47 protein-coding genes and 1 tRNA gene (2 of these 48 cut by a window edge) are annotated in these 57,671 nt (G+C 69.8%); 21 read left to right on the top strand and 27 right to left on the bottom strand.

The annotated features are described in order from the left end of the window. Nucleotides 1-696, bottom strand: the 5' portion of a protein-coding gene (locus IEY73_RS01485; RefSeq protein ID WP_189077181.1) for an FAD-dependent oxidoreductase. 477 nt of this gene lie to the left of the window's left edge; only the first 696 of its 1,173 coding nucleotides appear in the window; the start codon lies at nt 694-696; its stop codon lies beyond the left edge, outside the window. 361 nt (nt 697-1,057) lie between these two features. Between IEY73_RS01485 and IEY73_RS01480 the strand changes: the two genes are divergently transcribed. Further along, nucleotides 1,058-2,872, top strand: a complete 1,815-nt coding sequence (locus IEY73_RS01480; RefSeq protein WP_189077180.1) for a condensation domain-containing protein — start codon at nt 1,058-1,060, stop codon at nt 2,870-2,872. After that, nucleotides 2,869-5,958 (top strand): non-ribosomal peptide synthetase, encoded by a 3,090-nt coding sequence (locus tag IEY73_RS01475; RefSeq protein WP_189077179.1) that lies wholly within the window; start codon nt 2,869-2,871, stop codon nt 5,956-5,958. Before IEY73_RS01480 ends, IEY73_RS01475 begins: the two co-directional genes overlap by 4 nt. Before the next feature lie 12 nt (nt 5,959-5,970). On the opposite strand, the gene IEY73_RS01470 is transcribed toward IEY73_RS01475, so the two are convergent. Next, complete coding sequence (locus IEY73_RS01470; RefSeq protein WP_189077178.1) at nt 5,971-6,855, bottom strand: alpha/beta fold hydrolase; 885 nt, start codon at nt 6,853-6,855, stop codon at nt 5,971-5,973. A 151-nt stretch (nt 6,856-7,006) separates the two neighbouring features. Here IEY73_RS01470 and IEY73_RS01465 point away from each other — a divergent pair, with 151 nt between their 5' ends. After that, a complete protein-coding gene (locus IEY73_RS01465) occupies nt 7,007-7,630 on the top strand; it encodes an LmbU family transcriptional regulator (RefSeq protein ID WP_229715339.1) in 624 nt (207 codons plus the stop codon). A gap of 96 nt (nt 7,631-7,726) precedes the next feature. Continuing rightward, the gene (locus tag IEY73_RS01460) at nt 7,727-8,371 is read left to right on the top strand and encodes an MBL fold metallo-hydrolase (RefSeq protein WP_189077176.1); all 645 of its coding nucleotides are present in this window, start codon (nt 7,727-7,729) and stop codon (nt 8,369-8,371) included. A gap of 13 nt (nt 8,372-8,384) precedes the next feature. On the opposite strand, the gene IEY73_RS01455 is transcribed toward IEY73_RS01460, so the two are convergent. The 5 genes from IEY73_RS01455 to IEY73_RS34035 form a co-directional block, all read right to left on the bottom strand. Then, on the bottom strand, nt 8,385-9,281 hold the full coding sequence (locus IEY73_RS01455; RefSeq protein WP_189077175.1) for a DNA-3-methyladenine glycosylase: 897 nt from the start codon (nt 9,279-9,281) through the stop codon (nt 8,385-8,387). Beyond that, complete coding sequence (locus IEY73_RS01450; protein ID WP_189077174.1) at nt 9,282-10,481, bottom strand: MFS transporter; 1,200 nt, start codon at nt 10,479-10,481, stop codon at nt 9,282-9,284. A gap of 31 nt (nt 10,482-10,512) precedes the next feature. Continuing rightward, the gene (locus tag IEY73_RS01445; RefSeq protein WP_189077173.1) at nt 10,513-11,223 is read right to left on the bottom strand and encodes a hypothetical protein; all 711 of its coding nucleotides are present in this window, start codon (nt 11,221-11,223) and stop codon (nt 10,513-10,515) included. Between the two features lie 14 nt (nt 11,224-11,237). Continuing rightward, the gene (locus tag IEY73_RS01440) at nt 11,238-11,999 is read right to left on the bottom strand and encodes a hypothetical protein (protein WP_189077172.1); all 762 of its coding nucleotides are present in this window, start codon (nt 11,997-11,999) and stop codon (nt 11,238-11,240) included. 68 nt (nt 12,000-12,067) lie between these two features. Next, nucleotides 12,068-12,199, bottom strand: coding sequence for a hypothetical protein (locus tag IEY73_RS34035; protein ID WP_268240396.1), 132 nt, complete (start codon nt 12,197-12,199; stop codon nt 12,068-12,070). 303 nt (nt 12,200-12,502) lie between these two features. On the opposite strand from IEY73_RS34035, the gene IEY73_RS01435 reads away from it, so the two are divergent. Beyond that, entirely contained in the window at nt 12,503-15,265 is a 2,763-nt protein-coding gene (locus tag IEY73_RS01435) for an AfsR/SARP family transcriptional regulator (RefSeq protein WP_189077171.1), read from the top strand. Here the strand turns inward: IEY73_RS01435 and IEY73_RS01430 are convergent. After that, nucleotides 15,219-15,839 (bottom strand): hypothetical protein, encoded by a 621-nt coding sequence (locus IEY73_RS01430; protein ID WP_189077170.1) that lies wholly within the window; start codon nt 15,837-15,839, stop codon nt 15,219-15,221. The genes IEY73_RS01435 and IEY73_RS01430 overlap by 47 nt on opposite strands. A gap of 117 nt (nt 15,840-15,956) precedes the next feature. Between IEY73_RS01430 and IEY73_RS01425 the strand changes: the two genes are divergently transcribed. After that, on the top strand, nt 15,957-16,664 hold the full coding sequence (locus IEY73_RS01425) for an HAD family hydrolase (RefSeq protein WP_189077169.1): 708 nt from the start codon (nt 15,957-15,959) through the stop codon (nt 16,662-16,664). 164 nt (nt 16,665-16,828) lie between these two features. Here IEY73_RS01425 and IEY73_RS01420 read toward each other — a convergent pair whose 3' ends face one another. Beyond that, nucleotides 16,829-17,557, bottom strand: a complete 729-nt coding sequence (locus IEY73_RS01420) for an XRE family transcriptional regulator (protein ID WP_189077168.1) — start codon at nt 17,555-17,557, stop codon at nt 16,829-16,831. Nucleotides 17,558-17,689: 132 nt separating this feature from the next. Between IEY73_RS01420 and IEY73_RS01415 the strand changes: the two genes are divergently transcribed. Together IEY73_RS01415 and IEY73_RS01410 are read left to right on the top strand one after the other, a co-directional pair. Further along, nucleotides 17,690-17,938, top strand: coding sequence for a hypothetical protein (locus tag IEY73_RS01415; protein WP_189077167.1), 249 nt, complete (start codon nt 17,690-17,692; stop codon nt 17,936-17,938). 46 nt (nt 17,939-17,984) lie between these two features. Beyond that, complete coding sequence (locus IEY73_RS01410; RefSeq protein WP_229715337.1) at nt 17,985-18,551, top strand: HD domain-containing protein; 567 nt, start codon at nt 17,985-17,987, stop codon at nt 18,549-18,551. A 67-nt stretch (nt 18,552-18,618) separates the two neighbouring features. Here IEY73_RS01410 and IEY73_RS01405 read toward each other — a convergent pair whose 3' ends face one another. From IEY73_RS01405 to IEY73_RS01390, 4 genes are read right to left on the bottom strand one after another with little or no spacing between them, the layout of a single operon-like run. Beyond that, a complete protein-coding gene (locus IEY73_RS01405) occupies nt 18,619-19,338 on the bottom strand; it encodes a phytanoyl-CoA dioxygenase family protein (RefSeq protein ID WP_189077166.1) in 720 nt (239 codons plus the stop codon). Further along, nucleotides 19,335-19,550, bottom strand: a complete 216-nt coding sequence (locus IEY73_RS01400; RefSeq protein WP_189077165.1) for a hypothetical protein — start codon at nt 19,548-19,550, stop codon at nt 19,335-19,337. The genes IEY73_RS01405 and IEY73_RS01400 overlap by 4 nt, the downstream gene beginning before the upstream one ends. A gap of 1 nt (nt 19,551) precedes the next feature. Next, the gene (locus IEY73_RS01395) at nt 19,552-21,207 is read right to left on the bottom strand and encodes a hypothetical protein (RefSeq protein WP_189077164.1); all 1,656 of its coding nucleotides are present in this window, start codon (nt 21,205-21,207) and stop codon (nt 19,552-19,554) included. Next, nucleotides 21,204-22,073: a glycosyltransferase family 4 protein gene (locus IEY73_RS01390; RefSeq protein WP_229715335.1), complete on the bottom strand. Its 870-nt coding sequence runs from the start codon at nt 22,071-22,073 to the stop codon at nt 21,204-21,206. Before IEY73_RS01390 ends, IEY73_RS01395 begins: the two co-directional genes overlap by 4 nt. Before the next feature lie 393 nt (nt 22,074-22,466). Here IEY73_RS01390 and argS point away from each other — a divergent pair, with 393 nt between their 5' ends. After that, nucleotides 22,467-24,191: an arginine--tRNA ligase gene (gene argS, locus IEY73_RS01385; RefSeq protein ID WP_189077162.1), complete on the top strand. Its 1,725-nt coding sequence runs from the start codon at nt 22,467-22,469 to the stop codon at nt 24,189-24,191. On the opposite strand, the gene IEY73_RS01380 is transcribed toward argS, so the two are convergent. The 5 genes from IEY73_RS01380 to IEY73_RS01360 all read right to left on the bottom strand — a co-directional run bounded on the left by IEY73_RS01380 (nt 24,192) and on the right by IEY73_RS01360 (nt 29,746). Next, entirely contained in the window at nt 24,192-24,926 is a 735-nt protein-coding gene (locus tag IEY73_RS01380) for a sulfotransferase family protein (protein ID WP_189077161.1), read from the bottom strand. Beyond that, on the bottom strand, nt 24,923-25,429 hold the full coding sequence (locus tag IEY73_RS01375) for a nucleotidyltransferase domain-containing protein (protein WP_189077160.1): 507 nt from the start codon (nt 25,427-25,429) through the stop codon (nt 24,923-24,925). Before IEY73_RS01375 ends, IEY73_RS01380 begins: the two co-directional genes overlap by 4 nt. Continuing rightward, nucleotides 25,426-28,491: a pyridoxal phosphate-dependent decarboxylase family protein gene (locus IEY73_RS01370; protein ID WP_189077159.1), complete on the bottom strand. Its 3,066-nt coding sequence runs from the start codon at nt 28,489-28,491 to the stop codon at nt 25,426-25,428. The genes IEY73_RS01375 and IEY73_RS01370 overlap by 4 nt, the downstream gene beginning before the upstream one ends. Further along, a complete protein-coding gene (locus IEY73_RS01365; RefSeq protein WP_189077158.1) occupies nt 28,488-29,318 on the bottom strand; it encodes a glycosyltransferase family A protein in 831 nt (276 codons plus the stop codon). The genes IEY73_RS01370 and IEY73_RS01365 overlap by 4 nt, the downstream gene beginning before the upstream one ends. 343 nt (nt 29,319-29,661) lie before the next feature. Beyond that, a tRNA-Leu gene (locus tag IEY73_RS01360) sits at nt 29,662-29,746 on the bottom strand. A 211-nt stretch (nt 29,747-29,957) separates the two neighbouring features. Here IEY73_RS01360 and IEY73_RS01355 point away from each other — a divergent pair. The 5 genes from IEY73_RS01355 to IEY73_RS01335 all read left to right on the top strand — a co-directional run bounded on the left by IEY73_RS01355 (nt 29,958) and on the right by IEY73_RS01335 (nt 38,465). Then, nucleotides 29,958-31,355, top strand: a complete 1,398-nt coding sequence (locus IEY73_RS01355; protein ID WP_189077157.1) for a tetratricopeptide repeat protein — start codon at nt 29,958-29,960, stop codon at nt 31,353-31,355. A gap of 101 nt (nt 31,356-31,456) precedes the next feature. Beyond that, nucleotides 31,457-34,069 (top strand): fibronectin type III domain-containing protein, encoded by a 2,613-nt coding sequence (locus IEY73_RS01350; protein ID WP_189077774.1) that lies wholly within the window; start codon nt 31,457-31,459, stop codon nt 34,067-34,069. Nucleotides 34,070-34,078: 9 nt separating this feature from the next. Then, nucleotides 34,079-35,062, top strand: coding sequence for an AAA family ATPase (locus tag IEY73_RS01345; RefSeq protein ID WP_189077156.1), 984 nt, complete (start codon nt 34,079-34,081; stop codon nt 35,060-35,062). Continuing rightward, complete coding sequence (locus IEY73_RS01340; RefSeq protein ID WP_189077155.1) at nt 35,059-36,189, top strand: DUF58 domain-containing protein; 1,131 nt, start codon at nt 35,059-35,061, stop codon at nt 36,187-36,189. The genes IEY73_RS01345 and IEY73_RS01340 overlap by 4 nt, the downstream gene beginning before the upstream one ends. A gap of 32 nt (nt 36,190-36,221) precedes the next feature. Continuing rightward, nucleotides 36,222-38,465, top strand: coding sequence for a transglutaminase TgpA family protein (locus tag IEY73_RS01335; RefSeq protein ID WP_373292735.1), 2,244 nt, complete (start codon nt 36,222-36,224; stop codon nt 38,463-38,465). A 16-nt stretch (nt 38,466-38,481) separates the two neighbouring features. Here the strand turns inward: IEY73_RS01335 and IEY73_RS01330 are convergent, their stop codons facing one another. The 3 genes from IEY73_RS01330 to IEY73_RS01320 form a co-directional block, all read right to left on the bottom strand. Then, the gene (locus IEY73_RS01330; protein WP_189077154.1) at nt 38,482-39,450 is read right to left on the bottom strand and encodes a PrsW family intramembrane metalloprotease; all 969 of its coding nucleotides are present in this window, start codon (nt 39,448-39,450) and stop codon (nt 38,482-38,484) included. Between the two features lie 133 nt (nt 39,451-39,583). After that, a complete protein-coding gene (locus tag IEY73_RS01325) occupies nt 39,584-40,357 on the bottom strand; it encodes a DUF4232 domain-containing protein (protein ID WP_189077153.1) in 774 nt (257 codons plus the stop codon). Nucleotides 40,358-40,472: 115 nt separating this feature from the next. Beyond that, nucleotides 40,473-41,897, bottom strand: a complete 1,425-nt coding sequence (locus IEY73_RS01320; protein WP_229715333.1) for a sensor histidine kinase — start codon at nt 41,895-41,897, stop codon at nt 40,473-40,475. Nucleotides 41,898-41,966: 69 nt separating this feature from the next. On the opposite strand from IEY73_RS01320, the gene IEY73_RS01315 reads away from it, so the two are divergent. Then, nucleotides 41,967-42,611: a response regulator gene (locus tag IEY73_RS01315; RefSeq protein ID WP_229715511.1), complete on the top strand. Its 645-nt coding sequence runs from the start codon at nt 41,967-41,969 to the stop codon at nt 42,609-42,611. Between the two features lie 70 nt (nt 42,612-42,681). Here the strand turns inward: IEY73_RS01315 and IEY73_RS01310 are convergent, their stop codons facing one another. The 4 genes from IEY73_RS01310 to IEY73_RS01295 all read right to left on the bottom strand — a co-directional run bounded on the left by IEY73_RS01310 (nt 42,682) and on the right by IEY73_RS01295 (nt 46,761). Continuing rightward, the gene (locus IEY73_RS01310) at nt 42,682-43,047 is read right to left on the bottom strand and encodes a response regulator (protein ID WP_189077150.1); all 366 of its coding nucleotides are present in this window, start codon (nt 43,045-43,047) and stop codon (nt 42,682-42,684) included. Between the two features lie 105 nt (nt 43,048-43,152). After that, a complete protein-coding gene (locus tag IEY73_RS01305; RefSeq protein WP_189077149.1) occupies nt 43,153-44,154 on the bottom strand; it encodes a zinc-binding alcohol dehydrogenase family protein in 1,002 nt (333 codons plus the stop codon). Nucleotides 44,155-44,218: 64 nt separating this feature from the next. After that, a complete protein-coding gene (locus IEY73_RS01300; protein ID WP_229715331.1) occupies nt 44,219-45,682 on the bottom strand; it encodes a glycosyltransferase family 2 protein in 1,464 nt (487 codons plus the stop codon). Beyond that, nucleotides 45,679-46,761 carry a HEAT repeat domain-containing protein gene (locus tag IEY73_RS01295; protein ID WP_189077148.1) on the bottom strand — a complete coding sequence of 361 codons (1,083 nt, stop codon included), beginning with the start codon at nt 46,759-46,761 and terminating at the stop codon, nt 45,679-45,681. Before IEY73_RS01295 ends, IEY73_RS01300 begins: the two co-directional genes overlap by 4 nt. Before the next feature lie 181 nt (nt 46,762-46,942). On the opposite strand from IEY73_RS01295, the gene IEY73_RS01290 reads away from it, so the two are divergent. Continuing rightward, nucleotides 46,943-48,151 carry a pyridoxal phosphate-dependent aminotransferase gene (locus IEY73_RS01290; protein WP_189077147.1) on the top strand — a complete coding sequence of 403 codons (1,209 nt, stop codon included), beginning with the start codon at nt 46,943-46,945 and terminating at the stop codon, nt 48,149-48,151. Nucleotides 48,152-48,182: 31 nt separating this feature from the next. Here IEY73_RS01290 and IEY73_RS01285 read toward each other — a convergent pair whose 3' ends face one another. After that, nucleotides 48,183-48,557: a response regulator transcription factor gene (locus tag IEY73_RS01285; protein ID WP_189077146.1), complete on the bottom strand. Its 375-nt coding sequence runs from the start codon at nt 48,555-48,557 to the stop codon at nt 48,183-48,185. Nucleotides 48,558-48,731: 174 nt separating this feature from the next. On the opposite strand from IEY73_RS01285, the gene IEY73_RS01280 reads away from it, so the two are divergent. From IEY73_RS01280 to fxsT, 5 genes are all read left to right on the top strand, one after another. Further along, nucleotides 48,732-48,971: a hypothetical protein gene (locus tag IEY73_RS01280; RefSeq protein WP_189077145.1), complete on the top strand. Its 240-nt coding sequence runs from the start codon at nt 48,732-48,734 to the stop codon at nt 48,969-48,971. Between the two features lie 228 nt (nt 48,972-49,199). Continuing rightward, a complete protein-coding gene (locus tag IEY73_RS01275) occupies nt 49,200-51,020 on the top strand; it encodes an anthranilate synthase family protein (protein WP_189077144.1) in 1,821 nt (606 codons plus the stop codon). A 477-nt stretch (nt 51,021-51,497) separates the two neighbouring features. Continuing rightward, a complete protein-coding gene (gene fsxC, locus IEY73_RS01270) occupies nt 51,498-52,643 on the top strand; it encodes an FxsC protein (protein ID WP_189077143.1) in 1,146 nt (381 codons plus the stop codon). A 71-nt stretch (nt 52,644-52,714) separates the two neighbouring features. Beyond that, nucleotides 52,715-53,482, top strand: coding sequence for a TIR-like protein FxsC (locus IEY73_RS01265; protein ID WP_189077142.1), 768 nt, complete (start codon nt 52,715-52,717; stop codon nt 53,480-53,482). Beyond that, nucleotides 53,479-57,390, top strand: a complete 3,912-nt coding sequence (gene fxsT / locus IEY73_RS01260; RefSeq protein ID WP_189077141.1) for an FxSxx-COOH system tetratricopeptide repeat protein — start codon at nt 53,479-53,481, stop codon at nt 57,388-57,390. The genes IEY73_RS01265 and fxsT overlap by 4 nt, the downstream gene beginning before the upstream one ends. Here fxsT and IEY73_RS01255 read toward each other — a convergent pair. Next, nucleotides 57,363-57,671: the final stretch of an HEXXH motif domain-containing protein gene (locus IEY73_RS01255; RefSeq protein WP_189077140.1), read on the bottom strand. It continues 1,086 nt past the right edge of the window; only the last 309 of its 1,395 coding nucleotides appear in the window; its start codon lies beyond the right edge, outside the window — the gene reads right to left on this strand; its stop codon occupies nt 57,363-57,365. The two genes, fxsT and IEY73_RS01255, sit on opposite strands and share 28 nt — an antisense overlap.

Below are 57,671 nucleotides of genomic sequence, written 5' to 3'. Positions count from 1 at the left end.
GGCCTGGAAGGGGGCGAGCCGGACGGCCGCGAACGCCGACTGCGGGACGTAGGTGGCGACGATCGTCAGGGCGTCGTTGGTCGGGATGACGGCGATCCAGTTACCCGTTCGCTCATAGGTTTCGAAGCACGCCGGCAGGTCCGCCCACACGCTGTAATACACGCAGGTACGCCGCGGATCACTCACCTCCACCGGGGCCGACAGGAGGTTCGCGACGGTCGACCGCATGCCGTCGGCGCCCACGACCAGCGGGGCGCGCACGGTCTCGGCCAGGCCGCTGGAGGTCCCCAGCCGGACGCCGGCTACCCGGTCGGCGTGCCAGACCAGGTCGGTGACGGCGCATCCGGCCCGGAATTCGGCGCCGGCGCCGACAGCGGCTTCCACGAGGATCGGATCGAGGACGCCCCGGCGCGGCGCGTACGACACCTCGCCACCGGCCGCGCCGCCGACCAGACGGACGCCGTTCACCTCGTAGTGGGTCCGCTCCAGTCCCGGGCAGCCGGAGGCGATCACCTGCGGCAGAAGGCCCCATTCGCGCAGCATCATGACGCCCGGCCGCTGAATGTACAGAGTGGACGTGGACTCGGTGAGCTCACGCGCCTTGTCCACGAGCAGGACACGCCAGCCCCGGCGTGCCAGCAACATCGCTGTGGCAGCCCCGGCGCAGCGCGCACCGACCACGATCACATCGAACATGCGCAGCCTTCCCGCCGCCGACCATGCGACAGCGCCGTCACGGTATCCCGGGCACGCAGCCCATGACCCCGTGGCGGCAACGGCATTTGAACGGGCTGCCGGCCATGTCCTGCCGTCAGGACAACGGACCTTCCGCGTTCGCTTGTCGTTGCCGAAAGCCGTTGTTAGCGTCTCCCGCGGACGCCACGATCGTGGCCGGTGCGGACGGACTCCTCGCGTGTCCGCACATTGAGCCCTTTCAACCTGGCATCGAGCCCGTCGGTTGCGCGCCGTCGACCAGTGGCGGCACCTGCCGGCCTCGCCACGTTGAAAAGGTTCATTCCCTCCGCGCCGTCACCGCCCATCCCCAGGAGGAGCGCGTGTGAACACATCTGTCAGCGATGGTGGTAGCACCCCGACGGAACAGCTCGGTGCCCGGCTGGCACGACTCTCCCCCGACCAACGCACGGAGCTGAGCCGCAAGCTGATCAGCGAGGCCCGCGCGCAACCCGAGGATCGCGACGCCCCCCGCACCGAGAAGGAGCTGATCTTGGCGCGGATCTGGTGCGAGGTCCTGGGTCTGCCCGACGTCGGCGTCAACAGCAGCTTCTTCGCTCTCGGCGGTGACTCGATCTCCAGCCTGCAGATATCCGCGCGGGCCGCGGCCTCGGGTCTTCGGCTCACCTCGCGCCAGGTCTTGGAAGCAGAGACCATCACGCGATTGGCCGAGGTCGCCGTGGCGGGCCAGGCCGCCGCGGCGGTCACCGACGTCGCCGTGGGCGAGTCCGTCTTGACACCGATCCAGCGCTGGTTCTTCGAACAGGACCTGCCCGACTCACATCACTGGGACCAGACGGTGCTTGTCGATGTCACCGAGCCGTTGGACGAGGCGACGCTCCTGAGGGCGTTGCAGTCGGTGGCCGAGCACCACGATGTCCTGCGCAGCCGCTTCTTCATGGCCGACGGCGAATGGCGGCAAGAGGTCCGCGTCGACGCGCCGGAACCGGCCTGCGTCGTCGTGGCGGAAGCCCGCGACAGCGACAGTGCTCGGAGCGACCCCACCGGCGCCGCCGTCACCGCCGCCCAGTCGCCCCTGAACCTGGCGACCGGGCCGCTGATGTCGGTGGCACTCCTGCGTTCCAGCGGTGGGTCCCAGCGCCTGTTGCTGGTCGTGCACCACCTGGTCGTCGATGGGGTCTCGATGCGGATCCTGCTCGAAGACATCGAGACCGCCTACCGGGCCTTTCGCGACGGGCGGCCGGCCGACCTGCCCGGACGCACCCTGTCGTTCCGGACCTGGGCGAAGCGCCTGGCGCGATATGGGAGCGATCCCGAGATTCACGAGGAGCTGGACTACTGGCGCGCAGTACCGCGGCGGGACGCAGCCGAGCTGCCGGTCGTCACGCGGACGGATGTCCCCAACACGGTGGGCAGGTCACGCCGCGCTTCGGCGATGCTGCCGACGGACGTGGTCGCGAGCATCCGGCGTGACGTTCTCACCATCCCCGGGACGACGCTGCGTGACGTCCTGCTCGCCGCGTTCCTGATGGCCTGGCGGGAGCTCACCGGCCGCAGCGAGCTGCAGCTCGACCTGGAATCGCACGGCCGTGAGCCGCTCGACGAGCCGCTCGACGTGAACCGGACAGTTGGCTGGTTCACCGCCATCTACCCCGCCCGGTTGAGCCTGCTGAGTCATGAGCGAGGCATTCCCGCGGTTCGCGCGGTCGCCCGCCAGATGGCGTCGATACCGCGCAACGGCCTGGGGTACGGGCTGTTGCGGTATCTGGGGGGCCGCGCGGGAGCGGAGCTCGCCGACCTCCCGCCCTCTCATCTGACATTCAACTACCTCGGTTCCTTCGAACGCACCGGTAGTGATGCGCTCTTCGGGCCACCCGTACAGATCCCGGGTCTGCTGCAAAGCGATGCGGCCGTCCGCCGCCACCTGATCGACGTTGTCGTGTCCGGCGTCGACGGTGCGCTCCTGATGGATCTCATCTATCCAGGAGACATGGTCGCCGACCGCGACGCGACGACGTTGGTCTCGCGGTTCGCCGCCATCGTCACGGAGCTGGCGGAGGAGAGCCGGACCGCGGCCGGTGAGGGATTCCGCGACTTCCCCCTGATGCGCGTCGACGCCCGCCATCTGGCAGCGATCGGCCGCCAGATCGGGCAGGGCACCGGACCGGCGACGGCATGACCGCCGGCGCACCGGCCTCCCTGGGTCAGGAACAGCTCTGGCTCGCGGAGCAGGCTGCCGGACACCACCCGGCCAATAACGTGCCCCACGCGTGGCACCTCTGCGGCCCGCTGGACCGGGCGGCGCTCCAACGTGCCGTGGACCGGCTGGTGGAGCGGCACAGCGTCCTGCGAACCGTGCTCCGCGCCGGCGAGTTCGACCTGCGGCAAGTCGTGACGCCGGCACGTGCGGTCCCGATCGTGCCGCTCGCGCCGGACGACGATTCGGCCCCGGTCCAGCCGGGTGTGCCATCGGCCGTGGACGCTTTCGCGCACGAGCCGTTCGACCTCGGCGGCGAATGGCCGATCCGTGTCGGCCTGGTCAGCTTCGATGCCGAGCACCACCTCCTGGTGATGGTGCTGCACCACATCGTCTGCGATGGTGTGACTTCGGGGCTTCTCCAAGGGTGTCTGACCGACGCGTACGAGGCCGCATGCGCCGGGAGCGAGAACGGCCCGGGAGCCCCGGACGACGGGCACCTCGCCTTCGCGGTGGCCGAACGGAACCGGTGGACGGCCGATGAGCAGGCGTCCCGGCGGTGGCTGGCGGACCTGAGCGCTGCCGGACGAGAACACCGCCCCCTGCCGGGCGTGTCTCGTCAGCAGCTCGTCGGGCCCGCCGGAACCCGCGAATACGAGCTGGACGCCGGTCCCACTACGGCGTTGCTGGCGGTGGGTGCCGAGTACGGCTGCACGCCGGCGATGACCTTGAGCGCCGTGTTCGCCTGGGTGCTCGGGCGCTGGACCGGCGAGCAGACCGTGATCTTCAGCTCGCCGGTCAGCACCCGCTCAACTCCACGAGTCGAACGCGCGTTGGGCTTCTTCGTCAACAGCCTGCCGATGCCGATCAAGGTCGGCGACGGGCCGGCGTTGCCCGCATTGCTGGCCCGGGCTCGGACGGCCGTCCTCGCCGCCTTGGAGCACGCGCACGTGCCACACGGCGAGATCCGTGCCGCGCTGGCCGGCTACGGTGATCCGCTGCACGACGTCACGTTCGTGGTGGAACGGGCCCGGCCGCAACGCTTCACCATGGGCGGGTTGACCGCCGAAGGGCAGCCGGTGCCTGCCCGGCACACCATGTTCGGGCTCTCGTTCCACGTGTGGCTGGACGGCTCCGGGCACCGGGTAGCCGTCACGCACGACCGGTCGGCTGTCCCTGCCGAGCTCGTCGAGCGGTTGGTCGATCACTTCCGGGAGGCGATCGCCGACGCGGCCGCCGGCGCCGGCCTGCCCGACCTACCCGGACGCGACCGGGCGGCTGTCCTGCGGTGGTCGGCCGGACCGTCCGCCGTCGGCGGGCAGGACGGACTGCTCGCCCGTGTGACCGGCCATGTCCGGAACCAGCCGGATGCGCTCGCCGTGCGTTGCGCGGACGGCGGACTCAGCTACGCCGAACTCTGGTCGCGGTCCGGGCGGGTCGCAGCCCAGCTACAGGAACACGGGGTCGGCCCGGACGACCTGGTCGCGATCAGCCAGCCGCGGGCCGCCGGGCTGCTGGTGTCGGTGCTCGGCGTGCTGCGCAGCGGGGCTGCCTTCATGCCCCTCGACCCCCGCGACCCGGCCACCCGTCGTGAGGCGCTCATCAGCCAGTCCGGCGCGCGAGCGTTGCTCGTGGCGCCGCCGGGCAGCGCGGAGCCGAAGCTCGTGGTGAACGGGACAGCGGTACTGCCGACGAGCCCGGCCGTGGCCTCCCCCTCGGCCGACGACCCGGATTGCCTGGCCTATGTGATCAACACGTCCGGTTCGACGGGCACGCCGAAGGGCGTTCAGATCAGCCGTGGCAGCCTGGCCAACTATCTCGCCTGGGCGGCGGACGCGTACGGCCTCGACGCCCGATCGAGCGTGCCGTTGCACACCAGCGTCGCCTACGACCTTGCCATGACCAGCCTCCTCGGGCCGCTCTACGCCGGCGGGTGTGTCGAGATCCTCGGCGAACAGCGCGGGCCGCTCGCGGTGGCAGAAGATCTCGGCCAGGGTTATCAACTCGTCAAAGGGACACCCAGCCACCTGCTCGCCATGCTGGAGGAGACGACCGACGAGGGCTCCGGGCGGTGGCCGCCCGTCGTGGCGATCGGCGGCGAGAATCTGCCGGGCGACTATGTGCGGCGCTGGGTCCGGCGGGCGCCGCACACGGTTCTGGTCAACGAGTACGGGCCGACCGAGACCACTGTCGCTTCCACGGCTCACGTCGTGCGGGAGCTGCCGAGTGGTGACGCCGTACCGATCGGTGTGCCGATCCGCGGCACCACGGCGTACGTCGTCGATGACCAACTCCGGCTCGTACCCGTGGGGGTACCGGGCGAACTGCTGCTCGGCGGCGCCGGGTTGTCTCGTGGCTACCGCCACCTCGCCGCGGCGACCGCGGAGCGTTTCGTGCCCGATCCCTTCGGAGACCCCGGCGGTCGCCTGTACCGCACCGGCGACCTTGCCCGGTGGACCGGCGCGGGCGCGCTGGAGCTTCTCGGTCGGCTCGACGACCAGGTGAAGGTGCTCGGATACCGCGTGGAACCGGGTGAGGTCGAGGGAGCGCTCGCCGGCCTGCCGGGAGTCCGGCAGGCCGCAGTGCTCCCGCAGCGGGTCAGCACCCAGGACGTGCGTTTGGTGGCGTTCGTGTGTCTCGACGACGGCGCGCCCACCGCCGAAGGTGAGTTCGGCTGGATCCGGGACGAACTCGCGCAACGCCTGCCCGCCCATCTCGTTCCCGGGGTGTACGTCCAGTTGGACGACCTACCAACTACCGACGCCGGCAAGAGGGATCGCAAGGCCCTGCGTGAGCGGTTGCCGGCACCGGAGATCACGACTGCGCAGCCGACGCCCGACCGGGCCGGCTGGGCCGGGAAGGTGCGCGCCGCATGGCGTGACGTGCTGGGCCACGACGATCTGCCGGGGGATGTCAGCTTCTTCGCCGCCGGCGGTACGTCGTTGATGTTGCTGCGGCTCAACAGTGCCCTGCGCAACCAGGGCGCCGACGGTTTCTCGGTCACCGACCTCTTCCGGCACCGGACCATCGACACGTTCGCGGCGCACCTCGCCGGCCTCAACGGGTGACCGGCACGGAGCTCACGCGGAGAGCAAGAACCTTCTGATCGCGAGCGAGAACTCCGCAGGCTCCTCCAGATGCGGGCTGTGCGCGCTCTCCAGGAACAGGCGCAGCGTCCCCCGGGGGAGGCGGACGGACAGGTCACGCGGCCCGTCGACGCCGACAGCAACGTCCCAGAGCCCCACGGTGACCAGCGTCGGCGGGTCGACGTCGGCGAGGTCGTCGACCAGTCCGGGGCGGATGGCGGCGATGAGCCGCCATGCCATTTCCTGGTTGACCGGCGCGGACGGTCGCGGCCGGACGGTGTCCGGCTCGGGAATGGCACGGTGGTAAAGGGTGCGATTCATCGTCGCCTCGTCCGCCCGCAGTGCGGTGCCGGTGCGCCGGAGGCCATCGATGCGGTCGCTCGCCGCGATTGCCGCCTCGCGCAGCGCCTTGCGGGTGGCCGGTGTCGCGTAGGCGTCGACTGCGGCGGCGCGCAGTGCGAGCGGTCCGGGGTGCAGCGGTCCGACCACCGGCGGGCCGGACATCACCAGGGACCGCACACGGCCAGGATGCGTCACGGTGTATTCGGCTGCGAGGACGGCGCCGAACGAGTGGCCGAGCAGGCTGATCCGGCCGTAGCCGAGCGCGGCACGCAAATCTTCGAGGTCGTCGACGAGCTGAGCGAAGGTATACGTCGCGGGATCGCCGGGTATCTCCGAGCGCCCACAGCCGCGCTGGTCGTAGAGAACCACGGTCACCGACTCGGCCAACCGGTCGCCGATCTCCTCCAGCGAGTGAGCGCTGGTGCCCGGTCCACCATGGACGATGACCAGGGGGAATTCGGATTTGCCGGCACCTGCGATGCGCACCCAATGGGAGATTCCACCGACGCACAGCCGGTGTTCGCCGCTTTCCCGCACGCTGTCGATCGTAGCCGAGGACGAACGAGTGAAAGAGCGATACCGGTGATCGTCATAGTGGTCGTTGATGCAGGCAACGCGCCGAACACGAGCGTCGCGAGGGGAGCCACGCATGAGTTTCGCCGCAGGGAGCAGGGGTGGCTCAACACAGTTGCCGGCCGTCGCCGGCCGGCAGGCCGCCGTCCCCCGGGTGATGACCACCAAGGTCGCGCTCGATTTCCCCAGAGACTTCTCGTACGACCAGTGGGAACGCACCGGTCGTCAACTGGCCGGACTGCTGAGCTCCTCTGCCTGGTGGCTCGGTGACTGGCTGATCTACGGCAAGCGCCACTACAGCGACCGGTACGAGCGGGCGATTCAGGCATGCAATCTGCAATATCAGACGCTGCGCAACTACGCATGGGTCGCCGGCCGCTACCCGGCATGTCAGCGTCGGCAGGGACTGAGCTTCCAGCACCATGCCGAGATCGCCGCGCTCGATGTCGACGACCGGGAGCGGTGGCTGCAGCGCGCACTGGCGGAACGCTGGTCGATCCGTCGGCTGCGAGAGGCCGTACGGACGGCCCGCGGACTGGGCACGACGACGCCTGCCGAGCCCGAGGAGGAGGTGGCTGGCGTTCGCCGCCTGGCTCTGCCTGGCGAACGGTTTGATCGTTGGCACGAGGCGGCCGACTATGCGGGCGTGGACGTCGAGCAATGGGTGACGGCGACATTGGACAGTGCCGCCGAACGGGTTCTCGCGATGCGGCCGGAACTGCCGGGGGGCGGTTCCTGAGCGAACACGTGGCCGGGATGCCGATTCCCGGTGCAGGTCGACGGCCCCGGATCCGGCAGCCCGAAGCCAGGTTGAAACGCTCACTATGCTGGCTGAATGAGCGAACCTGTTGGCGCGGTGCCCGACGTGAGGGAACTGCACGGATTGACGATCACCAAGGTGTCCGTCGGGCGCGGCGACAACAACTGCTATGTGCTGCGGTGCAGGGCAACGGGTGCCCAACTGATGGTTGACGCGGCCAACGAGCCAGCCCGCCTGCTCGATGTGTGCGGCGGTCGGCTGGACGCCGTCGTCACCTCTCACCAGCACTGGGATCACTGGAGATACGGCTTGGCCGAGGTCGTCTCGGCGACCGGCGCGACGACGTATGCCGGGGCACCCGACGCCGACGCGATCGAGGTCCCTACGCAGAAGCGTCTTGAGGACGGTGACATCATCGCCTGGGGCGACTCGTCGGTGGAGGTGATCCGGCTCACCGGCCACACGCCAGGCTCGGTCGCTCTGCTCTACCAGGATTCGCGGGAAGGGTCGCACCTTTTCACCGGCGACTCCCTGTTCCCCGGTGGTATCGGCAACACCTTCGGTGACCCTGACCTGTTCGCCTCGCTGTTCACCGACGTCAGCACCAAGGTTTTCGACCGTCTGCCGGATCAGACCCGTGTCTATCCCGGGCATGGGCGCGGCACCACGCTGGGAGCCGAACGGCCGTCGCTCGCGGAGTGGCACGCCCGCGGCTGGTGAGCGCGAACGTCCGTCAGAGGAAGTCCACGCCCTCCGCGAGTCGCATCACGACGCACTCAAGGTCGCGCACACGCCGCTCAAGTCGGCTGACGTCCTCGGCGCCGACACCGAGAACATCGCCGGGCTCGATCGTCCCCGGCCCGATCGAGCCGATCACGTCGCGCAGGCCGCTCAACCGCACCGTGCCGGCGGCGTGGGCGACGAGAAGACCGGAGGGGGACGCGTCCAGGACGGTACCCGGCGGACAAGGGCCGCCCGGATCTTCGCCGACCGAGGCGGACGAGATGTGAAGGCGGACGCCGCGCCACGTCGTCCATGCGCCCGGCACGGGCCACGCACACGCCTGGACCAGGCCGATGATCCGACCGATCGGCGCGTTCCAGTCGATGCGCGTGTGCAGAGGGAGCCGTCCCCGCGCAGCTATCCGGCTGGTTGCCGACGCTGTCTTGCAGGGCTTGTCCAGACAGGGAAGCAACACACCGGCGGCGGCATCGGCCACCTCGGGCAGGCCCGCCCCGGGCGCAACGGCCACGTCGTGACCGCATTCGCCGATCACGCCGAGGCGCAGGCGCAGGTCGAACGAGGGGAGGCCGGCCGCGAGCGCCCATGGCAGGGGATCCGCCGCGCGTTCCGTACCGCCGCCGGCGGCCTGCACCTCGACCACGGGAAGTCCGGTGAAGTCGGTGTCCGGGCCGGGCCAGAACAGCGCGACGGCTCGGGAGAAGTTGCGGTGCCGACCGGTCGTGCCGTCGAGAATCTCCGTCCCGTCCAACCACGATTGGGTTCGTGCCACACGGACGGTGGCCGGGTCGAAGACGGCTGCCGTGAACTCGTTTGCGGCATGGTGCCGGCGAAGGGCGGCGAGCAGGGCCAGTCCGGAAAGACCGCCGCAGAAGACCAGTGTGGACATCTATCCTCCCCGGACTCCGGCTCCTGCGGCGACGGCGAGGGCCGCAGGAGCCGGAGACTTGATCCGTCGGCCGACAAGCCCGACGCCGCACGCCGCGGTCAGCAGGCCCGCGGCCACGGCGGTCCATCTCAGGCCCCAGGCGGCCGCGGCCGAGCTGAGCGCCACGTTGGAGATCACCAGGGCAAGGTTCATCCAGGCTCGCCGGACCGCGACGACCCGGCCCATCCGGTCGACGGGTACCCGCTTGGCGTAGACGGTCGACACAGTCGTCACCACCATGACGTTCGTCAGGCCGCAGACAGCGCCGCCAAGGAAACAGCCGACGGGGTCGGCGCCGACGACGAACGCGATCGCGAGCCCGCCCACGGCGCAGCCACCGAAACCGACGGTCAGTAGCGGGCGCGTGTGGCTGCCGAAACGGCGGACGACAACGAGCGAACCGAGCAGCCAGCCGACCCCGATACCGCTGGTGTAGAGACCGGTCAGGTCGCTACCGACCCCTTGGTGGGCGACGGCCAGGGCGACGCTCGTGATTCCGGCGAAGAACAGAAAGTACGCGATCTCGCCGAACGCCGGCGCCCGGAGTTCGCGGTCGCCCACGACCGTGCGGAGCGCTTCCGGAACGGCCAGCATGGCACGGCTCGCCGTTGGCGAACCCGGACAGCGTGGGAGCAGGACGGAGGTGAGCGCGCTGCTCACAACGAACGTGGCGAGATTCATCGCCAGCAGGGCCTGGATGCCGAATCTCGCGGAGAACAGGGTGCCGATGATCGGACCGACCGTCACGACGAAGCCGAAGAGACCCTCGATCGTGCCGATCGCCCGTGGCAAGGAGGTTGCCGGCACCTGGGCCCGCAGGATCGCGGTCGCGGCCGGGGTGGCGAAGGCGTCGAAGGCCCGCAGCACGAACATGACCCCGTAAACCGCGGGAAGAAGGTGGGAACTGGTCGCCGCGATCAGGGCCGCAGTGGCCACTGCGGACAGCCCCTCACCGACGGCAAGCACGGTGCGCCGATCGTAGCGGTCGACGAGGTAGCCGACGATCGGAGCGAGCAGCACCACCGGAAGGACCTCTACCGTGAATCCGAGTCCGGTGGCGGCCGGCGATCCGGTGGTTGCCAAGATCCACAGCGGCAACGCGGTGAACTGGAGGTAATTGCCGAAGAGAGAGAGCCCACGGGCGACGTACAAGATGCGCATTCGCGGTGGGACGCCGGCATCGACCGGCGCCTCAGGCGGCATGGCCGGCCCTGGCGAGGCGGGCGATCCGCTCCGGTTTGGACTCCTCGAACGGCGACGACCCGAGTGCCGCGCTGATCAGGTCGGCCCACTCGGTCAGGCCGCGCAGGCAGCGCAACTCGCTCTGGTTGGTCTCCACTTCAAGCCACCGGTCCACGCTGACCGCTCGGTTATGTGTGTCCCGGATCGTCGTCTCGTCGACGCTCATACCGAGCGTGCCGAACTCGGAGACGGCCCGGGCCTGGGTCCGGCGCTGCGTCGCGGCGCCGAACGCGTGCAGAGACAGCGGACCGCCGAACCGGCGGCCAAGTCTGATCAGCGGCTGGGCCGACCAGGTGGTGAGGGCCTCGGAGAGTGCGACGCCGTCGATCCGATCCGCGATCTCGAGGGCGTCGCGGCGGCCCTGGGCCCAGAGCAGCGTTTCCTTCATGACCAGCCAGCGGATGTGCCGGTTGGGGCCGTAGTTGACGACGACGGCGAGCGAGATCCCCTCGGCGGCCAGCAGGGCGTCGGCCGTGTCCAGATAGACAGCCGACTGGACGGTGGTGACCTGCGGCGCGAGGCAGAAGTCGGCGGGCATCCCGACCCGGCGGACGATGCCGTGCGGGCCGCTGTCGAAGCCGGGCACGGTCGGGTGCGTCACCAGCCACTTGTATTCGTGCTCGACCCCGCTGACAACGCGTGGAATCCCACCGTTCTGCATGGTCGCCCTCCTTGTCACGGCCGATGCTGACGACCGGCGCGCGTCCACACGGTCAGGTCGAAGGTGAAGACGTCGATGTCGCGGTCGTTGAGCCCGAAGAGAGCTCGACAGGTCTGGCGGATCACGTCCGCGCTGTCCGGGTCGGGGCGGAAGTGGCCGGACTTGGTGTTGGCAACGACCGCCCGCACCTTCGGTCCCCCCAGAAAGATGATCTCGCCGGCCGCAGCGACCTGGAGGCGGTCGGGAACGAGCACGGGATGGACCACCGGCACACCGCCGATCATGACTCGGTTGCGCCCGAAGATCAGGTCGGCCAGGGATTGCGAACGGTTCCACACCCGCAGACCGCCGACATCGTCGATGGCGAAGATGTGCGGTTCGCCTGCCCGCAGGGGGGCGATGTCGGGACCGTCGACAGTCACGATCTCCGGCTGGACGGCCTCGACCACGGACGCATAGCGACGGTCGAACGTCGCCCGGTCGTACTCGTACAGTTTGGGTGCGGCAGCGATCGTACGAACCGGCGCGGAATCATGCCGCGGCGCCGTGGTGAGGCGGTACGTTCGCTGGATCTCTTCGCGTACGGCGGCTATGCGGGCGGCGAGCACGACGGAGTCCGGGTCTTGGAGCAACGCGGTCCGCATCGCGCATAGCTGTCCATACAGCACGAACGACAGTCCTTGGCTGTCCGGTCCGTACCGCAGCGCCGCCGCATCGGCCACGGCGTCGTAGTGTGCGATCAACTCGGCATGACGGTGCGGTCGTTGCCAGGACATCGGCCGGTCCTCCCCCGATCGGCAAGACGATGCGGGAGGCGGCAGTCGCCTGCCGCCTCCCGCCGAAATCAGATCTCGCCACCCGTGACGTGGTGCTGGATCGCGGACAGGGCCTCGGGCCCGTCACTTGTCATCTCGAGGTCCTGCAGGGCTGAGACCAGGCTGTCGAGCTGCTCCAGTTGCTCGTCGACACGTTCCATCGTTTCCTCCTCGTCCTCGCGGCGTCGGCCTCGGGCATCACGCCGGACCGTTGATCGATCGCGAGGCTGCCACAGTTCTTCATCCGACTTTCATCGCACCGGGGTTTGCGCCGTTCACGGGCTCGCGCGGGGCGCCGTCGAGAAGGGCAGCGGGATGAAGGTCCACTAGCTACGATGGGGAGTCGTCGGACTTAATACCGCGATAAGCTACAAATCACCACAGGCTGATGCATTTTGCACACGGAGGTAAAGCCGGTGGAATTTGGCATACTGGGTCCCCTGGAGATTCGTGCAGAAAGACCGTTGCCCGCGCTCAAGCCTCGGCAAGGACGCCTGCTGGCGCGCCTGTTGCTCAGCCCGAACACGACCGTTCCGATTGAGACGCTCACCGAGGCGCTCTGGGACGGTGAGGCCCCCGACTCCGCCGCACGTCAGGTGCAGAACGCGGCCTCTCAGCTCCGCCAAGCCTGGCTGAACGCGCAAGTCATCGACGCCCGCGCCATCTTGCGCACGGCGCACAGCGGATACCGCCTGGAGACCGGAGCCGGGCAGATCGACCTGGAGAACTTCCGCGAGTCGGTCGCCGAGGGTCGGCGGCTGGAGCTGGCGAACGACACCGCAGGCGCCGTCGGCGCCCTGCGGCAAGGGCTGGCCCTGTGGCGTGGGCCGGCCTTCGCGGGCATGCGAAGCCGTGTGATCGAGACATACGCAGCACAGATCAACGAGCAGCGGGTGAGCACCCTTCAGGAGTGCATCCGGCTGGAGCTCGCCATCGGGCCCGCCGAGCATGTGATTCCGGAGCTGGCCGCTCTCGTCGCGGAATACCCCTACCGTGAACAGCTCACTGGCCTGCTCATGACGGCTTTCTATCGGATGGGCCGGCAGACCGACGCGCTGCAGGCCTATCAGGACCAGCGTGCGCGCCTCGATGCCGAGCTCGGCATCGAGCCCGGGCCCGAGCTTCGCAAGCTCCACCAGCGCATCCTGCGCAGCGACGCGACGCTGCTGGGTTCCGCAGGCACCGCCCAACCGGGCCGGCCCGTGGCGGTCGCCTCGCCAGGCCCGGCCGTGCCGGCCGAGATGCCACCCCCGCTGGGATACTTCGTCGGTCATCTCCGTGAGATGGCGCTCCTGCACCGGGACCCGGAGCCCGGGCAGGTGACGGTCGTGACAGGCGCCGCCGGCATGGGAAAGACCTCGCTCGTGGCGCAGTGGGCGGCTCAGGCGCGGGACATGTATCCCGACGGGCAGATCTTCCTCGATCTCCGGGGCGACGACACGACGACGCGCCGGGCCCCAAGCGCCGTCCTGGGCCACATCCTCGAAAGCCTGCAGCCCACCCTCCAGCAGATGCCCCACTCGCTCGACCGGCAGGTCTCGCTCTTCCGCACGCTGGTCAGCAGCCGTCGGGTGCTCATCGTGCTCGACAACGCCGACGGCATCGACCAAGTCCTGCCGTCGATCCCCGTCGGCGGCGGATCCCGGCTGATCGTGACGAGCCGCCGCCGGCTCGCGGCGCTGCACGCGCACACCGCCGTGCGACTGGTCACAGTGGAGCCGCTGAGCCCCGAAGAGAGCATCGAGCTGCTGACCGTCGACGCCCCGGCGAGGTCAGCGGACAAGCTCGCCCCGCAGGTTCGTGAACTCGGCGCACTCTGCGGGGGTATGCCACTGGCTCTGCGCATTCTCGCCGCCCGCCTGCTCTCCGAACCCCTGCTCACCCCCGGCGATCTACTCACCGAACTGTCCGGAAGCGATCTGAGGCTCGACGGCTTCCTGCTCCACGGCGACGCCCGCAGCGTGCGTTCAGTCCTGCGCAGCACGTACGAAGCGCTGCCGGAGCTGCAGCAAGCGGTCTTCCGGTTGCTCGCCGTCCACCCGGGACGCCGATTCCGTCTTGAACTCGTCGCCGCGATCACCGGCCTTCCCCTGCCGGCTGCCCGGCGCATCGTCGGCTCGCTGGCGGCGATCAACTTCGTGACCAAGACGGGCCCGGAACACATCACCCTGCACGACCTGGTCCGGCATTTCGCCGCCGAAACGTTGGACCGCACCGACCCGGCCGCGCGAACCGAGGCCTTGCACCGGCTGCGGGACTGGTATCTGTCAGTCGCGGCGAAGGCGAGCCGGGTGCTGCGCCCGGACCGGGACGCGTACGAGGATCGGGTCCCACTCCCCGAGGACCACCTCGGCGAATTCCGTACGGTCCGGGAGGCCATCGACTTCCTCGGGGGCGAGCGTGAGAGCCTCGCCTCGGTCACTGCGGCGACGCTGGAAATCGACCTTGAGGCGACCGTCGAGCTCATCTATTACCTGCACAGCTACTACGTCCGTTCCGGCTTTCCCACCGCGGCCGTGGGCGTGTGGCGCTCGTGTGCCGACCGATCGGAGGAGATCAAGGATGAACTGACACGCGCCCACCTGCACCACGCTCTGGGTGGAGCGTGCGCGGTCATCCAGGAGCTGGCCGAGGGCGTGGTTCACATGCGCCGTTCGGCCGAACTCTACGAGGCGGCGAACAACCTCGGCGGTGCGGCCGGCGCCCGCCTGGGAATCGGCTGGGCCTTGGAAGCTGAGGGACGGCTGGCCGATGCGCTCGCCGAGACTGAACGAGCGAAAGACCTCGCGTTGGCGGCGGGTAACACCACACTCGTCGTGCACGCGTTGTTCAACTCGGCCGAAACCCTCGCCGTCATGGGTGAGTTCGGCGCCGCTCTGACCCGGCTGCAGCACGCCCGCCGGCTGGCCGGTGAGACGGATGAGCGCCAGCTCGATGCGCTGATCACCAGCAGCATAGGCGAGCTTTACGTCAACATCGGTAGCGTCGGCGTCGGCCTCGGCTACCTGCATGAGGCGCGCCAAGCTTTGCATGCACTCGGATATCGCAAGGGAGAGGCCCGCGCGCTCATGCGTATCGGCGTCGCCTTGCGCCGATCGGCCGACGCCAACGCCGACAAGTGGTTGCGGCAGTCACTCGCCCTGTTCAGTCAGAGCAACGACCCCGCCGGGGTCGTCGCGGTCACGGAGCTGCTGGAGGGCGCAGCCCGGTCCGGAGACGCGGCATAGAGCCCGGGAGCGCATCATCGTCGAACGGATCGCATCGCACGGGTAGGAGAAGGCGTGACGGACGACCGCGTCGATACGCTCGCGGAGCCGCTGCGAGAGAGGCTGGACGAACCCCGGCTGACGGTTCGACCTGCGTGCGGGTCGGGTGTTCGGTGTCGGTGACCCACAACAGATCCCGCGCTTCGCGGTCGAACTGGCGGTTGACCAGGTCACTGGCGGTCGGTGTGTCGCGCGGCGGCCGGCTGCGCCAGGCGTAGTAGCCGGACACCGACACGTCCAAAACGCGGCAGCACAGGTCGACGGAGAACCCTTCAGCGGCCAGGGTTTGATGGCCGCGTACCGGGCTTTTGGGGGCACCGCCTCCCTCAGCAAATCCGCGGCACGGCGATTGGATCGCCAGTTCGGCCTCGAGTTCCGCGATCCGCCGGCGGGCCTTGCTCAGCTCGGCCAGCTCGGTGGACGTCACGCCAGGCAGTTCGCCGTTGTCGATCGCTTCCTGCCGCCGCCACACGTCGATGCCGACTCCACGGAACCCGGGGAAGATCAACCAGCCCGCCGAGCCCCGGGCGGACACTGATGCATCCCTTGGAACCCAGAAACCCGGCGGATCTACCAGCAGAAGGTTGCCGGCTCGTTCCGCCTCAAGCCACACCGAGCCCGCCGCGGGGACGACCCCGGTAGCATCCCGGCCATGGTCCAGCCGGTGATCTTCGACCTCTATCACACCCTGATCCACGGCGCGAACGACGAACGCGACCGGGTCGTAGCCGAGATGGCGGTCATGGTGAACGTGGCCCCGGACGCGCTGGTCAACGCCTACCACGACACCTGGCGTGACCGGATGGTCCGATGGACCGTCGAGGAGACGATCCTCATCCTCAGTAGACGCCTCGGCGCGGACCCCTCCCGCGAGCAAGTGGCACACGCCGGGGAACATCGACGAGCACTCGCCTGCCGGGTTTTGGCAACCGTCCCCGCCGCGACGTTGGACGCACTGGACTCGCTGCGCGCCGACGGGCACCGATTGGCGTTGATCAGCAACGCCACCTCGGACACCGCAGAAGCGTGGCCGCAGAGCCCACTGGCCGAACGATTCGACGTCGTTGTCTTCTCGTGCGACGTCGGAGTCGCCAAGCCCGACTCGGCGATCTACCTCACCGCCACCGACCGGCTCGGCGCCGACCCGGCAAACTGCATCTACGTCGGTGACGGCGCAGACGAAGAACTGGCCGGAGCGACAGCAGCCGGCCTGACGACGCTACGCATCACCGAACTGAACGACACCGATCCGGACTGGCAGGGGCCTACGCTCGCCGCGATCGGTGACCTGCCGGGTCTGCTCCGCCACCGATACGCGCATCTTCAGACCGACAACAAGACGGCCGGGACGCGCCGCTAAATCCCGCCCCTGCCCCGCCTCGCCGCCGCAGGCATTCGGTTCACAACGCCCCAAATAACAACCACAGGGAAGGCGGAAACCGCTGCGAGGCGAGTGCAGCGGGACCTTGCCAGGTTTCAGTCTTCCGGTCCGACACGACCGCCGTTCCCACCACGGCGAGACAGTCAGTTGATTGATTGAGCATTTGCCCACACTCGCCCGATAGCCAGGCGATGGGTGCCCGTCATCCCCTCTCTCTGAAATTCACGCAGGTGCAACACTGGGGCGTGCGCTGCCGGGCGCCCGTACACGTGGGTGTTGACCAGCATCTCGTCGTCGCCTCGGCAAATCGAGTTGTACAGCACGGTGTCGTGCAGCCGAAGCTCGACGCCATCCTCCGCCGCGAGCGGCCCGAAGCTCACCAGCGCCGTCCGGATCCGGGCGCTCATACCCTCCCCGATGCCCTCTTCCATCCCGCGCTCGGCGATGTGCTTGCCCGCCGGATCACCGAGCGCGATGCGTACCCGTACGCCGGAATGAGCCTTTGACCGCAGGAGGGTGGGAACGGCAGCGTCCTCGGCGAGGAAGAGCGCGCTGTAGGCGAGGATGTCGATCTCTCGCTTGGCTTCGGCCAATATCCGGCGATACGCGTCGGGCGGCACGGCGGAGCGGTGCGGGTAGACGACCCGTACCTCGTCAGCGACGGCGGACGGTGCGGCGGGGCGGGGAAGCGCGGGCCACAGGTCGTGAGCGGACCACCCGGTGAGGCGAGCGAGTGCGGTGCGGTGGCGAGGGTAGGGCACCCGCCCGCTGATCCAGCGTTGCACGGTCTTGGGGTCGACGCCGAGACGCGAGGCGACGTCGACGGTGGAGATCCCGGCGCCGCTCAGCGCGCGGGCAAGCGGGTGGTTCACGCATCGACTCCGATCGACGGCGAGTACGCCATCCTAGCCAAGAAGTCCCAAGACGTCCCTGCCGTGTGGTTCACGGAAGGTGACGGTGTGGACAGACTCGGAGCGAACCGAGACCAGGAAGCAGGCGTACGGATGACGGACGGGGACGCAGACGCGCAGGCGGTGGCGCAGCGGGCGGCGGACCGTCTGGCGACGGCGCTGGAGGATGGGGGTTTCGATGTCGGCCGGGACTTCCCGGTGCTGCACGACGCGGTGGGTCGTCAGGGCGTTGCGGTGGTGCGGCTCGGCGATGTTCGTCCGGTGACGGCGGAACGACCGGCCAGGGTGCTGTCCGACGCGGCAGGTGCGGGCATCGTGATCACGGAGGAGGGCGACAGGTAGAGGGCACTGGTCAGCCGATCCACCGATGATCGGTTAGCCTCCCGATGTGGAGGCCGACGACGCACGCATGCTCGCGCGTGAACTGCTGGCCGAGCCTCTCCCCCGCCGCTGGGCGCACTCCCAAGGTGTGGGCCGCAAGGCGGAAGCGGTGGCGCACCTGTTAGGTGCGGACGCGCCAACCGTGGTGTGCGCGGCGTGGCTGCACGACATCGGCTACTCCCCCACGCTGGTTGACACGGGCATGCACCAGCTCGACGGCGCCCGCTACCTGCGCGACGTGGCGGGGGCGGACGAGTTGCTGTGCCGGCTGGTCGCGCATCACTCCTGCGCCGAGATCGAGGCACACAACAGGGGTCTGCACGGTCAACTCGTAGACGAGTTCCCGCCGACCGAGGGGTTGATCGCAGACGCAATGACCTACGCGGACATGACGACCACGCCGGACGGTGAGCCGGTGCATGTGCAGCAGCGCCTGGCGGAGATCCTGGAGCGGTACGGCGAGGGTGATCTGGTGGCCGAGTCGATCCGGGAGGCGAGTCCGCACATCGTCGCCTCGATGCAAAGAGTGGTGGCGTTGCTCGGGCACAAGCCGGCCGGCGGCACCACTTCGTGACGGTGCCGCCGGGTGCCAGAGACCGCCGCTCGGTGTCGGCTGCTCAGGATGTCAGGTCTGCCGCGGGTCAGAGTGGAACGCCGTTGATCGTTTCGGCCGGGCGTTGAAGACCTAGCATCTTCTGGAGCCGCTGGTCGTGTGTCCAGGCGCCGGGAGGGAGCGGGTCCGAGAGAGGCTTGATCCAGCGTTCGACGAAACTCAACAGCAGGGCGGCTCGCGGTCGGCCTGAGCTGTTGTAGCCGGATCGGTGCCATGTCGACGCAGCCATGATCAAGAGGGTTCCGGGTTCGGCGATGAAGGCTTCGGAACTGGTCGGCCATGGGTCGGCTGGCCGTTGTGGGCGCCGATGAGTCCCGGGTGCCATTCGGGTAGCTCCGTTTTTCTCGGTGAAGGGGTCAAGCGCCAGCACGCATTGGACCCCGAGTACGCCACCCGCCACGATTTCATGCATCTCGTTGTAAGGATAGTCGATATGCCAGTCGTCTACCGGCTGCTCAGGATTGACAACGTTCAGGCTGTAGTCCGACAGCAAGTAATACTCGCCGAGCAGGTCATCGAGAATTCCCGCGAGGCCAGCATGAGCCACAACGTCAATGAATACGGAATCGAACTGATGAAGGTCCCAAACTCGAGTTGACCTCGGATAACGATGGGCGTGCTCGCTACTCGTAAGGCTCGCAGTGGCCCGCCGCAGCAGCGTGCACTGCTCCGCCGAGGCAAAAGCTGGCCATTCGGCATATCCGACTTGTCGCACTTTTTTGGCGAGCAGCTTCGGCACTACGGTCATCTCCGCTCCTTCGGACGCCGGTCAATTTTCCGCAGTTCGACTACATCGGCGCGGCGGTCGAACCGAGACAGATCCAGCACGGTGCCATCTGGTTCGAGTAAGGCGACGATGTCGTCCGCCAGTGAGTCCAGGCGGTCGTCGCGTCGTACGTGGAATGCGCACACAAGGATGGTCATCGGCTCCACCACCAAGGGGGCCGAATCGTCCGTCATGCTAATCCTTCCTCTCCAGCAGCCGGGCCGCCGAGGCACTAACAATCGCTTGCAAGTTGACCAGTTGTACCGGCTGAGCAGATAGCCAGCTTCCGACCAACTGCAGGTAGGTGGGTAACTCCTCGGTCGGCATTCCGCCCAGGTCAAGCACCAGCACGGCAGATGCACTACGTTCTAGGAGGCGTGCCAGCCGTCGGTGCACACGCTCCGCGGATTCGACTCGCGCAACGACGAATTCTGCGGAGATTGACAAGAGGGCAGGCGACGGTGGGTGCAGGCGAAGCCAGCGGGCCACCGGCGCAGATTCGCGCCCGTGAATCAGCAGTTGGACGCCGGCTTCGACCAGTTCCTGGGGCTGGATACCTCTGGTATCAGCGCCGACCACCACGGCGCGCGGCCCAGTGCTCATGGAGGGGAGGATCTGACCGAACCTGACGGCTGGCCCGCCATCGCCGACAACAACGGCGTCTTCCAACTCCCGCGGGAGGCATTTTCTGATTGACTCGGCGTCACCGTGACCAGGCGGAAACAACATGAGCAGGAGTGACTTCGGCTGGATGGAAGGCCGGCTACTTTGATCGGCCATGCGGTGTACCTCCCGGACCACCGCATCGATCGCCGCCCGTGACGGTCCGACGCGTTCGACGCGTGGGGGGCGAATGAGCGCTTCTCTGATGAGAGGCTCCAAGCTGGCCCGGCTCGGTTCACCGACCGAACCGTCATACCGGGATGCGACGCGCTCGGCGTGCTCATCGAGCCCTTCCATGAATGACACGTCGGGAACGAGGATCAGTCGGGCCTGGCCGGCGAGCGTCTCCGACAACGCGTTGTTACCCGGCTTGATGACGGCCACATCGGCTGCTGCCAGCAGAGCTGACAGACGGGGTTCAAAACGCCGGACCTCGACGTTCTCGGTCGGGTGTAGCGGCCTTCCGGCGTAGTACGGCCCGGTGACGAACACGAACCGGGCCGGATTTCCCTCCTCTGCGAGGGCCGCAGCGACCTGGCTGCAGGCATTGAAGAGACGATCACCGTATCCGTCCGGCATCTGGTCTCCTCCAGCACCGCCGTTGACGACGATCAGCGGACGAGTCGAGGTGTATGCGCGCCGTACGTCCGCGATGTCTGCCGACGATGCCGTGGCGAAAATGTTTCCGACGAAGGCGAATTGGCTGCCGTACTCGATTGCCGCCAGCGATTCGGGACTGTGTTCTTCTTGACGGAAGTCGCGTTCGTCCTGCGCAATGAGAATCCGGTCGTAGTGTGCAAAGTCACCACGTTCCCGGATACGGTCGAATGAGGTCTCATCGAGCCGACGCATCACGAGAATTCGTGGTCGATCGATCAGCGCAGCCAGGTGCCGGTATCGAGCGTCGGGGTAAGTGTCTTCGATAACGACCGCCGGACTCAGCCGCTCGAGCACCCGGTTCATCAGGTCCGTGTAGAAGTCCTCGGTTATCGCCGACGGTACCCGGTGCAAAAGAGGGAAGTTGACGACCCGAACCGAGGTGGCTTGATAGAGGGCAAGCGAACTGGCCTGACTAATGATGACGGGCCGGATTCGGCCAGCGTGTTGGAGCGCCTCGGCGATCAGTAGCGCTCGCCGAATGTGCCCAAAACCGATGCCATTCTTGACCAGTATGACGGCGCTTCTCATGGCACCTCTGCCCGCACGCGCGTGGAGGTTTCAGAGATTTCCAGCAGGCCCAGCAAGGTGCGTCGGGCCAGTTGATGACTATGGTGTTCCCGGATGGTCCGCTGCGCTGAGGCGCCCAGCCGACAGCGTTCGGCACGATTGCCGGACAACTCTACGATCGATTCAGCCATGCTCCGAACATCGCGCTCGGTTACCAGTCGCCCATTATGCCGGTCGATCACGACTTCTGGTATCCCCGCATGGCGCGTCGAGATGGGAGGCACTCCCACGGCCATCGCTTCCAAGATGACGAGCGGCTGTCCTTCAGTATCCCCGTCGGTTGGCGAGGTAATGGCGTGGTGCAACAGGATGTCGGAGGAGCGGATCATGGTAAGGGTTCGTGCGTGGGAGAGGCGGCCATGCAGATGGACGCGCTCGGCTAGTTCATGTTCGACGAGGTAACTGCGGACCACCTCCATGAGTGGTCCGTCACCGACGATGTGCAGTTCCAGTCGGGGGTCATGCCGGGCAGCTCGCCTAAAGGCGTCGAGCGTCAGCATCGGCGCCTTCTTTGCAACGAGTCTGCCGACCATGGTGCAACGAACGGTTTCCGTCGGCGCGCGCGCCGGCATTGAGGGCGGCACGTCAACGCTATATCGGACGACGTGAACGCGGTTGGCCGGAAGACCGAGGGTCACGAGGGCGCTGGCGGCAAAATTGCTGGGCACAACGATGCCGGCAGCGTCGGAATAGCGAAGATAAGCGTTGCGCCAGCGGGCTTCGGTAAGGCGCGCCGAAAAATCGACCCCATGCCCACGAAGCCAGACTCGGACGTTGCGGCTTCGCAGGAAGTCGAACCATCGATCGGCGAAGTCGAGGTACTCCACCAGGACAGCCTCGACTCGGTGGCGAGTCAGGAACTCAGCCGCCAGGTCGAAACGTTCCGGCGAGGGAAGAGGATCGCCAGGCAGGGGGTTGAAGGCCAACGTAGGGCAGGGCACCGTGCGCCACGCTGGTCCTTGACGTACCGATTCGCCCGCCGGTGGCGGTTCGGCTATCACCGCAGTTCCCCGTGGTAGGAGATTGTGCACGTCCCAGCGGATGAACGTCTCGCTCACGACCCCGATCTCGGGCAGCAAGACACAGAGTGGCCTGGACACACCGATCAGTATCGATCGATGGATGGGTCGGTGACCACCCCCCGGTGCTGGGTGCACGACACAGGAGTAACCGGCCGTCCCGTCGAGGCCCCCAACGGGGTTCGACTAGATTGTCTTGCTATGGCTTCCCTGGAACAGCTACTGCATGATCGACTCGCGCCCGCGTTCGAGGATGTCGCCGGAGCACCGGCCGACCCGACGCTGCGCCGATCGCAGCACGCCGACTTCCAAGCCGACGGCGCCCTAGCCCTAGCTCGACGACTCGGGCGCAACCCCCGCGACATCGCCGCAGAGGTGGTCAGCCACGCTAGGCTTGATGATCTATGCAGGTCGGTTCAGATCTCTGGACCCGGATTCATCAATCTGACGTTCTCCGATGAGGCGCTGGCTCCACTGGTCGCAGAAATGGCTAGTCATGCTCGGCTCGGCGTTTCACGCGCTGAGGACCCGCATACGGTAGTCATTGACTATTCCGCGCCCAATGTCGCCAAGGAGATGCATGTCGGGCACCTGCGCTCGACGGTAATCGGCGACGCCGCCGTGCGCGTATTGGATTGGCTGGGCCACCGTGTCGTCAAGGCCAATCATCTGGGCGACTGGGGAACACCGTTCGGAATGCTGATCGAACATCTCCTCGACATGGGCGAATCCGAAGGGGCGCACGAGCTCTCCCAAGGCGACCTCAATGGCTTCTACAAGGCTGCTAGGATCAAGTTCGACGCCGATGACAGCTTTAAGGAGCGGGCACGGAACCGGGTTGTCGCGTTGCAGGGTGGAGACCCGCAGACGTTGCGGCTGTGGCGACTGCTCGTCGACGAATCAGAGAAGTACTTCCTCGCCGTCTACGGCAGGCTGGGGGTCCGCCTTACCGAAGATGACTTCTTCGGTGAAAGTTTCTACAACGACATGTTGCACTCGGTCGTCGAGGAACTCGGCCGCATCGGCCTGCTGACAGAGAGCGACGGCGCCAAGGTCGTCTTCCCGCGAGGCTTCACCAATCGCGATGGTGATCCGCTGCCGGTCATCGTGCAGAAACGCGACGGTGGATTCGGGTATGGAGCCACCGACCTCGCCGCGATCCGCTATCGAACCCAGGAACTGAAGGCCGACAGGCTACTGTACGTGGTCGGCCTACCGCAGAAGCAGCATTTCGAGATGGTTTACGAAGTAGCCCGCGAAGCCGGATGGCTCGTCGCGCCGGCACGGGCGCAACATGTCGGCTTTGGCTCAATTCTGGGGACTGACGGCAAGATGTTGCGGAGCCGTTCCGGTGATTCGATCAGGTTGGTCGAATTGCTGGATGAGGCCGTTTCGAGGGCAGCGGTCTCGGTCGAGGTGAAGAACCCCGAACTGGATGGCGCAACCCGCGCGAACGTGGCGCAAATGGTCGGCATCGGTGCCATCAAGTACGCCGACCTGTCCAACGACCGGCTAAAGGACTATGTCTTCGATTGGAAACGGATGTTGAATTTCGATGGCAACACCGCGCCTTACTTGCAGTACGCTCGTGCTCGAATACTTTCGATCTTCCGTCGGGGGTCCATCTCAGCGCCCGCTGGCGCGCCTGTCATCCTGGTTACAGAACCGGCTGAGCGCGCGCTTGCGATCGAATTGCTGGCATTCCCCAGCCTGATCGAGGACATCGCGGAATCGCTGGAGTTCCATCGTCTTGCTGGGTATCTGTACACCCTTGCGTCAACCTTCACCAAATTCTATGAACACTGCCCTGTGCTTCGCTCTGAAGGCGACGTCCAGAAGAGCCGCCTCACGATGTCCGACCTCACCGCACGGGTACTGGCCCAGGGTCTTGAGTTGCTAGGAATCGCCGCTCCGGAGCGTATGTAGTCATAAGTATCCGAGGGACTGGCAAAAGGTTCGTAGTTCCTCAGGCACCTCGGCTGAACCGGGATCGGGTCGGCCGGGCAACACCCGGCCGACCCGAATCCGCTGCGTGAAGTCTCCGATTCCGGGGAGAAACGGCCCGTGGTCCCGACTGCCATAATTGATCATCTGCGGTTCCCATCGAACGTCCAGCCAATCGCAGATCTTCTTCGTGATCACCGTCGGGTCTCGGGCCAGATCCTCGTACCGGACCGTGCAGCCCTGATTTTCTTCACGGGCTTCGATCAGCCGAGTGAGAAAGAGCCTGACAAGTTCGGCACTCTCGGTCGGCGTCGCGTGAGGGCGGGCAAGAATCGCTGACTCCAAGATCCGGACTGGGTGTCGGAGAAGAAAAAGGTAGCGAGCATCCGGCCAGCACTCGGCGACCCGCTTCCAGCGCAAAGCATTCGCCGGAGTCTTGTCGACGATGACTTGTTTCCCTGAACGCACGAGTTCGCGGTGTAGAACGCGATCCCACAGCAGATGCTCCAACTGTCGACCGTCCAAGCCGGCAACTCGCATGGCGAGCTGAGAGAACTCGCTGTCGAGCCGGACCGACAGATCGACCAGGTGCAGTTCGTGCGGAGCGTGGATCTGTGTGTGGCTATTCAGTAAGCATCGAAGCAGCGTCGATCCGGACCGGATAGAGCTCAAAATGAAGACTGGTGACGGGACCAGCCGCTCGGCGGCGACGATCATCGCGTTGGCAGTGACACGCCGACCGTCCCGGGAACGCAGAGCAACTCTACCGAGTGTCTCCGTCCAAGTTCCTGAGCCAGACTGGTCAGTTCATCGAGTACGGGCGAACACCGGAGCACCAACCGTCGGTCGATGAGGGCACGCAGCACTTCCACCTCGTCGGACTCGTCCATGCTGCGCTCCAGAGCCCCCGCCCTACCCGCGGCCTCGAGTACGCGGTTGAGCTCGCCGCCCTGCAAGATCGATCGACACGCTCCGGCCGAGAAGATCTCAATGGGATAATTCTTGTCCGGGGTGAAACCGAGCTGGCGTTGCAGATCCGCGAACGCCATACCCACCTGACAGCGCTGCGCAATGTCGAAGTCGTCTCCAGTGATGACAAAGCAGTCGACATCACTGGTTGGGCCGGCGTGGCCCGCGGCCAGTGAACCGTAAATGAACCCCGCTTCAAGCGTCTCAGCGAAGTGCTGCTCCAGGAACGCTGTCACCGGCTCGTGGTTCACAGCAGATCTCCCCAACTAGCCGGCCCAGTCAGCATCCGGCCGCCGTCTCTGACTTCAGTAAGATCAGCGATCAAACTCGGAACGAGCTGCAGAGCCCCTTCAATGAGATGGCTCAAAGCGCGATCCAGATCGCCGCGGCCGAGTAATGGGTTCCCCGGGCACGCTGCCATGATGGTGAATGAGGCGTCAGCGCCTGCCCCGACCCGGTTGTCTAGATCGGTCAGGGTGTGCTCGTCGAAGCATACCGCTCCGGCTCGGTAGAGGCTGTCGTTGAGTCGAGAAGTGTAGCGGCTGATCGTCTGCACCGCCCGCCGACGCAACTCCCGGTCGAGGCAATTCAACAGTCGACGTACCGGCGGAGGGCAGAAGACGAAGGCCATCCGGTAGAAGTCGACGTCGTTGAACCGCACGAACAAGCCGTTGTCATCGATGCGACGCTCAAGATAACGCACATGCGCCTGGCGGCTCTCCACCAGGTCTCCGAGGCGGCGTACGCCGACATGCCGCAGGATGGTCCAGGTTGCCAGACTCTCGAACCCACGCGACCCGAGGAATGGGGTAATCAGGCCGAGATCCCAGTTGCCATCGGCGTTGACCGCGGAAGAATGACGGCTGAATTGGCCGAGCATGCCACGCTCGCGAAAAAGGACGTACGACGACGGGTACGGGGTGAATAATCCCTTGTGGGGGTCCAGCGACACCGAATCCGCCTCGGCGATGCGCGCAAGGTAGCGTTCCCGGAGTCTCTCGTTGAAGATCAAACTTCCACCGTGACAAGCGTCTACGTGATACCAGACACCGTGCCTGCGGCACACTTCCGCGAGCCTTGCCAGGTCGTCGACGCCTGTCGTCCGGCAATTGCCGGCCACGCCCACCACCATGAACGGGGTCTTGCCGTTGGGTGGATTGGTCAGCGCTGCTTCCACAGCGTCCGGATCGGTCGTGAAGCCACCTTCGGCGCCCACACTGATCACGGCATCCCAGCCCAGTCCAAGGTGGAATGCTGCGTCGCTGTGCGAGTAGTGAGCGATCGGACCTGCCATCACCACGGCCGGTTGGCTGTTCAGTCCCATCAAACCGCTCCGGCGTACCTCTGGGAATTGGCGGCCCAGAGCAACCAACATCGCAATGTGGTTGGACAAGTGACCGCCGGTCGCCCACAGCCCCGCGATGTCTCGAACACCTCGGAGTTCGGTGATCGGCACCGTTTCGTAGCCGACCAGTTCTCGCAACCACTCGACCACCTGGATCTCGACAAACGTGGCCGCTGGGGCGCTCCGGTCTACCGCGATCAGGTTCTGGTTCAGCAGTCGCCCTACCGTCCCTCCGACGAGAGAAGCGATCGCGTTCCCCGTGTCAGGGAATGCGAGATAGTCGGGGTGGGATTGAGAAACAGAGAGGTGGGCGATGACTTCCTCAACTTCGGCAAGGACCGCATCCATGCCGCTACCGGTAAGCGGTACCGGCCCGCCCAGCACAGCGCGGAGTTCCTCAGGTTTGCGGTGATGAAGGAACGGCTCCTCCGTGCGGTGCAGGAAGTCCAACCCGATACGGGTTGCCTGAGCCAGGGATTCTTCGTGAGTTTTGCGGGCGTCGCCCCCACCGACTAGGTACTCGTCCAGGACGGATCGGTCGAGTCCGTTGACGGCCGTCCCTGCCTCATGCAGAAATTCGTCGACCAATTGGCCGGGGTCGGTTTCCAGACCTTCGTACCAGCCACTTTGCCGGGCGCGGTGGGCCGCCAAGTGAGCTGGTCCAGTCGCCTCGAGCACGTCGATCATCGCGACGGTACGAGGAGTAGAGACATCCTCCGTGCCATAAGCGCGCTGCCGCAACGTTCGGCAGATGTCAGCCTCCATGGCAGCCTCGAACGCTTCCAGACAGGCCGCGAGTACCTCCGACGAGTCGACAGATCGCATTTGAGCAAACAGCCGCGCTTCGTGGTCGGCGGACAGAAAATCGCCCCAGAAGTGGCCGAGTTCGTGTCCGAATAGGACTCCGGCGTCTCGCTTATTGCTGGGTCGCTGATGCCTACCTTCCAGAACGATGCTCACATGCAGCAACTCCCGTCGACGTGCCCAAGTAATCGAGGGCGTCCCCAGCAAAGCTCTCTCGAACCGGTCTGCTTCGCGAATCGTGTCGTCCGGGATCTCTGGCTCACCGGCCAACGGCTGGAACAGCTCGAGCGATTCCCGTTCGGTTAGGCAATCGGCGAAGAATATTCGATGCCAGGTCAGGCACTCGGCAGCCCGCGCCGGTTCACGCGCGGCGTCAACCACCTCTTCGAAGTCGATGAGAGTCAAACTGCCATCTCTGAAGAACATGTTGCGCGGCGCGAAGCCCTGCCAGATCATTCCTGTTTCGACCATGGCCCTGCGAAGTGCAGTCAGGGTGGTTAGCAGTTTGTGTCGTTCCTCTGCCGGAAATTCGTTGCATCGCAGCCGGTCCTCGACGGTACGACCAAGGTTTGGCGCAAGCACCCAGGGGTCGCTTCCAACACCTTCGATCACTGCGTACTGCTCCTGAGCGTGCACTGGCGTCCCCGAGGCGGCCGAGGCCGTACGGAAAACCGCTTCCAGATGACCTTGGTATGCCGATCGAGCAGCGACAGAACCGGTGGGCCACCGCAGCGCAACCCACTCGGAATCACCGGTACGGACAAGGTGGGCCTCTCGCGAGGGATGGAGCGGTACAGCAGTCTGCTCCAGGACCGGCTGCCCCGAGATCCATGCGTCGATGTTGCGGCCGCTGACCATCAGCTCGTGAACCACACTGACCATCCGCGCCGATCCGCTGATGACAGGCTTTGCACTTGAAAGCGGTTCGGGAATCCGGAGCTCGGGAGTGCCGGCAAGGACAGCGGCCGCCCGACCGACGTCCCCGAGGCCGATCGACGTCATCGCGGCACTCACCGCCTCGTCTGGCGCAAAGCGTTCCAGATGGGCGAGCACCACGGCATGGCGGTCAAGAAACCTTGGCGACAGCGACCGGACAGCGGCCAGTGCCCGCCTCCATGCTGCTACCCGGTGCCGCCCGGAAAGAGGATCATCGATGGACTTCACGCCGTCGCCCCCGCCGACCGATAGCGACGCTCCAGTTCAGCCAGTATCTCGGCCTTCACCGGCGGCCACTGCGTGTGGTAAATAGATTCAGGGTCAACCTTGCGATCGCAGTGAAAAACATGGAAAGGCCACGATTCTGGAAAAGCGATCCTTCGTCCACCCGTTGTACCGACGTGGGAGACCAGATCCTCCCAGTTATAGCTGAGATCCGGCCGATCTATGAAAACATCCAGATCGAAACCACCGAACCGTTCCGCAATTGGCACGAAGCGAGCGACGTCATAGGCGACGAAGTGTGTGGAGAGCCGGTTCACCGACCGCACTCCGGCCTCGATCGGCGGCCCCTCGTCTAAGAGTTTCCACGACCATTGGTGGTAGTCGTTCACTTTAGACAAAACCGGGACATCCGGGTGCAGTTCGAACAGTTCCCGACATGCCGCGAGAATGTCGAATGAGGGCTCCGTCCGATACATGACGACGTCATCCTCGACCACGACGAGATAACGGACGCCCGGAACAAACATTCGCCGGTGGCCGTTATTGGACGGATCACCGCTGGCAACATAGCGTTTGCGTGAACGAATTTGCAATTCGTCGATGCCCCAACCGGTGGCCAAACCAGGAAGTTTGTCCGCGACGTGCTCCGGTGTGCCGTCCGCCAGAACGACGACCTCAAACGACTCAGAAGTTGAATTGGTTAAGGCGTCCAGGCAGCGGATGACCGTGCGGGAGAAGAGCGCCAGGTCGGCATGAAAGAGGAACGCAATCCGCCACGTCGGTTGCGCATTCCTCCTACCGTCATCGCCACGAACCTCGGTATCGACCACAGCTTTGTTCTCCGTTCTCCGGTGATTGCGCTGCGACATCCATGGAGACCAGGCCGAGTGAGTAGCTTTCCCACCACATTGCGTGACAACCTGCCGAAGTCGTCACTTTAGAGCGACCTGGCGAGGCCGTCCAGCGGCAGCGGATCTTTTTGCCGATACTGGCTGCTCTCGATGCTGACCGACCTCACCCTGGTCCAGCAATGGATCATCCAAGTCCGAGCCGACACCGGAATGGACTCCGCGAGAGGACGGTGTTCCCACGGCAGTCCAACCCCACGGAACAAGTAGGGCCGCCAACCAAATAATCGCTGGTCAGCGGCCACTTCTCAGTGCGATTTATCTGTGTCCGGAGGGGGACTTGAACCCCCACGCCCGATAAAGGGCACTAGCACCTCAAGCTAGCGCGTCTGCCATTCCGCCACCCGGACTTGCTCTGCGAGTCGCCGCCTGCGCCGTCGCTCGGCATGCACCGAGGAGCGGCAGCCCGGCGGGCTGCATGACAGTGAACTGTACACGGCTCGGGCGGCGGCTCCACGGACGGGTCCGGGTGCGGGCGCGCCAAGCGACAAATTCGTCCATTTCGCCCTTGAGATCGGGGTGGTCTGGCGGCGGTGACGCGTACCGGGCAGCATGGCGGGCGTGTCGCAGCCGTCCCCGCTGACGCCGGCCCGGCAGCGTGCCGACGAGCTGGCCCGTACCGGGCAGATCCCGCATGCGATCGCGATGCTGGAGCACGCGGTGGGCCTGGGCAAGGTGAACCTGGGCGAGGATGATCCGGGCGTGCTGGCGGCGGCGCATCAGCTCGCGGGGCTCTACCAGTATGTGGATGATCCGGCGTCGGCGCGGCGGGTGCTGGAGGAGGCGTACGCGGCGGGCCGGTGGCGTCTGGGTGACGCGGATCCGCTGATGTTGGAGATCTCATACGCGATCGGCGTGGTGGCGGAGGAGTTGGGGAACCGCCACGAGGCCCGCAAGGCGTTCGGACGGGTGGCGGAGTTCGGCGCGCCGGTGCTGGGTGGCGACCATTGGGCGGTGGCGGAGTCCCGCCAGCGCGTGGGAGAGACGACCGCATCACCGGAGGCGGCTCCCGCCTCCGCGGCGGCTCCGTCCCCGGCGCCGGCTCCCTCCCCGACGACGATCTCACCCCCAGAGACGCCCCCGCCCCCCGCCACTCCCCCGCCGCCCGGAAACACGCGACGACGGGAAGAGCCACCACCAGAAGGCCCGCAACCGGCTGAGCCATGGCCGCAGACGACACCGGCCCCAACGGGACCGGCCCCAACGGGACCGCCGCGTCAACCGGAACCGGGCCGGTCGCCGACGCCCGGGCCGGACGTCGAGTCGACCATGGTGCTGCCGACGCCGGCGGACTGGGCGCAGCCGGATCCGTTCCGGCAGACGGCACCGTCCGGTCCGCCACCGAGCGCGCCCACCGGGTACGACCGGTCGGTGCCGGCCGCGGACGAACAACCGGCCGCCCACGGACGGGAGGCGCCGGCCGCCTACGAACACCCGGTGCCGGCCGCGTACGAACAAGCGCCGTGGCCGGGGCCGGACGACCGGCCGCTGCCGGATCCGCACACGCCGGGGCCTGCCCGGCAGCCGGAGCAGGAACGGTCCGGACGGGGTCCGGTGCTGTTCGCGGCGATCGCGGCGGTGCTGGCGGCGGTCATCGCGGTGGTGGCCCTGGTGTTCGTGCTCGCGCGCAACAACCCGCCGGCGCAGCCGGAGGAGCCGGGCAAGCCGACGCTGGGTGGCGGGCCGGCGCCGACCGACGTGCGGCTGAAGGATTTCGGTTCGTCCATCCAGGTCTTCTGGACCGATCCGGCCCAGGGGCGTACGTCGTTCATGGTGACCGGCGGGCATCCGGGTGAGCTGCTGAAACCGCTGGGTCAGGTGGGTCCGGGCACCACGTCGATCGATTTGAACGGGTTGAACCCGGACCTGGATTATTGCTTCGCGGTGGTGGCGGTCTATGGCACGAACGAATTTGCCAGCTCACCGCAATCCTGCACGAGCCGCGCGCACGGCAAGTAGAGAACTCGTGACGGCGCGCAGAAAATGATCACCGTAAGCGATCATGCCTATTCGGAACCGTGACATTCACGGGTGTCCACCGCGTCTCGCCCGCCCCTATGATGGCCTCCGTCTTCGAACAGGTCAGGAGGAATCGGGTCGTGACGGCACCTGTGCGCCGCTGGCGCAGCCGCGGTGGTCTGGTGACCATCGGCACCGTGCTGAGCCTGGTCACCGGGCTGGGCCTGACCGCGCTGGGACTGGGGGCGGCGGATCAGGCGGTGGCCAGTTTCGACGCCGCATCCTGGGTGTGGTCCACCAGCAAGGGTGAGATGGCGCGGATCAACGGCGTCACGGCCAAGGTGGACACCCGGGTGGACGTGCCGCGCGCCCGCGGGCACCAGTTGCAGGTCAGCCAGAACGACCGCTTCGTGATCCTGCGCGACGTGAACACCGGGCAGGTCGGCACCATGGACCTGGCCTCGCTCAAGGAGTTCCAGACCCTGACTACGCAGTCCGGCATCGGGGTCAGCGTGGCGCTGGGCGAGCACGCGGCGTTCATCGTGGACGCGGTGCGCGGCGAGGTGCAGCAGATCGACCCGCACACGCTGGCGCCGATGGGCCAGCCGCTGCGCTACCCGCCGGGCATCACCGGCGGGTCGTTCGACGGCACGGACACCCTGTGGGTGGGGGTGCCGGGGCAGGGCACGGTGTCGGGCATCAGCCCGGCGACCGGCGGCGGCACCCCGCAGGTGCGCACCGAGTCGGTGGCCGCACCCAACCACGATCTGGCGGTGTCCACCCTGGACGACGGGGTGGCGGTGCTGGACCGCACCACCAACGCGCTGACCATGGTCCGCGGCGACCAGGTGCGCACCACGACGGTGCCGCTGACCGGGCCGGGCACGCTCGCCGCGCACACCGACGGCCGTGCGGTGCCGATCACCGTCCCGGACGACCGGCAGGTGGTCGTGGTGGGCGACGAGGGCGTCCGCGCGACGTTCACGGTCCCCGGCGACGGCACCCTGCAGCCGGCGGTGGCCTGGCAGGGATACGTGTATGTGCCGGAGGCGGAGACCGGCCGGGTGCACGTGTTCGACGCGGCCGGGCGGCCACGCGACGGCATCGCGGTGGACGACCCGGGCGGCCTGCTGGATCTGGAGGTGCGGGAGAACTACCTGTTCATCAACGCGCCGGGCGCGTCCACGGCGCGGGTGGTGGACGACGCGCACCACGTGCGCACGGTGGACAAGTACGCCGACGACGTGCTCGGCGGCGACCCGCCACCGACCCCGCCGGATCCGCCCCCGCCGCCGAAGAAGCCGAAGAAGCCGCCGGTGACCGAGCCGGGCGCGCCGCGCAACGTGCACGCGGCGGCGGGCAACGCGCAGGCCCGGGTGACCTGGCAGGCGGCGGACGACAACGGCGCGGCGATCACCCGGTACGTGGTGCGCGGCGCGGGACGGACCTTCCAGGTGGGCGCGGACCAGCGCGCCCTGGAGGTGACCGGGCTGACCAACGGCAAGACCTACCGGTTCGAGGTGTGGGCGGTGAACAAGAAGGGCGACGGCCCGTCGCGGACCAGCAACCCGGTGCGTCCCACCGCCGAGGTGCCGGATCCGCCGGCGTCGGCGACCGCGCAGGCCAAGCCGGACGGCACGGTGGTGGTGAGCTGGCCGGCCGCGAACGGTCAGGGCCTGGACATCGTGCGGTACGAGGTGACGGGCGTGGCGGAAGGCGGCAGCGCCCCGGTGGGTGATGCCCGGGGGACGTCGCTGACGATCAAGGCGGGCGCCCTGGATTACGGCAAGCAGTACGCGTTCACGGTGGTCGCGGTCAACGAGCGGGGCGCCGGGTCCCAGGCGTCGCCGATCAGCGAGACGGTGGTGCCGTACGCCCGGCCGGAGCAGCCCGGCGACGTGGACGCGGCGACCGTGGGCGACAAGGCGGGCACGGTCCGGGTGACCTGGTCGGCCCCGGCGGACAACGGCCGCCCGATCAGCCGATACGAGGTGACGGCGGGCGACCGCACGGTGCAGGCCACCGACACGTCGGCGGAGATCGGCGGCTTCGGCGCCGGGCAGGACGTGGCGGTGCGGGTGCGGGCGGTCAACGCGGCGGGCGCGAGCGAACCGGGCACCGCGACGGCCCGCACCGTGGCCGAGCCGAAGCTGACGGTCACCGGGTCGTCGGCGACGTTCAACACCGCGACGGTGTCGTTCAGCGTGGACGCGGGCGGCGGCACGGCGGCGTGTTCGGCGTCGGCGAGCAGCGGCGGCGGTGCGGCGAACGGCAACTGTTCCACGCTGACGGTCGGCGGGCTGAAGCCGAGCACGGCGTACACGGTCACGGTCACCGCGAAGAACGCGGCGGGCACCGTCACCGCGACGGCCAAACGCACCACCGCGGCCCTGTACGGCACGGCCACCTGCAACAACGGCGAGGAGGGCGACACCGCCACCTACTGCGACGAGGACCGGGCGGGACGCAACGGCAACGAGATCTTCAGCGTGCCGGACCAGAACAACGACAAGCAGGTCGGCTGGGCCAAACCCGGCACGCGGCTGCAGTCGTACTGCAAGGTCAAGGGCGACGACGTCGACTCCTACATCTACAACCACCACAAGCACAGCACCTGGTGGGTCAAGGTCAACTACAAAGGCAAGAACTACATTCCGTGGGCGTGGCTGAACCTGGACGGCGGCGACGACCTCGGTGACCTGCCGGCCTGCTAGGAAGCGTGCGTGCACACCGAACCGCTGCCCCCGCAGCACATTCAGACGTTCGCGCAGATCGCCGCGCAACTGGCCGACCGCGTCGGCGCGGTGGTGCTGGGCAAGGCCGACGTGGTGCGCCTGGCGCTGACCGCGCTGTTCGCTCAGGGCCATGTGCTGCTGGAGGACGTGCCCGGGGTGGGCAAGACGACGCTGGCGCGGGCGATGGCGGCCTCCATCAGCGGCCAGTGGCGGCGCATCCAGTTCACTCCGGACCTGCTGCCCTCCGACGTGTCCGGGGTGACGATCTTCAACCAGGCGAGCCGGGGCTTCGAGTTCCACCCGGGCCCGGTGTTCGCCAACCTGGTGATCGCCGACGAGATCAACCGGGCGTCGCCGAAGACCCAGTCGGCGCTGCTGGAGGTGATGGAGGAACGGCGGGTCACGGTGGACGGCGTGGCGCATCCGGTGCCGCAGCCGTTCCTGGTGGTGGCCACGCAGAACCCGGTGGAGATGGACGGCACGTACCGGCTGCCGGAGGCGCAGTTGGACCGGTTCCTGGTGAAGCTGTCGGTGGGCTACCCCGACGAGGACGTCGAGATCGAGGTGCTGCGCGGGTCGGCGACCCGGTCGCCGGACGCGCTGGATCCGGTCACCGACACCGCGACGGTGGGCGAGATGGTGCGGCTGGCGCAGCGCGTGCACGTGGCCGATCCGCTGTACGCGTACGCGGTGCGGCTGGCCGCGGCCACCCGCAACCATCCGCAGGTGCGCGTCGGGGTCAGCCCCCGCGGGGTGATCGCGCTGGTCCGGGCGGCGTGCGCGTACGCGCTGATCAACGCCCGTGGCTACGTGCTGCCGGAGGACGTGAAACGGCTGTTGCATCCGGTGTTCGCGCACCGCGTCTTGCTGTCCCCGGACGCCCAGTTGCGCGGGGTGACCCCGGCGGAGGTGCTGGACGACGCCGTCCGGTCGGTGCCGGTGCCGTTGCCGGACCAGCAGACCACGGCATGACCGCGCGGGGCGCCGGCCTGCTCGCGGCGGCGGTGCTGCTGCTGGCGGCGGGCTTCGGCGGGGGCTATCCGGACCTGGCGCTGCTGGGCGCGGCGGCGGTCGCGGCGACCGCGGGCGCGGCGGGTTTCGCGCTGTGGCGGCCCCGGCTGGGTGTGCGGCGCCGGGCGGAGCCGGACCGGGTGGCCCGCGGCGATCCGGCCCGGATGACGCTGACGGTGGACAACACCAGCCGGCTGCGCGCGGCGAACCTGATCGCGGTGGACCGCTGCGGCCGCCGGGACGTGCCGGTGCCGCTGCTGCGTCTGCGGCCCGCGCATTCCACCACCGTGGACTATCCGGTGCCGACCGGGCGGCGCGGCGTGGTGCCGATCGGCCCGCTGCGGGTGACCCGCACCGACCCGCTGGGGCTGGTCAGCCTGTCCCGCCGGTACGGCGAACCGGCCCGGGTGTGGGTGCATCCACGCATCCACCTGCTGCGGGCGGTGCCCGCCGGGATGGCGCGCAGCCTGGACGGACGCATCGACAAGGTGCCGCACGGCACCATCACCTTCGACAGCCTGCGTGAGTACGTGGTGGGTGACGAGCTGCGCCGGGTGCATTGGCGCAGCAGCGCCAAGGTGGGCGAGCTGATGGTGCGCGAGCAACTGGACACCAGCGAGCCGACGATCGTGGTGGTGCTGGACGACCGCGCCCGGGCGCATCCGGAGGTGTCCGACGGCATCGCCGAATCGTTCGAGTCGGCGTGTGAGGCGGCCGCGTCGATCGTGACCGCGGCGGTCCGCGAGGATCTGCCGGTCAGCCTGCACCTGGTGACCGGCGACGCCACCGGCCCGTACCTGGACGTGCTGACCGAGGCGACGCTGGGCGAGGGCGATCTGACCGCGACGGTGCGCCGGCTGCGCCGCGGCCGGCTGGGTGACACGCTGGTGTTCCTCACCGGTCCGGGCGGGCGCACCGGGCTGGGTGAGGTGAGCGGGCTGCGCGGGCCGTACCCGGTGGTGCTGGCGGGCCTGTTCGGGGACGCGGACGCGGCACCGGTGTCCGCCGCGGGCGCCGGGCTGATCGTCATCGAGGCGCCGGACGGGCCGCAGTTCGCGGCGGCGTGGGACGAGGTCCGCGGGTGGTGAGGCGGCTGCTGGTGCCGGTGGCGCTGGCCGGGATGATCGCGTTGTCCGGGGTGGCCCTGGGTCGGATCTATGTGGACGCGCTGCTGCCGTTGCTGGTGGCGGGCGCGGCGGTGCTGTCGGTGGGTACCGGCGCCGCCGCCCGCCGGCTGCCGTCGTGGAGTGCCGCGCCGATCTCGGTGGTGCTGCTGGCCGGCTACGCGGTGGGGGCGATGGTGCTGGCCGCGGACCGGGCCGGGCTGACCGACCCGCTGCCGTCGATTCTGCGGGCGGCGCTGGCCAACGGGATCCCGCGGATGCTCACCGCGCTGATCCCGGTGGAGCCCGCGCCGGACACGGTGATCGTCCCGGTGGTGGCGGCCTGGCTGGCCGGTCTGGCGGGGGCCGAGATCGCGGTACGCGCGGGGCGGGTCCTGCTGGGTTGCGTGCCGGCGGTGGCGCTGTATGCGGGAGCCCTGTACGTGGTGGGCCCGAACGCGGCGGCCCAGGCGGGCACCTCGCTGGCGTTCGCCGGGCTGGCCGGGCTGGCGCTGGCGGTGGCGGCGCCGCGCGATCCGGCCCCCACCGGCGATCCGGGCCCCACCGGCGGTCCGGTGGGGGCGCGCGGGGCGGGGGCGGCCGCTCTGGCGGTGCGGGCCCGCGCGCTGGCGGGTTCGGCGGCGGCGCTGGCGGCGATCGCTGCCGTGGTGGCGCTGGTGGCGCCGTGGCTGGGCGGGCAGGTGAGCGCGTCCCCGGCGGACCCGCGCCGGTACGTCGAACCGCCGCAAGTGGACAGCCTGGACGAAAGCCCGCTGAACCGGATCTCCGGCTGGGCGCTGACGCCGCGGCAGCCGCTGCTGCAGGTGTCGCCGCTGGCCCCGGACGCCGGCCAGCGGGTGCGGCTGCGGCTGGCGGTGCTGCCCGACTACGACGGCGTCACCTGGCGGGTGGGTGCGACGTACCGCAACGCGGGCCGGGTGCTGCCCCGGCCGCCGCAGCCCTCCGGGGTGCGGGTGCGCGCCGCGACGCAGACGATCACCGTGGACGGCTTGACCGGCCGGCTGCTGCCCGCGGCGGCGACCCCGGTGGAGGTGTCCGGCGCCCGGATCGCCTACGACGCGGCGACCGGCACCCTGATGCGCCCGGAAAGCCTGCGCGCCGGGCTGCGCTACCGGGTCACCTCGCAGCGCCCGGCACCGGACCTGAACCTGCTGCCCACCGCCGACGCACCGGCCGGGGCGGCGGTCGCCCGATACCTGGCGGTCGGGGCGCAGCCGCCACCACGGATGCGGCGGCTGGCCGCGCAACTGGCCGACGGCAACGCGGGCGCGTACGACCGGGCGGCGGCGATCGAGCAGTTCCTGGCCGAGCACTACCGTGCCGTGCCGGACGCGCCCAGCGGTCACGCGTACCCGAACCTGGAGTATTTCCTGTTCGGGCCCCGCGATCAGGGTGGCCAGCGCGGCACGTCGGAACAGTTCGCCGCCTCGTTCGCGGTGCTGGCGCGGCTCACCGGGCTGCCCAGCCGGGTGGTGGTCGGCTTCGACGCGCCGGCCGGCGGGGGCACGGTGACCGGCGGCGACGCGATCGCCTGGCCGGAGGTGCTGTTCGACGACCTGGGCTGGATCGCGTTCGACCCGATGCCCACCAGCGATGATCCACGCCCGGTGGAGGAGGATTTCCGGCCGCAGCCCAGCACCCCGCCGCCGAGCAGTTCGCCGCCCCCGCCGCCGAGCCGCAGCGCCAGCGTGCCGGCGACGCCGACGGCGGCGTCCGGTGGCCCCGGGCCGGGCCCGTCCACGGCGGTGGTGGCCACCGGCGCCTCCGGCACGGTCGTGGCGATGTTGGGCGCCGCGGCCGCGGCGGTGGTCCTGGCGCGGCGCGCCCAGCGCCGCCGGCGTCTCTTCGAGGGCAGCCCGGACGAGCGGATCGCGGGAGCGTGGCACGAATTCACCGATGCGATGCGCCTGGCGGGCCGTCCGGTGCCGGCGCATCTGGCGGCGACGGAGGCGGCGGGATTCGCCCGGTTGCGCGCCGCGGCCCCGGCCGCGGCGGACGTCCCGCAGCGGGAGGGGCCGCAGCCGGAGGGGCCGCCGCTGGACGGTCTGGTGGCCGGGGTGAACGCGACGGCGTTCGCGCCGGGCGCGGCGGACCCGGCCGCGGCGGACCGGGCCGGGGCGCAGGCGGTGGCGTTCGCGGACTCGTTGCGGGCACGGCGTTCCTGGTGGCGGCGGGCGTGGTGGAGTGTGCACCCGGGCCCGCTGCGCTGGCACCGGCGGCGAACCCGGACCCGGTCGTGAACACCACCGGCCGGGCTCACCCGATCGGATGCCCCGCAAACGCCCGGACCGCGTACCGCTCCTGGTGCCGGGCGCGCACCACGAACCCGGCCACGATCGCCAGGCTCACCAGGGCGTCGACCACCGGCAGCGCCAACCCCAGCATCGCGTCCAAGTGCACCTGGGCCGACGTCGCATAGGCGCCCAGCCCGTTGCGGATGGCGTACCACTGCTGCGCCGAGCCGGTCAGGTACAGGGTGAGCCAGGCGGCGGCCAGGTGCGCCGCGTCCCACAGCGCGTGCAGCACGGCCACCAGCACGTACGCGCCGGCAACCGGCCACGCCCGCAGGGTGACCCGGCCGCGGCGGCTGGCCACGCCGAACAACGCGGCACCGGCGATCGCCGTCCACAGCCCGTGCCCGAACGGGGTCAGCACGCTGCGCAGCAGTTCGGTCTGCACCACGCCCATCAGCGACAGGCCGCCCTGCTGGGTGAACAACGCCTGGAACGCGTAACCGGCGCTCTCGAACGCGGCGAACCCGAGACCCACCGTGGCGCCCAGCACCAGCCCGTCGCGCATGGAGTACCGGCCGAGTCTGCGGGCCATCAGCCACAGCACGACGAGTTTGACGCCCTCCTCGATCAGGCCGACGCCGAGGAAACCCGCCGCGGAGGCGTTGTGCACGAACGCGGCTTCCAGCACCGACGCGCCGAGCACGCCGGTGACACCGCCGTACAGGAAGGCGGTGAAGATCTTCGAGGGGGTGAGCACCGGGTCGGCGTGCCCGAACGCCCACACCACGAAGGTCACCGGCACCAGGAACGCGCCCACCAGGATGATGGTCGGTACGAGGTTGACGTTGCCGGTGACGAAGGTGACCACGACGGCGGCGATCCACAGGGCGCCGCCGCCGAGGAATATCCGCGCCCAGGGCGGCAGATGCCGGCGCCGGCGCTCAGCGGCGGTAGGGGTGGTGACCGGGTGTCCCGGCAGGGTGCTCACCATGACGTGCTCCCAGACTGTGCGTGCCGATGTCCTGCACTCCAGTCTTGCGCTGTCGCGGCGCCGCGACAGCGATGCCAGCGGCCCCTGGTGGTTACCGGCTAGCCGGTAACCACCAGGGGCCGCCCCGGCCCGATCACCAGGCGACGACGCCCTGGGTGCTGGGCTGCAGCGTGCCGACGAGCAGCTCGGCCATGGTGATGTCGCTGCGCTCCGGCGCCGGGAAGCCGATCAGTTTCGCGTACCGGCCGTCGGCCGTGCCCTCCAGGCTGAACTGCAGGCTGTTGCCGGCGCCGCAGGTCTCGTCGCCCTTGTCGCAGACGGTCCACTTGATGCCTTCGAAGGCGGTGGTGCCCGGCTGCAGGGTGATCTCGGACGCCGCTCCGGGCTGGGCGACGTTGCTGGTGGGCACGTCGACCACTTCCGCTGCGGCGTTGGTCAGGAAGATCGACGCACGGCCGTCGACGGTGCACGGCTGGTCGGAGTCGTTGGTCACGGCGACCAGCCCCATGCGGGTGTCGCCGTCGACACGCTGCGGCTGGAAGGTGACGTCGACCGTCACGTCCTGCGAGCGGCAGGCGGCCACGTCGTCGCCGGTCTGGCCGGAGCCCTTGTGCTGGCTCGCGCCCCCGTTGTCGTCCGTCCGGCCGGCGTCGCCCCGGCTTTCCGCGTCACTGCGGCTCGCGCCGCCGGCCGCCTGGCCTCCGTTGTCGTCCTGCTTCGCGTCGGCGTCCCGGCCCGCGGCGTCCCCCGCGGCCGTCACGGCGGCGTCCCCGATTCCGGCCGCGTGGCCGGCGGCGCCGGAGGTGGGGGCGGCCGGATCGCCGCTGCTGCCGCAGGCCTGCTGGGTGAGTCCCAGGACACCGGCCAGGGCGGCGAGGGTGAGGACACGCGCGGTGCGGTGATACATCGCTTTTGTTCCCTTCAGACACTGTTTCATCCTTTTCGGGATTCATCATCGGCGATGAAGGGGGCGACCGGCGCGGCCCGAGATGACCCTGGCACGAACCCGGGAGCACCCTCGGTCACGGGTACCGGGGCGTGGACTCCTCGTCCAGCGGGACCGTCGCGGTCAGTGTGGTGCCCGTGCCCGGCACGCTGTCCACCAGCATCCGGCCGCCGGTCGCCTCGATCCGGTCGCGCAGGCCGACCAGCCCCGATCCGCGCTCGTCCGCACCGCCCACACCGTCGTCGCCAACCTCCAGGCGTGCAGCCCCGTCCCGCACGCGCACGTCGACCCGGACGTAGCCGGCGCGCGCGTGCTTGACCGCGTTGGTGACGGCCTCGGAGGCGATGTAGTACAGCGCCGACTCCACATCCGGCGGCAGCCGACCGGGCAGGTCCGCCGCCACCTCCACGGGCAGCGGCGACCGCCGGGCCATCGCGCGCAGCGCGGCCGGCAGACCACTGCTGGTGAGCACCGCGGGCTGGATGCCGTGCACCACTTCGCGCAACTCCGCCGTGGCCGCGGTGAGCGCATCGCCGATCTCGGCGACCTGATCGCGCAGCCCGTCCGGCTCGCCGGCCAGATCGGCCTGCAGCGCCCGCACATCCAGGCCCAGCGCCACCAGCCGCTGCTGCAGCCCGTCGTGCAGGTTGCGCTCCAGCTCACGGCGATCCTGCCAGCCGGCCGACATGATCCGGGCCCGGGACGCGGCAAGCTGTTCGCGGGCGGTGGCCAGCGCCGCGGCCATCGTGTTCAGCGCCTGGTGCAGGTCGCGGATCTCCCGGGCGCCGCCCACCGGCAGCCGCGTGGTGAGCTCGCCCCCGGTGAACTCGCGAGCGGCCTCCGCGGCCCGGCGCACCGGCAGGGTGACCGCGCCCGTCAGGTAAATCCCCAGGCCGACCACCGCAACGAGGGAGGCGATCAGGCCGACCACCGCGGCGGCCACCGCCCGCTGGGTGGCCGCGTCCGCGTCGGACTCCAGCGCCGTGACGGTCTCCCGCTCGCCGCCCAGGAACGTCTCCAGACGGCTGGTGAAGACCGCCAGCAGGTCCGTCTCGCGCGGTGCGATGCCCGCGCCCGCGGCCGGGGCGGGCATGTCCAGGTACGCCCGGGCGGCGGCCACCACCTGCCCGGCCCGCGCACCGGTGCCGGGCTCGTCACCGGCCAGCGCGACGAGGTTCTGCGCCTGGCGCCGGGCGCGCTGCGCCGCCTGACGCCGCGCCTCGGACGCCGCCGGGTCGGCCAGCAACGCGCCCCGGTCGGCGAGCTCCACCTGGCCGACCGCGCGGGACAGGCCCTCGGCCGCGATGACCAGCGCCTGTGAGGTGGCGGCCCGCGACTGCGTGTCCCGCAGATGCCCGACCGACACCATCATCGCGACGAAGGCCGCGACCGCCAGCAGCGTCGGCACGCCGGCGCTGAGCAGCACCCGGCCGACCAGCCCGACACGCACCGCCGCATCCTCCTCCACGGCGCGCTCCGCGCCGTACGGCAGGCCGGGCACCGGGTCACGCCGCTACGATTATGGCTCCGATCGGCCGCCGACACGCGAGGAGCAGCCGTGACCGACGGCATCACAGCGGTGCTGGCCGACGACGACGTGCTGCTGCGTGAGGGACTCGCCGGGCTGCTCACCCGCGCCGGGATCACCGTCGTGGGGCAGGCCGGCGACGCCGCCGCCGCGCTCGCGCTGACCGAGCGGCACACCCCCGACGTGGTGGTGCTGGACGTGCGCATGCCGCCCGAACACCGCACCGAGGGCCTGGACGCCGCCGCTGTCATCCGCCGGCGGCACCCGTCCACCGGGGTGCTGGTGCTCTCCGCGTACGTGGATGTGGACCACGCCGTGCACCTGCTCACCGCCGACGGTGGCGTGGGCTACCTGCTCAAGGACCGGGTCACCGACGTGGACAGCTTCGTGGAGGCGGTCCAGCGGGTGGCTGCCGGCGGGTCGGTGGTGGACCCCTACCTGGTCCGGGAACTGGTCGACGCCCGCCGCCGCCACGACCCCCTGGCGCCGTTGAGCGATCGCGAGCGCGAGGTGCTCGCCCTGATGGCCGAGGGCCGGTCCAACGCCGGGATCGCCCGGCGGCTGTGGCTGGCCGAGGGCACCGTGGAGAAGCACGTGCGCAGCATCCTGGCCAAGCTGGAGCTGCCGGAGACCGGCGACGACCACCGCCGCGTGCTGGCCGTGGTCACCTACCTGAGCTCGCGCTGACACCGGGCGGCCCAGTTCCGGGCGGCCCAGTTCCGGCCGGCTCAGTCCGGGCGGCCCAGTTCCGGTCGGCTCAGTCCGGGCGCCCGGCCAGCACCCGCTCGATCGCCGCCCGTGACAGGTGCGCCTTGGCGACGAACCCCACCGCGGCGCTGCCCGCCACCAGCTCGGCGACGTCCTCCGCGTCCAGCGCGGAGACCAGCACGATCCGCCCGCCCACGCCCCGCCGGGCCAGCGCGTCGGCCACCGCCGCGCCGTTGTCGCCCGCGAGCTGCACGTCGATCAGGGAGAAGTCCACCGCGGCGGCACCGGCGGCGGTGATCGCCTCGGCGCGGGTGGCCGCCACGGCCACCACGTCGACCCCCTCACGGCCCAGCAGGCGCCGCGCCGAGCGCACGAAGCGGGCGCTGTCGTCGACCAGCAGACACCGGTACCTCATGCGGCCCACCCTGCCGCGACGCGACCGCCACCGGCATCCCTGCCAGCCGTCAAATCCCGCCCCCGGGCGATCCCCGCCCCGGCCGGCGTCCGGGCCGATAGGCGGTCAGCCGGGGGTGAGCACCGCCGCGCCGCGGACCCGGCCCGCGGCGAGGTCGGTCAACGCCCGGTCCGCCTCCGCCATCGGGTACGGCGTGGTGGTCACCCGCAGCCGATGCGCGGCGGCGAACTCCAACAGCGCCCGGCCGTCCTCGCGGGTGTTGGAGGTGACGCTGCGCAGGTCCCGCTCCTGGAACAACTCCCGCTGGTAGTTCAGCGACGGGACGTCGCTCAGGTGGATGCCCGCCACGGCCAGCGTCCCGCCCCGGTCCAGCGCGCGCAACGCCACCGGCACCAGCTCGCCGGCCGGGGCGAACAGGATCGCCCCGTCCAGCGGCTCGGGCGGCGCGGCGTCCGCGGCGCCCGCCGAGGCGGCACCCAGCTCCACCGCCAGCTCGCGGGCGCCCGCGCCGCGGGTGAGCACGTGCACCGTGGCGCCCTGGGCGATCGCCACCTGCGCGGTGAGGTGCGCGGACGCGCCGAAGCCGTAGATGCCCAGCCGGCCGCCGGGGGGCAACGCGGCCCGCCGCAACGCCCGGAAGCCGATGATCCCGGCACACAGCAGCGGCGCCAGCTCCGCGTCGGCATAGCCGTCCGGCAGCGCGTACGCGAAATCCTCCGGAACGCAGGTCAGGTCCGCGTACCCGCCGTCGGCATCCCATCCGGTGTACCGGGACGCGGGACACAGGTTCTCCCGTCCGGAGCGGCAGTACCGGCAGGTGCCGTCGGTGTGCCGCAGCCAGGCCACGCCGACGCGGTCACCGACCGCGTGCCGGGTCGTGCCCTCCCCCAGCGCCACCACATGGCCGACGACCTCGTGCCCGGGCACCACCGGCGACCGGTGCGCCGGCAGGTCACCCTGCGCGACGTGCAGGTCGGTGCGGCACACCCCGCACGCGTCGACGGCCACCAGCAGCTCGCCCGGCGCCGGCCGCGGATCGGGGATCTCGGCGCGGCGCAGGGCCTGCGCCACGTCCGGTTGCGGCCGGTGCACCTGCCATGCGCGCATGTCCCACCTCCTGGTCCGCGGCCCCGGTCGCGGCCGGCGCCGGGTGACGCCCGCCGGTGTGCGGTCATCGCCGGCCGGCGCGGGCCGGTTTTGGCGCGTCGGCCGGTGGCTCGCCGAATCCCTGCCTCTTCATCGTGCCCCAGATCGCCGTCGTGCCCCACCACGCCGCCAGGGCGCCGCTCACCTGCCAGACCGTCAGGATCTGCCGGTAGCCGACGTTCTCCAGCAGCGCCGCGGACACGCCGCGGACCAGGTCACCCCACCGCGGATAGCGGTGGAACGACATCTCCTCGATGAACAGCGCGGCCAGGCTGACCAGCAGCCCGTACCCGTACGCGACAAGGGCGAACCGCCACGCGAAGGCGACGTCCACCGCGTCCAGCCACAGCCCGAGCGGCAACAGCACCAGCGCGGACAACTCGACGAACGGCGCGGCCAGCTCGAACAGCACGTAGTAGGGCAGCGCCAGCACGCCGATCCGGCCGTACCGGGGATTGCCGATCATCCCCCGGTGCTTGCTCAGGATCTCCGCGATGCCGCGGTGCCACCGCCGCCGCTGCCGGCCCAACGCCCGCAGGCTCGCCGGGGCCTCGCTCCAGCTCACCGGCTCGGCGACGAACACCACCCGGTAATCCTCGCCGCGGGCGCGCAGATGCCGGTGCAGACGCACGACCAGTTCGGCGTCCTCGCCGATGGTGTCCGGGTCCATGCCGCCGACGGCCACCACCAGGTCCCGGCGGAAGATCCCGAACGCGCCGGAGATGACCACCAGGCCGCCCAGGCGCGACCAGCCGGTGCGGCCCATCAGGAAGGCCCGCAGGTACTCCACCACCTGCACCCGCAGCAGCCACCGGCGGGGCATCGCGACCTCGACCACGCGCCCGCCCACGACCGTGCACCCGTTGGCGATGCGCACCACCCCGCCCACCGCGGCCACCCGCAGCGGGTCGTCGCCGAACGGTTTGGCCACCGCCAGCAACGCGTCCGGGTCGAGCACCGAGTCGGCGTCGACCATGCACACCAGCGGGTGCCGGGCCAGGTTGATGCCCATGTTCAGGGCGTCCGACTTGCCGCCGTTGGTCTTGCGCACCACGGTGAGCGTCTGCGGGTTGTCCCGGGACACGTGCACGGACAGCACCCGCGAGCGGCACGGCACCTCGGCCGGTATCACCCGCGGCACCTCCACCAGGTCGAACTCCTCGCGCAGCCGGTCGAACGTGTCGTCGCACGAGCCGTCGTCGACCACCACGATCTCGTACCGCGGGTAGCGCAGCGAGGTGAGCGCCTGCACCGCGGCCACGATGCCCGGCCCCTCGTTGTACGCCGGGACGATCAGCGACACCGCAAGCGTGAGCGGGCTGCGGAACATGTCGTCCGTACCGGCGAACGGGCTGCGCCGCAGATGCTTGACGAACTCGACCCCGGCCAGCGCGATCAGCACCAGGTATCCGCTGTTCAAGGCGACGAAATAGCACAGGATCGCCCAGTCGGCCGCGCGCAGCACCTCGCGCAGCAGGTCGACGCTCACCGGCGGGCCGCAGTGGTGGCGATCTCGGCCAGGGCGAGCGCCTCACGGGCGTGCATCGCCGCGGTCGAACCGGTGGCGTGCGCGTCCGCGGGCTCCTCCCGGGCGGCCCGCAGCGCCCGCTGCCCAGCCGGGCCCAGCCGCCGCAGCGCATGCGCCGCCTCGTGAGCCACCCGGTACTGCGCGTCGCCCAGCATCACCGCCAGCGCGGGGACCGCCGCGCCGGCACCCACCTCGCCCAGCGCGCGGGCGGCGGACGCGCGCAGCGCCACCGGTTCGGCGGCGTCCGTGGCGCGGACCAGCGGGTCCACCGCCGCCGGGGTACCGAGCCGGCCGAGGCTGGCCGCCGCGGTCACCCGCACCTCCGGCACCGGGTCGTCGCGCAGCACCCGCGCCACGCGGTGCGCGCTGCCCGCGGCCCCGAGCAGGCCGAGCGCGTCCAGGCAGACCGCGCGCACCCGGGCCGCCGGATGGTCGAGCGCGGCGGACAGCGTGATCTCGGCCTCCGGGCCCAGTTGCGCCAGCGCGTGGGTGGCCAGCAGGGACGGCAGCCCGTCGGCGTGGTCCAGCGCGGCGATCAGCCGCCACGCCGCGGTCGGCTCGCCGATGCGGCCCAGGGCGCGTACGGCCACGATGCGTACCTCCCGGTGCCGGTCGGTGAGCAGCCCGCAGAGATCCGGCACGGCCGCGTGGTGTTCCAGGTCGCCGAGGATCTGCGCGGCGCGGGCCCGCCGCACCCGGCCGCGCGCATGCAGGGCGGCCATCGCCCGCGCCGCCGCGCCGCGGCGCACGAACACCGCGGCCAGCGCCCGGTGCGCGTCCCCACGCAGCTTGCCGAGCAGGCCCAGCGCGCCCGGCTCGGCGGCACGCCATGCGGGTTCGGCGATCGCGACCAACGCGTCGGCGCCTTGCGCCTCATGGTCGGCGGCGAAGGCGAGCAGGTGACGCCGGGGCCTGGCGGCCAGCTCGGCCTGCCGCCGCCGCCGCGCCTGCCGCCACAGCCGGGCGCCCACGATGCCCGCGCCGGTGGTCGCGACCACCGCGGCGAGAACCAGCACCACGGCGGTGAACGCACCCGCCATCAGCGATCCGCCCGCGTCGCGGCTCCGGCGCGGCGACGTGGGCCGTGCGACCTGGCCGGCATCGTTTCCCCCGCTCCGATGACGTCACCGGCCAATATATCCGTTATGCACGTTCGGTGGGTCCGGGGTCGCCGATGATCGACGGCCCGGCGGGCGGTAGCGCGGCACTACGCTGGCAGCCATGGTGATGCAGGCGAGCAGGCTCAAGAACGTGCGGTACGACATACGCGGACCGGTGCTGCGCCGGGCGCAGGAGCTGGAAGCGGCCGGTCACCGGATCCTCAAGCTGAACCTGGGCAATCCCGAGCCGTGGGGGCTGAACGCGCCGGAGCCGATGATGGCCGACGTGGTGCACAACCTGGCCCGTGCCCAGGGATACAGCGACGCCCGCGGCATCTACTCGGCCCGCGTCGCCGTCGCGCAGTACTACCAGACGCTCGGCGTGCCGGACGTCCAACCGGACGACGTCTTCCTCGGCAACGGCGTGTCCGAACTGATCGTGATGTCGTTGCAGGCCCTGCTCAACACCGGTGACGAGGTGCTGGTGCCGAGCCCGGACTACCCGCTGTGGACCGGTGCGGTGACGCTGTGCGGCGGGCGGGCGGTGCACTACCGCTGCGACGAGTCGCAGGACTGGGAACCGGACCTGGACCACATTGCCGCCTCGATCACCCCGAACACCCGCGCCATCGTCGTCATCAACCCCAACAACCCGACCGGCGCGGTGTACTCACGCCAGACCCTGCTCGGGCTGCTCGACCTGGCGCGGCGGCACGACCTGCTGGTGCTGGCCGACGAGATCTACGACAAGATCCTCTACGACGGCGCGGTGCACGAGTGCGCCGCAGCGCTGGCGCCGGACCTGCTGGTGCTCACCATGAGCGGGCTGTCCAAGACCTACCGAGCGGCCGGGTTCCGGTCCGGGTGGATGGCGATCAGCGGACCCAAGCCGGCCGCCGAGGAGTATCTGGAGGGCCTGCAGTTGCTGGCCAACATGCGGCTGTGCCCGAACGTGCCGGCCCAGCACGCGGTGCAGACCGCGCTCGGCGGATATCAGAGCATCCAGGAGCTGATCCGGCCCGGCGGCCGGCTGCTGGAGCAGCGCGACCACGCGTGGCGCAAACTCACCGCGATCCCCGGCGTGGACTGTTGGAAGCCGCGCGGGGCGCTGTACCTGTTCGCCCGCCTGGACCCGGCGGTGCACAAGATCCACGACGATCAGCGGATGATCATCGACCTGCTGGAGCAGCAGCTCATGTTGCTGTCCCACGGCTCCGGCTTCAACCTGCCCACCACCGACCACCTACGGATGGTGTTCCTGGCCCCGGTCGACGTGCTGGACGACGCCACCGACCGGCTGGCCAGGTTCCTGTCCACGTACTCCCAGTGACCCGCGGCACTCCCCATGCCCCGCCCCCGGCTCAGGTGCGGGCGCGGCTCAGCAGGGCCTGGATGCGGGAGGTCAGCTCCCGTGGGCTGAACGGCTTGGTCACGTAGTCGTCGGCACCGGCGCCGAAACCGCCCTCCACGTCCTGCTCCTGCACCCGGGCGGTGAGCATGACCACGAGCATGTCCGCGGTCTCCGGATCGGCACGCAGCATGCGGCACACGTCGATGCCGGACAGGCCGGGCATGGAGAGGTCCAGCACCGCCAGCCGGGGACGGTGCTCCCGGGCCTGCGCCAGGGCCGCCTGCCCGTCCTCGACCGCGATCACCTCGAAGCCGTTCTGCTCCAGCTTGAACGAGACCAGTTCACGGATGTCCGCGTCGTCGTCCGCGACCAGCACCGTCGTCACGGTTCCCCCTCAACTCACCCTGAAAGCACCATAACGCCTCTATCACCCGTACGCCCTCGGTCCGGCAAAGGCCGCGCGGCAACCCGACGGCAACCGTGCTGCAGCACCGCCGCATCCGGGTTCCGGTCTGCTGGGAGGCACCACCGCGCTGACCGGGACGGGCAGGAGGATTCGATGGGATCACGCGACCGAGAGGACGTCCGCGCCGAAGCGTTGTTCGTCTCCCCCCTGCAGAGCTCCCAACGACCGAGCACCGAATCCATCCGGGCCGCGGTGCAGGCGAGCGTGGACCGGCTGGGCGCCACCGGCTGCGCCGCCCTGGTCGCCCAGGAGTTCGGCGAGCACCCGGACTGCGCCCTGGGACGCATGCGCTGGGCGCGGCACGCGGTGCAGGAGGCCTACCGGGCGGCATGAGCGCCGCCGCGGCGACCAGCCGGCGATCCACGCAAGCTGGCGCCGTTGCCGCAACCCGTCATATGATCCGCCCATGCGTACGCGTCCCGGCCTGTGGTGGCCCGCCGATCCGGCGGCCACACCCACCCGCGCGTAACGCTTCATCCACCACCGCGGCCGCCTCGATCGAGGCGGCCGTCGACGTGTGGCCTCCCCGGTCGGCACGGCCCCACCCGGACCGAGGAGCCCATGCCACCGTTCGCCCTGCTGCACCGCGCCGGCGCCGACCACGTCGACGTCCTCACCGGTGACGTCGTCACCGTCAGCGCCCTGGCCGACATCCCCCTGCACCCCGGCCGGCAGACGCTGGCCGTCGTCCCGTACCGGCAGATCACCGAGCGCGGTTTCGCCTGCGTCGACGACCACGCGCCGCTGGAATGTCTGGTGGTCACCCAGCGCCGGGCCGCGGACCCGGCGGAATTCCCGGCCGCGCCGGTACGCCTCACCGGCGGAGCCTTCGACGTCTCCGATCGCGAATACGCGGAAACCGTGGAAACCGTGCTGCGCGAGGAGATCGGTCGCGGCGAGGGGGCCAACTTCGTCATCCACCGGGTGTTCACCGCCGCCGTGGACGGCGACCCGCTGGCCGCCGCGCGCGCCGCCTTCGGCGCCCTGCTCGCCGCCGAACAGGGCGCGTACTGGACGTTCCTGGTGCACACCGGCACCCGTACGCTGGTCGGCGCCAGCCCGGAACGGCACGTCAGCGTGGACGACGGGCTCACCATGATGAACCCGATCAGCGGCACCCTCCGGCACGGCGCGGACGATCCCCGCGCGGCGCTGCTCTCCTTCCTGCGCGACGAGAAGGAGATCGAGGAGCTCTACATGGTCCTCGACGAGGAGCTCAAGATGATGGCCGCGGTCGCCGAGCACGGCGGCCAGGTGATCGGCCCGTTCCTCAAGCGGATGTCCCACCTGACCCACACCGAATACCTGCTCGCCGGGCGCGGCGATCAGGACGTGCGGGACGTGCTGCGCGAGACGATGTTCGCCCCCACGGTGACCGGCAGCCCGATCGAGAACGCCTGCCGGGTGATCGCCCGGCACGAGCATCGCGGGCGGGGCTACTACGCCGGGGTGCTCGCCCTGCTCGGCCACGACGAGCGCGGACGGCAGACCCTGGACGCGCCGATCCTGATCCGCACCGCGGAGATCTCCCCGGACGGGACCCTGCGGGTGCCGGTGGGCGCGACCCTGGTCCGGCACTCCACCGCCGCCGGCGAGGTGGCCGAGACGCACACCAAGGCCGCGGGCGTGCTCTCCGCCCTGGGCGCCGTGCGGGCCACCCCGCGTCCGGCCGCGCCGCTGGTCGAGGACGAGCAGGTGCGCGCCGCACTGGCCGCCCGCAACGACGAGCTGTCCCGGTTCTGGCTGGACCAGCGCACTCCCGGCGCCCTGGAAGTCGCGGCCCTGTCCGGGCGCAGCGCGGTGATCGTGGACGCCGAGGACACGTTCACGGCCATGCTCGCCCACCAGTTGCGGGCCCTCGGACTGGCGGTCACCGTGGTGCCCTGGCACACCCCCGGCCCGCTGACCGCCGACCTGGTCGTGGCCGGGCCGGGACCCGGTGACCCGTCCTCGCGCACCGACCCGAAGATGGCCTTCCTGCGCGGCCTGGTCGGCGGGCTGCTCGGCGCCGGCAAGCCGCTGTTCGCGGTCTGCCTGGGCCACCAGATCCTGGCCGCCGAACTGGGCCTGTCCCTGCGCCGCCGCGACGCCCCCTACCAGGGGCTGGCCCGCGACATCGATCTGTTCGGCACGCCGCGCCGCGTCGGCTTCTACTCCAGTTTCACCGCGCACGCCCCGGCGGACCGGCTGGCCTGCGCGTACGGGCTGCTCGACGTGGCCCGCGACCCGGCCGACGGCGCCGTGCACGCCATCCGCGGCGCGCGCTTCGCGGGCGTGCAGTTCCACGCCGAATCGGTGCTCAGTCGCGACGGCGTGACAGTCCTCGGTGATCTCCTCCCACCGCTGCTGACCGACGTGGTTAGCCGCTCGCACACCGGGTAGCGAAGAGGAGGCCGGCGGTTCCAGCGGACCGAGAGCCTCCGCTGGGGCCGCCGGCCCGCATCCCACCTGCGCATGACTTTCCGCTGCGCCGTCCCGGCCGCCGAACGGCGTGGATCATCACCGCACCTCGCGCTGACCAGTCGGCATTGGTCCACATAAGATCAATGCCGAAAAGATCCAGAGATAAATGTCCATTCCTCGAATGCCGCTGGCTTGCCCGGACCCACTAGGCTGAACCAACCCGTGACTCCACGTTGATCATTCGGGTTCTGTCCTCGGCAGACTGCCACCACGGCAGGCTTCTCGCCCGGCAGAGCGCGTCGCCCGCGGCGGTCAGCGACACGACGACCGGTGAGAGAGGGGCTCCATGACAGCATCGAGGGTCATCGTCCCCTTTGCACAGCACCCCTATGCCGCGTGCCACGTTGTCGCTAGACTACCCCTGTCCTGGCGCCGCCACGAGTCAAGGGGATCGCTGTGCCGAATTTCTTTCTGAGTTCGGCGGCCGGCGACGATGATCCCTACGTGCGGCAGCTCTTCGAGGATCTTCGCCGCCGCGTCGCGTCGCACAGCACGGATCAACGCGCCACACTGTCCTACCTCAGCGTCACCGATCCCCGGGCCGCCGCCCCGCCGGCCGACGCCCTGCTGCGCCTCGCGTCGTGCGACGTGTTCGTCGCGCTCGTCTCGCCGCGTTACCTGCGCAACGCCTCCTGCGGACGGCAATGGCAGATCTTCGCCGACCGGCTGACCCCCGGCGCGGACCCGGCCCCGATGATCCCGGTGGCGTGGGCCGGCGACGCCGAGACGCCCGCCGGGATCGGCACGCCGATGACCCCCACCGACGACGGCTCCCGCGGCCTGCGTCAGTTGATCCGGCTCCGCAGCCTCCGGCAGGACTACGAGACGTTCGCCGAAGCACTGGCCCGGCGCATCGTCTCCGTGGGCGCGTCCGATCCGGCGCCCTCCGCCGACCCGGTGGCCGACTTCGCCGCCGTGCCGAACGCCTTCACGCCGCCCGCGGCCGACCCCCGCGTGCATGTCGTGGTCGCTGCGGCCTCGCGCGCCGAGATGGACCGGATCCGCGAGGATCTCGACTATTACGGCGACGACGGGCGAGACTGGGCACCCTACCGCCCCGATCCGCGCGAACCCCTCGCCGACCGGGCCCGCCTGATCGCCGCGGACCGCGCCCTGCACGCCGAGGTGTCCACTCTGGACGGCATGGCCGACCGCATCGAACGGGCGCGGGCCGATCATGAGATCGTGGTCATCCTCTGCGACTGGTGGCTGACCCAGCTCGACGACTACCGGACCATGCTCGCCGACATCGACCGGCGCGGGCTGGGCGACGCCGCCATGCTGGTGCCCGCCAGCAGCGACGACGCGGAGACCATGGACAACCTGCCCCGGCTGCGCTTCGGGTTCCGGCGCACGTTCCGGCGCAGCAGCGGGCAATCGCACTCGCTGATGCGCACCGAGATCGGCGACACGGACGCCTTCGACGCCGACCTCGCGGGCGTCCTGGAGGAGGCCCGCAACCGGCTGTTCCGCGCCGAGACGACCGGCACCCGGGACAACGGGGTGACCGTCGCCAAGCGCCCGATCCTGCGTGGGCCCTGATGACGATGGCACCGATCACATACACTCTCAGTGATCGATTCCTCACGGCAACCAGCCACGGGAGATCGCACGTGACCCCGCGCCCATCGGACAACAGTCCGCTCTTTTTCATCAGCTACGCCCACGATGGATCCGCCGACGACGAGCACGTCGCGACGTTCTTCCACGATCTGCATCACGATGTGCTGATGTTCGCCGGCCGCCGACGCGATCAGGTCGCCGGCTTCTGCGACGTGGTGCTGAACCTGGGTGAGCGCTGGTCCACCGAGCTGATCGACAACCTCAGCCGGGCGCAGGTGTTCATCCCACTACTCAGTCCGCCCCTGTTCAACAGCGAAGCCTGCGGCAAGGAATGGGCCGTGTTCGCCGCGCGACTGCAGGCCAGCGGTCGCGCACGCACGCGGGAATCGTCGATCATCCCGCTGCTGTGGGTGGACACCCGGATCCCGCCCGTCGCCGAGCCGTTCCAATACCGCGAAGCGGCGTTCGGGCCGACCTACGAGCATGTCAAGCTGCGCGCGCTGATCCGCGACGGCCGGCACCACGACGACTACCTGGAGTTCGTGGAGAAACTCGCCCGCCGCATCGTCGTCCTCAGCGAGGGCCTGCCGGTCGCCGAGGCCCTCGACCGCCCCGGCTTCCATGAGGTCCGGTCGGCCTTCGACGACGCCCCGCAGAACTGGCGGCCGGCCACCGGCCGCCACGGCACAGCCGCCCGCAACGACCAGGCCGGCCCGCCATGGCCGGCCGCGCGCCGCACCACACCGCGGCCACGCAGCCAGCGTCGGCCCATCCTGAACACCAACCTGCCCCCCGAACTGCCCGAGGATCTCCGATGAGCGCCACCGCCGAGGCCGGCCGGGCCGGCCGCATCGTCACCTTCTACAGCTACAAGGGCGGCACCGGGCGCACCATGGCGCTGGCCAATGTGGCCTGGCTGCTGGCCACCAACGGCTTCAAGGTGCTCACCATCGACTGGGATCTGGAGTCGCCCGGCCTGCACCGCTACTTCCACCCCTTCCTCAAGGACAAGGAACTGCGGCACTCCGAGGGCCTGCTCGACCTCATCCGCTCGTGGACCGACGCGAGCCTGCGCGCCACGGGTGGGCGGCCGGAACCGCCGGCACCCCGCATCCAGGAGTTCGCCGCCTCACTGGACTGGAACTTCCCGCGCGGCGGGCTGATCGACTTCGTGCCCGCCGGCCGCCAGGACCTCGGATACACCGAGGCGGTGAGCACCTTCGACTGGGACTCGTTCTGGCATCAGCGGCACGGCAACCGGCTGCTCGACGCGCTGCGCGAGGACATGATCCGCAACTACGACGTCGTGCTCATCGACAGCCGGACCGGCACCAGCGACACCGGCGGGATCTGCACCGTGCAGCTACCGGACAGCGTGGTCAACTGCTTCACCCTGAACACGCAGAGCATCGAGGGCGCCGTCGCGGTCACCCGGTCGATTCTCGAACAGGCCCCGGAGATCCAGGTCTACCCGGTGCCCACCCGGATCGAGCACGGCGAGATGGGCAAGCTGGAGCGCGGGCGCAACCACTCCCGGCGGGGCTTCGAGCCGTACCTGACGTTCCTCGGCGACCAGAGCGCGGACGCGTACTGGAACAGCGTCGAGGTGCCCTACATCCCCTATTACGCGTACGAAGAGGTGCTCGCGGTCTTCGGCGACGTCCCGCAGCAGAAGGGTCCGCTGCTGGACCCGTACGTGCGGCTGGCCGGCCTGCTCGCCGGGCGGGACTGCCCGGCCGCGGTCATCGGCGAGGCCGACCGCGCCCGGGTGCTGAACGCCTACGAGCAGACCGGCGCGCAGGACATGCGCCGGATCGTGGTGGCCTACGCGCCGCTGGACCGGATCTGGGCGGAATGGCTGCGCGACCGGCTCAGCGCCGCCGGGCATCGGGTGTCCATGCACAGCATCCGGGACTCGGTGCCCGAGCTGGACACCCTGGACAACCTGGTGATCGTCTACTCCCGTGACCTGGTCGGCCGCGAGGGCGGCCGGCGGCTGCTGCGCCAGGCCAGCAACCTCATCGCAGGCGGCGCCCGGGACTTCGCCACGCTGCTACGGGTGGACGCGACCCCGCTGGAGCACCGCTTCCCGCCACGGGTCCTGGTGGACGTGATGGGGCCGGGCGAAGAACGCGTCCTGGAGATGGTGGCCGCCGCGCTTGCCCTGGACACCGCGCCACTGCCGGGCACCGCCCCGACGGTCCGCTACCCGGCCGAACTGCCGCCGCACTTCCACGTCAGCCTCACCCGCAACCCGCGCTTCGCCGGGCGCGGCGGGGTCATCGAGGACATCCGCAACCGGCTGATCACCAACGAGCCGCACGGCGGGCGGCTGGCCCTGACCGGCCTGCCCGGGGTCGGCAAGACCCAGGCCGCCCTGGAGTACGTCTACCGGTTCGCGGCCAGCTACGACGGCGTGTGGTGGATCTCCGCCGCCGAGCAGTCCCGCGCCCGGGTGGCGCTGGCGAACATCGCGCCCTCGCTGGGCCTGCCGGAGACCGGCGTAGAGCAGCAGTTGGCCGCGGTCCTCGCCGCGTTCCGGATGGCCTCCCCCGTGCGCCGCTGGCTGGTGGTGCTGGACAACGTGGAGTCGCCGGCCGACATGGCCGGGCTGCTGCCGACCGGACCTGGGCACCTCATCGTGACCTCCCGCGACCCGCAGTGGGCCAACACCCTGGAAGCGGTCGACGTCGACGTGTTCCTGCGCCGGGAAAGCGTCGAGTTGCTCACCCGCCGGGTGGCAAACGTCGAGGTCGCCGACGCGGACCGGCTCGCCGCCCGCCTCGGCGACCTGCCGCTCGCCCTGGAACAGGCCAGCGGCCTGCTGGCGACCACCGCGATGACCGTGCCGGACTACCTCGACCTGCTGGACCGCAGCACGCCAGCCGCCATCGGCGAGATCGCCCAGGCGAGCTCCGAGGAGTCGGTCGCCTCCACCGTCGGCGTGGCCTACCAGCGGCTGCGCACGGCCAACCCGGCGGCGGCCCGGCTCATCGAACTTCTCGCATTCATGGCCCCGGAGGTCATCCCCTACCGGATGATCAGCAACAGGCAGCTCACGGCGCTGCTGGCGCCGATCGACGCCACCATGCACGACGCGTCCCGGCACGCGACCCTGATCCAGGACATCGGCCGCCTGGGCCTGGCGCGCGTGGACGCCGGCACGGCGGGTGGCCCGGAGAGCGGCCGCGCCCCGGGCAGGCGGGGCATCGTGGTGCACCGCCTCACCCAGGATACGATTCAGTCGTACTTGTCGGACAGTGACCGTTTTGACCGAAGTCAGGAGACCAGAAGCGTGCTGGCAGAGGCCGAGCGGGGCGACCCGAACGACCGGAACAACTGGGCGACCTACGAGGCCCTGCGCCCCCACCTCGAACCGACCGGGACGCTGATCTCGGACCGGCCGGAGTCCCGGCAACTGGCCCTGGACATGGTCCGCTACCTGTGGAACCGCGGCGAGTACACGGTCTGCCGGGAGGTGGCCGAGGCGGCGCTGGGCAAGTGGATCCCGGAGTCCGGCCCGGATGACGTGGCCGTGCTGCGGATGCGCCGCCGGCTCGCCCTCGCGCTGCGCGACCTGGGCCTGGAGGACCAGGCGTACGCGATGAACGAGGACAGCCTGGAGCGGCTGCGCCGCACCCTCGGCGACCAGGACCCGTACACCCTGCTCACCGCGTCCAGCTTCGGCGCCGACCTGCGCGCGCGAGGCGAATACGAGAAGGCCGCCGCGCTGGACGAGCAGACCGTCAAGGGCTTCCGCGCGGCCCTGGGCGACGACCAGCAGGACACCTTGAACGCGGTCAACAACCTCGCGGTGTCGCTGCGATTCGTCGGCGATTTCCAACGCGCCGCCGACCTGGACCGCGACACCATGCAGCGCCGGCGCGAGCTGCATGGCTCAGAGCACGAATACACGCTCGTCTCCGTGGAGGTGCTCGGCGTAGACCTCATCGAGCTGGGCGAACTCCGCAGAGCACGCAACCTGCTCGAAGAGGGCTACGAGGCGTTCCTGCGGGTCTACGGTGCGGAGCGCTATCGCACCATCCGGTTGGCGAACACGTACAGCGTGGCCCTGCGCCGCCTCGGCGAGCTCGACACGGCGGCCCGGATCATCGACCAGACCACCCGCACCGCCGAGAAGATCTTCGGCCGCCGGCACCGCTTGACGCTGAACTGCCGGCTGGAGCAGGCCGACGTGCGCTGCGCCGAGGGCCGGATCAAGGAGGCCCACGCGGCCGGCGAGGAGGTCTACGCGGACCTGCGGGAGCTGCGCGGCGAACACCACCCGGAAACCATCGCCGCCGGCAACGACCTGGCCATCTTCCGCCGCGTCGACGGCGACCTGGAGCGGGCGCTGGACCTGGCGGAGCTCACCTTCGAACGGCTGGAAGGCCAGTTCCGCCACGGCCACCCGTACACCCTGGCCGGGATGATCACGCTGGCCAACGCGCGGTACGCCAGCGGGCTGCTGCACCTGGCCGCGGACACCGACGCGGGTGTGCTGCAGCGGCTGCGCAAGACCTTCCGCGACGACCACCCGACCGTGCTCGCCGCCATGGTGAACTGGGCGATCAGCCACCGCGAAAGCGACCCGGAGGACGCCGCCGAGACCCGCGGGAACGCGCTGGAGATGCTCGCCACCGGCCTCGGCCCGCACCACCCGAGCACCGCGGCGGCCCGGGACTGGCAGCGCATCGATCAGGACGTGGCGCCCTTCGCCGTCTGACGCCCGGCAGCGCGGGTCCCGCCCGAGCCGTCGGCCGGGCCGGCTCCGGCCGGGCCCGCCGTCGGCGCCTCGGCGGCAGGGGGCGGTCGATGCGTCCGCCGCCACGCTGCCTCGTCGGCCGCAGCCTGCCGCCGGGCGTCGTCGGCGGCGGGTGAGTCCGCGCCCCACGCCTCGACGGTGGCCGCCAGCTCGCCGAAGAACCGCGCGCCCAGGCCGGTCAGCTCCCCGGAGCCGCGCAGCTCCGCCAGCGCGCCGCGGACGTGCTCGCTCAGCAGCGCGTA

It is taken from the genome of Mangrovihabitans endophyticus, from assembly GCF_014646155.1.
GTDB lineage: Bacteria > Actinomycetota > Actinomycetes > Mycobacteriales > Micromonosporaceae > Actinoplanes > Actinoplanes endophyticus.
Note: the sequence above shows the minus strand (reverse complement) of the source record. Positions and strands in the feature narration are given on the sequence as shown.

Excerpts from the sequence above, each read along its gene's own strand:
- IEY73_RS01475 (WP_189077179.1), top strand. The coding sequence starts at position 2,869 with ATGACCGCCGGCGCACCGGCCTCCCTGGGTCAGGAACAGCTCTGGCTC.
- IEY73_RS01460 (WP_189077176.1), top strand. The coding sequence starts at position 7,727 with ATGAGCGAACCTGTTGGCGCGGTGCCCGACGTGAGGGAACTGCACGGA.
- IEY73_RS01455 (WP_189077175.1), bottom strand. The coding sequence starts at position 9,281 with ATGTCCACACTGGTCTTCTGCGGCGGTCTTTCCGGACTGGCCCTGCTC.
- IEY73_RS01450 (WP_189077174.1), bottom strand. The coding sequence starts at position 10,481 with ATGCGCATCTTGTACGTCGCCCGTGGGCTCTCTCTCTTCGGCAATTAC.
- IEY73_RS01445 (WP_189077173.1), bottom strand. The coding sequence starts at position 11,223 with ATGCAGAACGGTGGGATTCCACGCGTTGTCAGCGGGGTCGAGCACGAA.
- IEY73_RS01440 (WP_189077172.1), bottom strand. The coding sequence starts at position 11,999 with ATGTCCTGGCAACGACCGCACCGTCATGCCGAGTTGATCGCACACTAC.
- IEY73_RS34035 (WP_268240396.1), bottom strand. The coding sequence starts at position 12,199 with ATGGAACGTGTCGACGAGCAACTGGAGCAGCTCGACAGCCTGGTCTCA.
- IEY73_RS01425 (WP_189077169.1), top strand. The coding sequence starts at position 15,957 with ATGGTCCAGCCGGTGATCTTCGACCTCTATCACACCCTGATCCACGGC.
- IEY73_RS01415 (WP_189077167.1), top strand. The coding sequence starts at position 17,690 with ATGACGGACGGGGACGCAGACGCGCAGGCGGTGGCGCAGCGGGCGGCG.
- IEY73_RS01405 (WP_189077166.1), bottom strand. The coding sequence starts at position 19,338 with ATGACCGTAGTGCCGAAGCTGCTCGCCAAAAAAGTGCGACAAGTCGGA.
- IEY73_RS01400 (WP_189077165.1), bottom strand. The coding sequence starts at position 19,550 with ATGACGGACGATTCGGCCCCCTTGGTGGTGGAGCCGATGACCATCCTT.
- IEY73_RS01395 (WP_189077164.1), bottom strand. The coding sequence starts at position 21,207 with ATGAGAAGCGCCGTCATACTGGTCAAGAATGGCATCGGTTTTGGGCAC.
- argS (WP_189077162.1), top strand. The coding sequence starts at position 22,467 with ATGGCTTCCCTGGAACAGCTACTGCATGATCGACTCGCGCCCGCGTTC.
- IEY73_RS01380 (WP_189077161.1), bottom strand. The coding sequence starts at position 24,926 with ATGATCGTCGCCGCCGAGCGGCTGGTCCCGTCACCAGTCTTCATTTTG.
- IEY73_RS01350 (WP_189077774.1), top strand. The coding sequence starts at position 31,457 with ATGGCCTCCGTCTTCGAACAGGTCAGGAGGAATCGGGTCGTGACGGCA.
- IEY73_RS01340 (WP_189077155.1), top strand. The coding sequence starts at position 35,059 with ATGACCGCGCGGGGCGCCGGCCTGCTCGCGGCGGCGGTGCTGCTGCTG.
- IEY73_RS01335 (WP_373292735.1), top strand. The coding sequence starts at position 36,222 with ATGATCGCGTTGTCCGGGGTGGCCCTGGGTCGGATCTATGTGGACGCG.
- IEY73_RS01330 (WP_189077154.1), bottom strand. The coding sequence starts at position 39,450 with ATGGTGAGCACCCTGCCGGGACACCCGGTCACCACCCCTACCGCCGCT.
- IEY73_RS01325 (WP_189077153.1), bottom strand. The coding sequence starts at position 40,357 with ATGTATCACCGCACCGCGCGTGTCCTCACCCTCGCCGCCCTGGCCGGT.
- IEY73_RS01310 (WP_189077150.1), bottom strand. The coding sequence starts at position 43,047 with ATGAGGTACCGGTGTCTGCTGGTCGACGACAGCGCCCGCTTCGTGCGC.
- IEY73_RS01305 (WP_189077149.1), bottom strand. The coding sequence starts at position 44,154 with ATGCGCGCATGGCAGGTGCACCGGCCGCAACCGGACGTGGCGCAGGCC.
- IEY73_RS01295 (WP_189077148.1), bottom strand. The coding sequence starts at position 46,761 with ATGGCGGGTGCGTTCACCGCCGTGGTGCTGGTTCTCGCCGCGGTGGTC.
- IEY73_RS01290 (WP_189077147.1), top strand. The coding sequence starts at position 46,943 with ATGGTGATGCAGGCGAGCAGGCTCAAGAACGTGCGGTACGACATACGC.
- IEY73_RS01280 (WP_189077145.1), top strand. The coding sequence starts at position 48,732 with ATGGGATCACGCGACCGAGAGGACGTCCGCGCCGAAGCGTTGTTCGTC.
- IEY73_RS01275 (WP_189077144.1), top strand. The coding sequence starts at position 49,200 with ATGCCACCGTTCGCCCTGCTGCACCGCGCCGGCGCCGACCACGTCGAC.
- fxsT (WP_189077141.1), top strand. The coding sequence starts at position 53,479 with ATGAGCGCCACCGCCGAGGCCGGCCGGGCCGGCCGCATCGTCACCTTC.